Source organism: Amycolatopsis solani, assembly GCF_033441515.1.
GTDB lineage: Bacteria > Actinomycetota > Actinomycetes > Mycobacteriales > Pseudonocardiaceae > Amycolatopsis > Amycolatopsis solani.
Window position 1 is genome coordinate 2,154,726 of sequence record NZ_JAWQJT010000002.1, and the last position, 56,363, is coordinate 2,211,088.

Genomic DNA, 56,363 nt, shown 5'->3' on the forward strand with positions numbered 1-56,363 from the left:
CGCGGCCGGCTCGCGGAGGCTGCCGAGTCCTTCGACCAGCCGCAGCCAGACGTTCGACCCGGCCTCCTCCGCGTCGGCCCGGGAGAGATCGTGGCGGCGGCACACCGACCACACCAGCGGCGCGAACCGGTCCACCAGCGCGTTCCACGCTTCTTGATCGCCGTCCCGCGCTCGCTTCACCAGCGCGGTCACTCCCGGGTCGTCGCGCATGCGGTCCTCCGGGTCAGGTCGGGCGGTGTGCCGTCGCGATCGGGCCACGCAGCACCGCCAGCACCGCCTTGTGCGGTTCCTTGCGGTACTTCCTCAGCTGGTCGGCCACGGCGCCGCTGACGCTCGCCGCCGCGAACGAGGTCCCGCTCCAGGTCGCCTGCCCGGTGAAGGCGGTGATCCCGCGGGACAGCCGGACGGGACCGTCCAGGTAGAACCCGTCGACGTCGGTCCCGTCCGCGATCATCTCGACCCACGGGCGGTCGACGACCGCGAACGAAGCCTCGGTGCTGACGGCCTCGACGTCGGTCATCGCCGCGGGCCAGATGGCCAGCGGCGGGCTCGGCAGGTGCCCGCGGTTGCCCGCCGCGGCCACCACGATCACGTCCGGGTGGGCGGCCCTGACCTTGTCGATCGCCCGCCGGAGGGCCAGCGGCGGCTGCGCGTCGTCGGTCCTGGTCCCGAAGGAGAGGTTGAGGACGTCGATCGGGGTGTCGGCGAATTCGGCGATCTTCCGGGCGGTCTCCCACACCGAATTGCGGCCGGTGCCCGTGTCGAGCCCGGCTTTGACGACGATGTGCGCGTCCGGGGCTTCCTCGTGGATCTTCGCCACGACGAAGGTCGAATGCCCGGCCAGCGGGTCGTAGTGCCCGTTCGCGTCCGGCGACGGCCCCTCCCCCGCCGTCACGATCTCTTCGGTGAACTGCGGCAGCCGGAAGAATGGCGTGTCGACCACGCCGACCCGGATGCTGTCACTGGTTTGCACACCGGGCGTGAACGACGGTTCTTCTTCCAGGGGAATCGGGTCCGCGTACCCTTTGTGCTGCGGGTAACCGATGAAGGTGTCGCGATTCTTGCCGGCCACGGGGATCCGGCCCGCTTCGGCCGCGAACCGGACGCGCAGGTCGTAGAGCAGGACGTCGATGTCGCCGAAGAGGCGGTCGGTCCGCTTTTCGAGCATCTCGATTTCGTTGCGGTAGCCGTATTTCGCCCGTTCGGCGTACGCGGGCAGATCCGTCAGGTCCTTGATCAACGTCAGCCGCAGCCGCTCGTCCTCCTCGGCCGAAGTGGTGCCGTTGCCCCACAATCCCCATTCCGAAAGTTTTTCTTTGACCTGACTGAAGCCGTTCGAGTCGACGATCAGTTCGTCCTGTTGTGCCATGATCCAGCCTTCCCGGCGTCGAGTACCGATATCCGACGGTGGCACCGGTCACGCGTTTGATACCAACACCGGGAAACTGTTCCAGGTACCGCCGAAACGGGGCATGCTTTTCAGCCATGAGGGGATCGTCCGCACTCGAAGAAGCGCTCGCGGCTCTACGCCGCGCGGACACCGACGCCGGCCGGGCCGCACCCGCCGCCGAGCGCGCGCTCCGGCGCGCGACGGCCGAAGCGGACCCCGCGGCGGCCTCGATCGCCGAGCGGGCCTGGGGCCGGGCGAACCTGCAGTGCGGCGACGTCGACAGCGCGATCCGGCACCTCCGGCGCGCGCTCGCACTGGCGTCGGACGCGGGCTCGCCGGTGCTGGCGGGCGAGGCCCGCATCCCCCTCGCCGCGGCGTTGGTCCAGCGGGGGAAACCCGACGAAGCCCTGTCCGAGATCGACACCGCGGTCCCGCAGCTCGACGCGGCCGGCAGCGCGCGGGCGAGGGCCCAGCGCGCCGACCTCCTGCACCAGATCGGGCGGCTCGGCCACGCCCGCGCCGAGTACGAGGCGGCGATCCCGGCGCTCCGCCGGGCGGGCGACACGCTGAACCTGCAGCGCGCGCTGGTCAACCGCGGCATCTTCCACACCGAGCGGCACGACTTCGCCGCCGCGGAGGCGGACCTGCGGGAAGCGGACGGCCTCGCCCGCGCACTGGGCCGCGGCCTGGCGGTCGGCATCATCGCCGAGAACCTCGGCTTCCTCGAGACCCTCCGCGGCGACGTCCCGGCGGCCCTCGCCCACCTCGGCCGCGCGGAGCGCATCATCGGCGACCGCGGCGGCCAGCTCGGCCCGGTGCACTCCGACCAGGCGGAACTGCTCCTGTCGGTGGGCGCCCGCGTCGAGGCAGCCGCGGCGGCCGAGCGAGCGGTCCACGCGTTCACGCGCGAACGCCGCCGGTTGCTCGTCCCGGGCGCGCGCCTGTTACTGGCCCAGGCAGCACACCTGGGCGGAGATTGGCCGACGGCGGAGCACCAGGCCCGGCGCGCCCACCGCGAGTTCACCAGGCAGGACCGCCGCGAGTGGGCCGAGCTCGCCTGGCTCGCGGTGCTGAAGGCCCGCTTAGCCGCCGATGCCCAGGACGCACTTTCACGTGAAAGTGCGGCTTCGCCGCTCTCGCGGGAAGGTGCCGGGGCGCCGCCCGCGCCGGAAAGTGCCGGGCCGCCGCTCACCCGGAAAGGCGTCGGACCGCCGCCTGCCCTGGAAGGCGCGGGGTCGCCGCTCGCCCATAAAGGCGCCGAGGCGCCACTTTCACGTGAAAGCGCGGGTTCGCCGCCCGCGCCGGAAAGTGCCGGGCCGCCGCTCACCCGGGGAGGCAGCGGGCCGCCGCCCGCCCGGGAAGGCGCGGGGTCGCCGCCCGCCCGGGAAGGCGCGGGGTCGCCGCTCTCGCGGGAAGGTGCGGGGGCGCCGCTCCTAAGCGAAAGCGCCGGGACGCCGCTCGCCCAGAAAGGTGCCGGAGCGCCACTCTCCAGCGAAAGCCCCGGCTCGCCGCTCGCCCAGAAAGGTGCCGGGGCGCCACTTTCACGTGAAAGCGCCGGGCCGCCGCTCGGCCGGGAGGGCGCTGGGCCACCGCTCGACCAGGAAGGCGCCGGGCCGCCGCCCGCGCGGGAAAGCGCCGGGCCGCCGCCCGCCTGGAAAGGCGCCGAGCCGCCGCCCGCCCGGGAAGGCGCTGGGCCGCCGCTCGACCGGGAAGGCGTCGGGGTCAGGCTCGCACTTTCACGTGAAAGTGCGGGGGTTGGGCGCCGGGCGCGGGTGAGGGCCGCGCGGGCCGCCGCCATGGTCGGGGTGCTCTCCTCCGCCGGGTGGCCCGCCGCCGCGCTGGAAGCGCGGCTCGTCGCCGCCAGGCTGGCCGAAGACGGGGGTGACCACGACGGTGCCGTCGCCCACCTCCGTGCCGCCGCGGCCGGGACCACCCGCGGTGGCCCCGCCGCCTTGCGGGCGCGGCGGTGGTACGCCCGGTCGGTGCTGGCCCGGAGCGCGGGAGACAGCCGGGCCGCCACGCGCGCGGTCCGGGCCGGGCTGCGGATCCTCGACGAGCACGCCAGTGCGCTCGGCGCCACCGACCTGCGGGCGCGCTCGGCCGCGCACCGGGCCGAGCTCAGCGAGCTCGGCCTGCGCATCGCGCTCGAATCGGGCCGCCCGGCGCGGGTTTTCGAGTGGGCCGAGCGGGGCCGCGCGAACCGGCTCGCGAACCGGCCGCTGCGCCCGCCCGAAGACCCGGAGCTGGTCGCGCTGCTCGCGGAACTGCGGGGGACGCTCGCCCGACTGCCGGGCGGCCACGGCGCGGACCGCGCCCGGCAAGCCCTGCTGGAACGGCAGATCCGCGACCGGGCCCGGCTCAGCCCGGGCGCGCCGCGGCCGCCGGTCCGCCCGGTGAAGCCGGCGGACCTCGCGCTCGGGGACGCCGCACTGGTCGAATTCGTCCAGCTGAACGGCACTTTGCACGCGCTGAGCCTCGTCGACGGCGTGCTCCGGCTGCGCCTGGTCGGCGCCACCGCGGCGGTGGCGTCGTCCGTCGACCGGATCACCTTCGCCCTGCGCCGACTGGCCCACCGCACCGCGCCCGCCGCCGTCCGGGCGGCCGCGCGGCAGCTACTACGCGCCACCGCCGCGACGCTCGACGACGTGCTGCTGCGCGCGTTCCCGGAGCTCGGCGGCCGCCAGCTCGTGGTGGTGCCGACAGGCCCGCTTCACAGCGTGCCGTGGTCGGTGCTGCCGTCGTGTTCCGGGCGGCCGGTGACCGTGTCGCCGTCGGCGACCCTGTGGCATTCCGCGGCGGCCCGCCGTTCAGCGGGACTCGGCGCGGTCAGCGTCGCCGCCGGGCCGGAGCTGCGCGGCGCTTACGAGGAGGCGCAGGCGGTCGCGGCGCTGCACGGCACCACCCCGCTCGTCGGCGACGCCGCCACCGTCGAAGCCGTGCTCAAAGCGGTCGCCACCGCCGACGTCCTGCACCTGGCCGCGCACGGCAGGCTCGCCGTGGACCAGCCGCTGCTGTCCGATCTCCGGCTGCACGACGGGCCACTCGTGGTGCACGACCTCGAACAGCTCGACCGCGCCCCGCGCACGGTCGTGCTGGCGTCCTGCGACAGCGGGCGCTCCGTCGTGTGCACCGGCGACGAACTCCTCGGCCTCAGCGCGACCTTCATGGCGCTCGGCACGGCGCAGCTGGTCGCGTCCGTCGTTCCCGTGCCGGACAGGGAGACCACCCCGCTGATGATCGCCTTCCACCGGAACCTCGCCGCCGGTCAGCCACCCGCCGTCGCGCTCGCGACCGCCCAGGAATCCTTCCGCGACGACGAAACGGGGTCCTTCGTCGCGGCGGCCGGCTTCAGCTGCCTCGGCGCGGGGCACTGAGCCATGACCATCGTCGCCCTCCGCATCCACCCCGCGATCGGGATCGCCCGGATCGGCACCAGCGAACAAGGGTTCATCGGACCGGAACGGCCGTGGCAGCTCGCCGTACCCCCGGACGGCCGGTACCGCGACGATCGGGGCCTGATCAAACGGCAGGGCGCGCGATTCCACGTGTACGCCTTCGAAGACGACGGCACGGTCCGGGAATTGACGGCGGCGGACGCCCGCATCACGTGGACCGTCCACCTGGCCAACCGCAAGGCGGCCGCGCCGAAGTTCCACCCGGGCCGGGAAGTCCTGCGCAACAGCGACTACCCCGCGAACGAACGCGCCGGGCTGATCATCGACGCGGGCGAGCACACGATCTCGGGCCCCGACCGGCCGGCCGTGCCCCTGGACGGCGGGACCTTCACCGTCCACGGGCACGCGCCGGAACCCGTTCGCCTGGGCCACATCCGCACCGACGGCGAGGGCCGCCTCGTCGTGCTGGGCGGCCTCGGCCGGGCCGGATCCCCGACGGGCCACCGGCTCGACGACTCCGGCGACAGCGACGAATGGTTCGACGACGTCTCGGACGGGTTCGTCTCGGCGACCGTCGACATCCCGGGACAAGCCGGTCTTCCCCCGGTCCAGCGCGCGTGGGTCGTCGTCGGGCCACCCAAGTTCGCCCCGCCGGTCGGCAACGTCGTGCGGCTCTGGGACACGGTGTTCGACGCGTTGGCGAGCCAGAAAGCGAAAGTCGCCTGGCCGTCCTATGTCGACGACATCTACCCCGTTCTGCAGGCGGCGTACGACACCGGGGCGGTCATCGCGTCCGCGCGCGGCGCGCACGACCGGTTCCGGCACCCGGTTGAGGCCGCCAAGCTGGTGGCCGACATCGGGCGGCGGACCGCCAAGCGCGGACCCGGTCACATGCCCGACCTCAACACCGACGACCGGCAGAGCGGCGACCTCCGGCTGACCGGCACCCAGCTCGCGATGATCGAACGGTGGGCGGCCGGGCACTTCACCGCCGACTGGCCGCGCGACGCCGGGCCGTCGTTCCCGGAACCCGGCGATGCCGACACCCCGGCGGGGCTCGACAAGGCCGCGCTCGAAAACTGCGTCGGCCGCGCCCTCTACCCGGGCATCGAGGCGGGCGCGTTCCTGCTGGAGCGCACCAACTACGTCGACGACTTCACCGTCGGCGGCGAGCACGTGTCGTTCCGGCTCGGTCCGGCCGTGCGGCCGGGTGACGTGACCGCCGGGATGTCGGTGCCGTGGCAAAGCGATTTCCACGCCTGCCGGAACAACTGGTGGCCGGCCCCGCGCCCGGACCAGGTCACCACCCCGGGCCAGGGGACGCAGAACTGGAACCGGGGCGCGACGGCCGTCGAGGACTTCGTCGGCGGGCGGTGGGCGCGGCTGGGGTTCGTCACCCGGCGGGACGGCGAACTCGTGGAGACCGAACGCACGTTGTGACGTATCAGGACGCCGGTGGCCGCCCCCTGCAGGGTGGGAGGTACCGATGGGAAAGATCGAAGGCGCGGTCGGCCTGCTCGCCATCCTCGCCGGCTGGCTGGGGCCGACACTGCTGGGCGTGGCCGTCGTGGCGGTCATCGTCCTGCTGTTGTTCAAACGGGACAGGTGAGCGCGGACCACCGCGGCACCGGAGACGGAGATCACTCGAAGCGGTGAGATGGAGGTCACCAGGCGGCGCGTTTGACCCTGGTGAGGCGGGGTAATCGTCCGCCGTTCAGGTTTCCTCCGACCAGGAGCCGTTTGATGACCAGCGTCCTGACCGGGAACTCGCGCCCGCTACCCCGGCCGCGTCCCCGTCCGGTCCCGTCCGACACCCTCGCCGAACTCGCCCGCCTGGCCGCACTGGCCGAACTCGCGAGGCGATCGTCCCCGTCCTTGATGCACCACGCGATCCTCGCCGGCACCTCGCCCGCCACGGTCGCGGCGGCCGCCCAGGTGGACGTCGCCGAAGCCCACATCCGCTGGCACGAGTGGGCCGACACGGCGGTGGGCCGCGACGAGTACGTCCGAGTGCACACGGCGTTCGCCGAAGCCATCGTCGCGCGCCACGACGCGCTGGAGGAGTGACCGTGCCCGTGACCACCGGCGAGACGACGCTGGCCGACCTGGCCGCTCTGGAGCAGGCCGCGACCGAGCTGCTCGACCAGATCACCGAGCAACTGGCGACCGCCGCCACCCGGCGCTGACTCCGCGCCGCCGACGACCGGTTCGAATTTGAACACCGGGGTACCGTTGTCCCCATGGGTGGTTCGCTGAACGCGCAGGAACAGCAAGCCTGGAACGCGTTCCGCAGCAGTTTCACCCTGCTCCACCAGCGCATGGACCAGCAGCTCAAACGGGACGCCGGCCTGTCCCACCTCCAGTACGAGATCCTCGCCCGGCTCGGCGCGGCCCCCGACCGCGAGCTGCGGATGGCCGAACTCGCCTGCGCCGTCTCCAACTCCAAGAGCGGGCTGACCTACCAGATCGGCCAGCTGGAGCAGGCCGGGCTCGTCCGGCGGCGCGCGTGCGACAGCGACGTCCGCGCCGTCTACGCCGTGTTGACCGACGAAGGCGCGACCCGGCTGGACCAAGCCACCCCCGGGCACGTCGCGCTTGTGCGGGAGCTGTTGCTCGACGTCCTCACCCCGGAGCAGCTGAACGCGCTGGCCGAGGGGCTCGGCGAGGCCAACCGCCGCATGGTGGCGGCCGAGGTCTGCCCCTGAGTGACCTGTGTCACTTCTGCCGCCGGATCGGCTCGATTCCGGAACCCGTTCCGCCCCTTCCGTGAACAGCTGAGGACACCGGCGACGGCGGAAGGCGGGCGATGACCCGGGAAGACACGGAAGACGACGACGCGAGCGTGATCACGCGGTCACGGCGGGAGCCCGGCCTGTTCGCCGTGATCTTCGACCGCCACGCGCGGCACATCCACCGCTACCTGGTCCGGCGCCTCGGCCCGGCGGCCGCGGACGACGTCCTCGCCGACACGTTCCTCATCGCGTTCGCCAAGCGGGCGAAGTTCGACGTGGCGCGGCCGGACGCCCGGCCGTGGCTCTACGGCATCGCCACGAACCTCGTCTCGCGGCAGCGGCGGGCGGAGGTGCGCGAGCTGAAGCTCCGGCTGGCCGTCGGGCCGCCGCCCGCCGAAGCCGGGCACGACGAGCACGTCGCCGACCGCGTCAGCGCCCAAGCCCTCGGTGAGCGGCTCGACCGGGCGCTGGCCGCGCTGCGGCCCGGCGAGCGGGACGTGCTGCTGCTCGTCGCCGCCGAAGGGCTCGGCTACGCCGAAGTCGCCGAAGCGCTGGCGATTCCCGTCGGCACCGTGAAGTCGCGGCTCAGCCGCGCCCGCCACCGCGTCCGCGCCGAACTCGGCGCCTTCGACCTCGTGAAGGAGACCTCCGACCATGGATGACCTGGACCTGATCCGCGAGCGCGCGGACGCCGTCGGCCTCGCGGCGGCGGAAGACCTCGCTCCCGCCCGGGAACGGCTGCTGGCCGCCGCGCGGGCCGGGCGCCCGCGACGGGCGAGGCGCTGGTTCTGGACGGCGGGGGCCGCCGCCGGGCTGGCCGCGGGCATCACCGCCGTGGTGGCGCTCGCCCCGGCCGGCGAGACCGGGGCCGGCGTGGGGGTCGGCGTCGCGCAGGCCGATCCGGTGCGGGTGCTCACCGAAGCGGCGGCCGCGGCGCTCGGGGAACCGGGCACCCCGCCGCGGCCGGACCAGTTCCTGTACGTGAAGACGGAGTTCCCCGACCACCACGTCCGCGAGGTGTGGTTGTCGGTCGACGGCACCCGCGACGGCCTCATCGACGACACGAAGGTCCCCGGCTGCCGCGACGGCAAGGCACCCATCTACGGCGCCAACGACCCGAGCAAGGAGGGCACGCTCGAGGACTGCCGTCCCTCCCCCGCCTACCGGACCGACCTGCCGACCACCGCGGACGCGATGTCCGCCTACCTCGACGACCACCACAGCGGCGAGAAGGGCGACGTCAACGCGCTGGGCAAGGACGTGATCACGCTCGCTTACGAGCAGGCCCTCCCGCCCGCTTCCGCCGCGGCGCTGTTCGAGGCGGCGGCGAAGGTACCCGGCCTGACGGCGCTGGACCACGTCACCGACGGCGCCGGCCGCCCGGGCGTCGGGATCACCTGGCCGGTCCCGCCCGGCTCGTCGCCGCGGGCCCAGCCGGAACTGCTCGTCTTCGACGCCACCACCCACCGGTTCCTCGGCACCCGCGGGAGCGCGGTGACCGCCAAGGCGTTCGTCGACCAGGCCGGGCAACGCCCCTGACCGGCGCCGACGCGGTTCGCGCGCGAAACGCGCAACCGTTCCGGGCTCCCACCCGTGTATCAGAGGTGTGAGGACTTCTTCGCAACGACGGCGGCTCTTCCGGCCGCGGGCGACCGCCGTCGCGGTGCTGGCCGGGGCCGGGCTCGCGTTCGCGCACACGACCACGGGGCTGACGGTCGCGGGGTCCGTCCTGGCCGCCGCGGCCGGCGGGCACGGCCTGCCCGACCCGGCGGCCGCGGCACCGGCTCCGGTCACCACGACGCCCCGGCCCGCCCCGAACCCGACCCTGCCCTTCAACGCGAAACTGACCTCGGCCGACATCCCCGTCGCGGGCGGCGGGGTGCGCGACGGCGCCTGCAGCGGCGCGCTGGTCGCGCCGCAGTGGGTCGTCACCGCCGGGCACTGCTTCCACGACCTGGCCGACACCCGGATCGGCGGACGGCCGCCGTACACGATGAAGGTGACCGTCGGGCGTCTGAAGGACACCGATCCCGGCGGGCACACCGCCGAGGTCGTCGACGTCAAGCAGTCCCCGGTGAACGACCTCGCGCTGGCGAAGCTCGACCTCGCGATCAACGACATCGTGCCGGTCGCGCTGAACGAAAAGCGGCCCGTGGTGGGCCAGGAACTGCAGTTCGCCGGCTGGGGTTCGCACTCGGCGACCGTGCTCGGGCCGTCCGACCACCTGAAACGCGGGCGGTTCACGGTCTCGCGGATCGGCCAGTCGACCCTGGAAGCCCTGCCGGTGGGCACGCGCACCGTCGACAACGGCCCGTGCCCGGAGGATTCGGGCGGCCCGTTCTTCGTCTCCGGCGACGACCGCACCGGGACGCTCGTGGCCATCGTCAACACCGGGCCGCCGTGCCCGCAGCCCGGGGCCGAGACGATCGCGCGGGTGGACGTCGTCGCGGATTGGATCCGCGACCAGACCGGGTGACCCGCACCACCCCCTGTCACACCGCCCGTGGCTCCGGTGTCTTGAGGCCGACACACGAGCTGAGGAGACACCGATGACCCGGAACACCGAAGTGGTCGTGCTCGGCGGCGGGTACGCCGGCGTCATGGCCGCCAACCGGCTGACGCAACGCGACGACGTGACCGTGACCCTGGTCAACCCGCGCCCGGAATTCGTCGAACGGATCCGGCTGCACCAGGTCGCGGCCGGCTCGGGCGAGGCGACCGTCCGGTTCGGGGACGTCCTCGCCGAACGCGTCCGGTTGCGCGTCGGCACCGCCACCCGGATCGACGTCGCCGGGCGCCGGGTGGAGCTGGCCGACGGCGGCACCGCGGCGTACGACTACCTGGTCTACGCGGTGGGCAGCGGCAGCGCCGTGCGGGACGTTCCGGGCGCGGCGGAGTTCGCGCACCCGTTGACCACCCTCGAAGAGGCTCGGCTGCTGCGGCCGGTGGTGGCGGACGCGGCCGCGGTGACCGTGGTCGGAGCCGGTCCGGCCGGCATCGAGGTCGCCGCCGAACTGGCCGAGGCGGGCCGCGCGGTGACCCTGGTCTGCGGCGGCCCGCTCGGCCCCTACCTGCACCCGAAGGGCAGGCGCGTGGTGGCCCGGCGGCTCGCCGCGCTCGGCGTCACCGTGCTCGACGGCCCGGGCAGCACCGTCGGCGCCGTGACGCGGGAGGCCGTGCGCCTCGGCGACGGCCGCGTGGTGCCGAGCCCGGTGACCGTGTGGACCGCCGGGTTCGGCGTGCCCGACCTGGCCGCGCGCAGCGGGCTGAGCACCGACGCCGCCGGGCGGCTGCGCACGGACGAGACGCTGACGAGCGTCGACGACGACCGCGTCGTCGCGGCCGGGGACTCCGCCTCGCCTTCGGACCTGCCGTACCGGATGGGCTGCCAGTCCGCGGTCCAGCTGGGCCCGCAGGCCGCCGAGACCGTGCTGAGCAGGCTGCGCGGCGAGCGGCCCGCGCCCGCCGAGGTCGGGTTCGCCGGCCAGTGCCTCAGCCTGGGCCGGCGGGCCGGGCTCTTCCAGTTCTCGCGGCGCGACGACACCGCGATCGGGCTGCACCTCGGCGGCCGCCCCGGCGCGTGGCTCAAGGAACTGGTCTGCGCGAGCACCGTCAAGCAGCTGGCGGCGGAGGGCCGCAAACCGGGCGCCCGCAAGTGGTGGGTCAAGGACGCCCGGCGCGAAGAGCTGCTCCGCGCCGGGGCGCCCGCCGGCCGGTGACCGGGGGGAGCCGGGCGGCGGCGCCCGGGACGCGGGCGCCGCCGCCCGGGTTCACGGGGCGCCGGTGATGACGAACTGCGAACCCGGCTCGACGACGACGTTGCCCGCCGACGAGTTCGTGATCGTCACGTTCGACAGGCTCGCGCTGCCGCGGGCGCCGCTCATCGCGAGGATGCCGGCCCCGTTGTTCGACTTGTCGATCTTGACGTTCGCGACCGCTACGGTCATGGTCCCGCCGCCGGTCTTGAACTGGATGCCGTCGTAGGTGGAGTCGTGGATCTCCGTGTCCCGCAGCGTCACCCCGGTGATGTCCTTGCCCTGCGCGAAGAACGTGATCGCGCCGAACTCCTGCTGTTCGCCCCAGAACACGCCGCCGCAGCGGTAGAGGGCGTTGTTCGCGATCAGCGTCTGCCCGGAGAACGGCAGCGGGTCGTGGTCGGTCGCCAGCATGATCCCCGGGTAGTTCATCGTGTCGGACACCAGGTTGTTCTCGATCTTGTTGCCGTAGCCGCCGTAGATCGCGATGCCGTTGGCGCGCCACGGGAGCTGGATGGTGTTGTTGGTGAAGGCGTTGTCGTGCGCGATGTCCACCGACGGGTCCTTCACGTACTGGTTGGCCCACACGGCGAGTGAGTCGTCGCCGGTGGTGCGGAACGACGAGTCGAACACCTTCGAGTTCCGCGTGCCGTTGGTGAAGTTGATGCCGTCGGCGTAGGTGTCGCGGATCCGCATGCCGCTGAACTCCAGGCCGTCGGCCGGGCCCCACAGCTCCGGCTTGTTGCTGTAGTCGCGGCCGACCCACACGCCGACGTTGGCGTGCTCGATCCAGACGTTCGAGATCTTGGTGCCGGTGCCGAAGCGGCCGTTGAGGCCGACGCCGCCCTCGGCGTTGCCGTCACCGCCGCGGATCCGACCGGAACCGAAGATGGCGATGTCGGATATTTGCGTGTTCTTGTCGATGTCGAAGCCGAAGTTGCCTTCGTGCGGGTGGTTGATGGTGCCCGCGTCCTGCGGCTGGATCAGCGAGTACAGCTGCGAACGCCACATGCCGGCACCGCGGATGGTCACGTTGGAGATGCCGATCTGGTTGTACTGGCCGCCGCCGTTGGGCACGGTCGGGTCGTCGGTCAGGATCTTCGCCTCCTGCCGCCACTGACCTTCGGGGATCCAGACGCAGGCGATCACGCCGTTCTGGTCGTCGGTGACCGCGCGCTGGATCGCCGGGGCGTCGTCGACGCCGTCGTTCGGCACGGCGCCGTACTCGGTGATGGACGTGCACCCGGCGGGCTTCGGCAGCGCCGGCGCGACCTGCTCCAGGTCGACCAGGTCGATGACGTAGTAGGCCGCGCTGTCGCCGTTGTCCCGCTGCAGCTTGAACTTCGTGCCCGCCGGGTAGGACTGGCTCAGCAGGGCGTGCGACTCGTCGAACAGCCGCCGCGCGTTGGCCTGCGGCGTGTTCGTGAGGCCTTCGGGGTCGTCGGTGGTGCCGTAGAGCCAGCTGTGTTTGGACGACAGCGTCAGCTTCTGCGCGAAGGTGCCGTTGACGTACAGGCTGAGCGTGAAGTCCTGGCCACCGCCGCCGGCCGCGTCGGGCACCGAGTTGCGGACGACGATCGAGTTCGCCTGGTTCACGGAGGTGAACTCGACGTACTGGCCCTGGTTGGCCAGCCGCACCGAAGCGCGGCCCGAGGACTCGGTCGCGAAGTTCGTGTGGCCGAACGTGCGCAGCGGGTCGGCTTCGAGCAGCTGTCCCTGGTACTGCGCGGCTTCCGCTTCGTACTCGGTGTACGGCAGGGCCGCGCCGCGGCCGACCACGATCGAGCGGGAGAGCCCGTTGTTGGACTCGTTGGTCTCCGCGACCGCGTTCGCCGCATCGGCGGTGGCGGTGAGCGTCGCGCCGCCGGCGGCCGCGGTCCACGTGCCGGCGATGGCGACGTCCACTGTGGACCCGGCCGTGACGGCGGGTGTGGTGCCGGTCAGGGTGGTGGATCCGGCGGTCAGCCGGGTCACCGAGGCACCCGCGGTGCTGGTGCCCCGGTTGTGCACGGTCACGGTGAACGACACCGCCGTGCCGGCCGCCGGGTTCGGCGGGTTCGACGTGATGCCGGTGACCTCGAGGTCCGGCCCCGGCGCCTGCGCGACGACGAGCGGGGCGGGCGCGGTGAAGGTGTTGTTGGTGTCGTTCTGCTCGACCACCGCGTTCGCCGGGTCGACGGTCGCGGTGACGCTGTAGCTGCCCGGCGGCCGGGTGCCCGCGGGCACGGTGACCGTGGCCGACGCGCCCGCGGCGAGCGCACCGACGGCGGCGTTGCCGACGACCGTGCCGCCGAGGGCGACGTTGACGGTCGTGGCGGGCGAAGCCGCGGTACCCGCGTTCTTCACCGTCGCCGAGACGGTGACCTGGCTGGTCTCGTCCGGGTTCGCCGGCGTCCAGGTGGTGCCGGTGACGACCAGGTCGGGGTTCGGCGCCGGCGTGCCGAGCACCTGGAACTCCGCGACCTGCGCGCCCGGCGCGCCGGAGTTGGCGAAGAACTGCAGCCGCACCTCGGCGGCGCGCCCGGTGAGCGGGACAGTCACGGCGTTCTGGCCGGCCGCCGGGTCGAAGCGGTAGTCGGCGCGGGCTTTGAGCGTGGTGAACGCCGTAGCGCCCTGGTCGCGGCCGAGCACCTCGAAGTTCTGCGTCCGCGCGCCCCACACCGGGTCCGGGTTGAGCTGCACGACGACGGCGTCGAGGTCGGCGCCCGCGCCGAGCTTCACGGTCAGCGAGTTCGGGTAGCCCGCGGCGGATTCCCAGTACGTGCCGGTGGTGCCGTCGTTGGCGTTCGCGGGGACGAAGGAGAAGACGCTCGAGGTCGCCTCGATCGGCTTCCCCGCGGCGAGGTTCTGCCCGGCTTGGGTGCCCTGGCGCACGACGTGGGTGCTGTCGGCGGACTCGTGCCCGGCGGCGTCCTTGGCCCGCACGAAGTACTCGACGCGGGTGCCCGCGGGCCGCGTCTCGGTGAACGTGGTGCCGGTGACGGTGGTGACCGGGGTGCCGTCGCGGTAGACGGTGTAGCCGGTGACGCCGACGTCGTCGGTCGAGGCCGACCACGTGAGCCGGATCTGGCCGGCGGCAGGCTCGGTCAGCGCGAGGTTGGCCGGCGCGGTGGGCGCCTGCGTGTCCCCGGCGTCCGGGCCGTAGAGCTCGAATTCCGAGAGCTGCGCGGCGGGCCACTGCGTGTTCGCGGTGATCTGCAGGCGCACATACCGGGTCGTCGCGGTCACCGGGATGGTGACGGTGTTGGCGCTCGGCGCGAACGCGTAGCCGCTCGAGGCGACGAGGTCGGTGAACGCGGTCCCGTCGGTGCTGCCGCGCACGGCGAGGGTCTGGGTGCGGGACTCCCAGGTGGCGGGCAGTTTCAGCACGATCCGCGAGAGCGGCTTCGCCGAGCCGAGGTCGGCCTGGAGCCACTGCGGGAACGCGTTGTTGGCGGACTCCCAGTAGCTGGCCTGGTTCCCGTCGACGGCGTTCGCGACCGGGTAACCGGGCAGCGCGCTGCTCGCCGACACCGTGCGGGTCAGCGGCACGTCGGCGGCGGCCGTTGCGGTGGCTGCGGTGGCTGCGGCGGTGGGTGGCGGGCCGCCTGCGGCGGAGGCGAGGGAGAGCCCGGTGACGGACAGCCCCACGGCGAGGAATCCGGCCAGGAGCCGGGGCAAGCGCATGCGTGTCATGGCGTCTTCTCTTCGTCGAGAGCGGCAGGGGAGGGAGCGCGAGCCTCACGAGCATGCAACAACGAGGAGACAACATGCAAGAACTTGACATGATTCGGAAATTTGACGACTAGCCGTCAGGGCGTGCGGAATCGCCGCCCGATCTGTCCGGAACGCGGGTGGGTCAGTCGAAGGAGAGCGCGGTGAGCTCTTCGACGAGCAGCAGGTCGGGGTCGAACTTCATGCCCGCGAAGTGGCCGGCCAGTTCCAGGGACAGCACGCCGTGCAGCCGGGTCCAGAAGGACAGCGCGCGGTGCAGGGCCCCGGCCGGAACGGCGCTGTCGCCCGCCCACTCGCGATGGGTCTCGAGGTGCTCGTCGAACGGTGACGGGACCTCCGCCTCCGGCAGTTCCGCGCAGGCTTCGATCAGCACCGCCATGACCTCGTTCGAGAGCGCGGTCGTGTCGGCGGGCGCGTGGTAGCCGGGGACGGGCGTGCCGTAGATGAGGAAGTACCGCTGCGGATCACTGCGCGCCCAGTCCCGGATGACGTGCGCCAGCATGGCGAAGCCCTGGCCGCGGACCGTCCGGACGGCGTCGGCGAGGCTGCGGTAGGCGTCGCGGATGAGCGCGGTGATCAGCTCGTCCCGGCTCGCGAAGTACCGGTACAGCGCCGGGCCGCTCATGCCCACCTGCTTGGCGATGGCGTTGAGCGACAGCGCGGGCACGCCGGCCGCGGCGATCTGCTCCCAGGCGTGCCGCTTGATCTCTTCACGCACTTGGGCGCGGTAGCGCTCCCGCGGGCTCTCGGTCACGGTTAGAGGGTATCACTTTTCCTATTGACACTCACTCGACGTCGGTTATAGCTTCTAACCATCACGACAAGCCGTAACTTCGAGGAGAACCCCATGACCCGCTGGCGCACCGCCTTGCTCGCCCTTCCCCTGGCCGCCGGCCTGCTCGGCATCGCGGCACCGGCCGCTTCGGCCGCTTCGGCTCCCGCGCCGGTCACCTGCCGCGGCGAGGGCATCGACCCCGCCGCGCAGCTGCACCACCGGACGGAGACGCTGGTGCACGCGCCGCCGGGCGCGGTCTGGAACCTGCAGACCGACGTCGCGGGCTGGCCGTCGTGGCAGAGCGCCGTCAGCACCGCGAAGCGCCTCGACGCCGGCCCGCTGCGCCCGGGCTCGCGGTTCCGGTGGACGACCCCGGTCCCGGCCACCCCCGCGACGCCGGCGACCACGCTGGTCATCACCTCGACCGTCCACCAGCTCCAGCCGGGCCGCTGCGTCCGCTGGAGCGGCCCGGCGATCGGCGATGGCCTGCGCATCGACCGCGGCGTGCACGTCTGGACGTTCACCCCGGTCCGCGGTGGCGTCCTCGTCCGCACCGAGGAGAGCTGGACGGGCGAGCAGATCGAAGCCGACCCGGCCACCGCGATGCGGTACCTGGCCCCCGGCCTCGACGCCTGGCTGGCCGACCTCAAGACGACCGCCGAAGCCCCTTGCCACCGCTGAGCCACGAGGAGACCACGATGACCACCACCGCAGCTCCCGCCCGCCGCACCTCGACCACCACGCTCGTCGCGGCCGGGGCCGTCCCCGTGCTGATCCTCGGCCAGTTCGCGTTCCTGTCCGCGATCCCCATCGCCGTCGTCCTGGCGGGAGCGCTGCGGGCGAGAAGTCCGCTGCGCTGGTGGGCTTCAGGGCTCGCCGCGGTCTACGCCGCCCTGGTCGGGACCTGGCTGCTGGGGCCGAGCAGCGCGCCCAGCCTGTCGAAGTTCCTGAGCCCGGTCGCCACGGGGGTGTTCGCCGCGGCCGGGATCGCGGTGGCGGTCGCCGCCGTGGTCAGCCGCCGGCGTGGCCGATGAGGAACGCCGTGAGGAAACCGAGCGTGGCGAGCAGACCGGTGTAGAGCTCGGTGCGTTCGAACGCTTCGGGGATCATGGTGTCGGCGATCATCGCCAGGATCGCCCCCGCGGCCACCGCCGTGATCGCGGCGACGGTCGCGGGGGAAGCCGTCCGCAGCAGCAGGTTGCCGAAGAGGGCGGCGGCCCCGCTGGCGACGGCGATGCCGCCCCACACCCCGAAGACGTACCGGGCGCCGCGCCCGGCGTTCTTCATGCCCGCCGCGCTGGACAGCCCTTCCGGGACGTTCGAGATGAACACGGCCGCGAGCACCGCCAGGCCGACTCCTCCCCCGCCGAGCAGCGACACCCCCAGCACCACGGACTCCGGCACGCCGTCGAGCAGCGCGCCGACGGCGATGGCGGCCCCGCTGCCCGCGGTGTCCTGTTCGGACGGTTGCCGGTCATCGGAACGCTTGCGGTGGCGGGCACCCCGCCGGGCCAGCAGCACGTTGATCCCCACGTACCCGGCCGCACCGGCAAGGAAGCCACCCGCGGTCGGCGCGAGGCCGCCGGTCCGCTGCGCTTCGTCCACGAGGTCGAAGGCCAGCGCGGAGATCAGCACCCCGGCCCCGAAGGCCATCACCCCGGCGACCACCCGCTGCGGCACGCGCACCCACCACGCGACCGCGGCGCCGAGCACGAGCGCGGCCCCGCCGAGCAGGCCCCACAGCCCGGCCTCCGCCCATTGCGGCACGAGAACCCCTTCCACCGGCGGCCGATATGTCGACTGTGGCGCGGGTCACGGAATGCCCGTGGATCTTCGGCGCTACACCCGGAGAGAACCCGTTCGACCCCGAGGGAGCACCATGTCCACCACCACCCCGGAAGAAGTCACCGCGCCGGCCGTGCCCGCGCTGGACGACTTCGACTTCGAGCTCACCGACGGTGCCGCCTGCCGGATCGACGACCCGGACTGCGAAGCCTGCCAGTGAGACCCGGCGCCGGCCGGGCACACCCGGCCGGCGCCGGAAACCCCTACAAGTGCATGGCCAGCCACAACGCCATCCAGGCGAGGCACGCCAGCGCGCCGCCCACCCCGAACGCCAGCAGTACGCGTCGCAGCCCCGCGACGACCCCGGCCCGGCCCGTCATTTCGGTGATTCCCGCATCAGCCATGGCGAAGTGATGCCCCCGTCCGGGCGCGGCAAACCTCGGCGCTAGCCCGCGTCGCCCATCACCAGCCCTTCGATCGTGTGCTTCTGGGTGATCGGCCGCAGCACGTCGACGATCGGGCAGTCCAGGTGCGCGCGCACGGATTCCGGCAGCGACGCCCAGAACTCGCGGGTCACGGCGGTGTCGTGGCGGGCGTCGTTGCCCGCGCCCGGCGCGTCGAGGCCGAGCACGAGCACCGGGCGGGACTTGGCCGAGTGGTTCGCCGTGCCGCGGTGGATCGTCAGCGCCGAGCGGACCGAGACGTCGCCCATCCGCGGGAACTTGCGGGCCGCGAGCTCCCGGTAACGCGGGTAGGCCGTGCGCGGCGGGAACATGCCGTGATCGAAGGCCTCGCCGTCGTCCCAGTGCGTGCCGGGCGCGATTTCGAACGGGCCCATGTCCGGCTCGGTGTCGACCGCGGTCACGTTGATCGCCAGCGATGTCAGCCTGCGGTGCCGCGCGGTTTCTTCCGGCATCGGGAAGTCCCGGTGCCACGGCTGGTCGACCGCGCCGGCCAGCGGGACGTCGAAGCCGACCTCGACGATCCGGTAGTCCGGCCCCAGCACCGCTTCGGCGACGGCCGTGAGCCACGGGTGGCTCACCAGGTCGGCGAACCCGCGCAGCTGCTCCGGGTGGATCTCGACGTAGAAGCGGTTCGGCCCGCGGCCGACGGCGCCGCCCGGCCGGGCGCGGGCCTCGGTGAACGCCGCGTCGATGTCTTCGCCGAGGCGCTCGACCCAGTCGCGGGTGAAGGCCTGCGGCAGGCCGATGATGCCGTCCCGGACGAGGCGCTCGGTGAGCGTCTCGAGGTCGGCGGCGGGCAGCGAAGTGGGAGCGGACATCCGGTCCTCCTGGGGCACGACGGCGTGGCACCTCAGTTTGCAACGTGGCATGCCACGTTGCAAGAGGTACGCTCCCCGGGTGAACCCGAAACTGCGTGACGTGGCCGAACACGCCGGTGTGTCCGTGCGGACGGTGTCCAACGTGGTCAACGGGTTCCGGTACGTGGCCCCGGCGACCCGCGAGCGGGTGCAGGCGAGCATCGACGCGCTCGGCTACCGGCCCAACCTGGCCGCCCGGACGCTGCGGCGCGGCCGGACCGGGCTGATCGCGCTGGTGATCCCCGAGATCGACTCGCCGTACTTCGCCGAGCTCGCCGCGCGGACCGTGCGCATCGCCGAAGCCCGCGGCCTGACCGTGCTCATCGACCAGACCGACGGCGACGCCGAGCGCGAGAAGCAGCTGCTGCACGGGCAGCGCAGCCAGCTGGTCGACGGCGTCCTGTTCAGCCCGTGGGCGGTGGCGCCCGCCGAGCTGGCCGCGCGCACCGACCCGGTCCCGCTGGTGCTGCTCGGCGAGCACGACGGCACCGGGGGCGTCGACCACGTCGCGATCGACAACGTCGAGGCGGCCCGCGAAGCCACCGCCCACCTGCTGGCCGCCGGCCGCCGCCGGGTCGCGGCGCTGGGCATCCAGCCGCGTTCGCTGAACGCGACGGCCCGGCAGCGCCTCACCGGCTACCGGCGGGCACTGGCCGACGCGGGGTTGCCCGCCGCCCCGGAGCTGGAAGTCGCGGTCCGGCGCCTGCACCGCGCCGACGGCCACGCCGCGATGCTCGCCCTGCTGGAGCTGCCCGAACCGCCCGACGCGGTCTTCTGCTTCACCGACGAGCTGGCCCTGGGCGCGCTGCGCGCCGCCGCCGACCGCGGCGTCACTGTCCCCGGCGAGCTGGCTCTGGTGGGTTTCGACGACATCGAAGACGGCCGCTACAGCGTCCCCGCGCTCACGACGGTCTCCCCGGACAAGGACCGCATCGCGGAACTTGCGCTGGACCGCCTGACCCAGCCCCCGGCCGGCCCCCGCTCGATCGTCGCGCCGCACCGGCTGGTGGTCCGCGGCACCAGCTGAGCTACAGCGCGAGCGCCACCCGGTCCCGGCCCGCCTTCTTGCCCGCGTACAGGGCTTCGTCGGCCGCGCGGATGACCTCGTCCAGGCCCGCTTCGGGCTCCGCCGGGTGCAGGGCCGCGCCGATGGTCGCCGACAGCGCGACCGGTTCGCCGGCGGGCGTGGTGATGCGCAGCGCCCGGATCCGGACGCGGATCCGCTCGGCGACCGCCCGGACCTCGGCTTCGTCGACGTCGGGCAGCAGGACGGCGAACTCTTCCCCGCCGTAGCGCCCGACCGTGTCCCCGCGCCGGACGGTCTTCGCCAGCACGGTCGCGACCTCGGCGAGGACGTCGTCGCCGACCGGGTGGCCGTGGGTGTCGTTGATGCGCTTGAACCAGTCGAGGTCGATCATCAGCACGCCGGTCCGGCCGCCGGTGGTGCGGGCGCGCTGGAGCGCCCGCTCGGCCTGCTGGTGCCACGCGATCGCGTTGAGCAGCCCGGTGCGCTGGTCGGTGCGCGCGGCGAGCTTGAGCTGGTCGAGCTGGACGCACTGGTGCAGCGCGAACGTCGGGATGATCATCAGCAGCGCCGCGGGCGGCCACCACAACAGGGCGAGCGCGACGAACACGCCGAGTGCCAGCTGGCTGACCTCCAGGAGGTTGTCCGAGGCGCTGCCCAGCAGCCGCCGGGGGTGCTCGACGGTGACCGTCCACGCGATGACCGCGCCGACGAGCGCGGTGTTGACCGTCCACTGCACGGCGCCCGCGGCGACCACGGCGGCGAGGTCCGCCCAGCCGGGCCGGGCGCCGTCGCCGAGGTGGGCGAGGTGCTCGTGCGCGCCGGTCAGCCGCAGCACGGCGGCCGCCGCGGCCGCGGCCAGCGCGAGCGTGGCGGCGGTGAACACCGTGCGGTGCGGCGGGCGGACCGGGTCGAACCGGTTGACCAGCAGCCAGCGGTGGCCGTAGATCACCGCGACCAGCGCGAGCTCGAGGACCAGCGGCAGGGCGAGCACCCCGGCGAAGATCCAGACGCTGCAGAGGTCGACGTACGGCGAGCCGGTGCGGTCACGGCGCCGCTGCTCGATCAGGTGTGAAGCGTGCAGGTGCGGCAACGCGGCCGCGGCCAGCCAGCCCGCCGTCGCCCACTCCTGGGGTGTCGGCGCCGTCCGCGCCGCCAGCACCAGGACGGCCAGCGCCGCCAGATCGACCGCCAGTACGAAGAACCGCACCCGCCCGGGCAACGACCACAGCTTCCACCGCGGTGGTGCCCAGCCCCCTGGAACGCTCGTGCCTCCGCTCATCGCAGCGCCTCCCCGCCCGGCTCCGCGCCGGTGAACACCTGCTCGCCCAGGGTAGTCGCGTTGCGGTCGGGTGTCAGCCGTTTCCCCGCGGCGCGACCCGACCGGGCGGCTGGGACGATTCGGAGTATCCGAGACCGGACGAACCGCACGGAAAGGCGAGCCGATGAGCGACAAGGGCTGGTGAACCCCCGCGTCCGACCCCGTTCCGCCGGGCATCGAGAAGAGGAGCGCGCGATGAGCGACAAAGGCTGGTGAACCCCCGTCCCCCCACCCCCGGCCACCGACAAGGAGCAGGCGATGAGCGACAAAGGCTGGTGAACCCGCGTCAGGCTTCGGCGGGCAGGGCGGCCGAGACCACGTCCGGCCGCCGTCGTGACCACGCGGCGGCCGCGGCGAGCGCGACCAGCGCTCCCGCGGTGCCCGCCACGGCGATCGCCGTGGCCGCCCCGGCCAGCTGCGCGAGCACCCCGCCGAGCACGATCCCGAGCCCCTGCCCGGCGATCAGCCCGGTCCGCGCGAAGCCGAGGGCCCGTCCCCGCAGCGGCGGCGGCGACAGCTGGACGAACGTCGCCCCCGCGGTGACCTGGTACGCCGAGCACACCCCGGACAGGAACAGCAGCGCCAGCGCCGTGCTCAGCGCGGGCTGGGCCCAGTAGGCCACGAGCGGCGCCGACGTCCCGACCGCGAGCACGCCCAGCGCGCGCACCCGCACCCGCCGCGCGACCAGCCGCAGCAGCAGCGCGCCGGCGACCGCGCCCGCCGGTTCCGCCGCGAGGAGCACCCCGATCCAGCCGCCACCCGCGCCGACTTCCCTGGCGAACGGCACCGCGAGCCCTTCGGGGACGACAGTGAACAACGCCAGCCAGCCCAGCCAGACCAGCGTCGCGAGCGTCCGGTCGCGGCGGACGGCGACCGCGCCCGCGGCGACCTGCCGCCACCACGACGTCCCGCCCGGGGTCCGGCCACCGGCCGGCGGGTGGACGCCGAGGCCGGTGCGGATCAGCACCGCCGAGACGGCGAAGGTGGCGGCGTCGATCGCCAGCGCGGTGTGCGCGCCGACGCCGGTCACCACGAACGCGGCCGCCGCGAACCCCAGCACCAAGCACAGCTGCGTGGTGACCTGCTGCACCGCTTGGCCGGCTTCGTAGCGGGTGCCCAGCAGCTCCGGCAGCACCGCGCCCTGCGCCGCCGAGAACGGCGCTTCGGCGAGCTGGACGAGCACCAGCAGCGCCGCCATCAACGGCAGCGGAGCCGTGGGCAGGGCCATCACCGCCACGAGCGCCGCCCGCACGACGTCGCACGTCACCATGACCCGGCGCCGGGGGAACCGGTCGGCCAGCCACGAAAGCAGCGCGCCCGAGACGAGCGCGGGCAGCATCGACAGCGCGTACGTCGCCGCGCTCAGCGCCGCCGATCCGGTGCGCTGGAACACGAGGATCGACAGCGCGACGCGCGCCAGCTGGTCGCCGGCCACCGAGAGCAGGCCGGCGAACCACACGACCCGGAACCCGCGCACCGCGAACGCCGACCACGTTCCGGCCATCCCCACCCCCCAGGCTGTCACGGAGAGCGCCGCCTGAAGCGCTCAGCGTAGTGCCTGCCCGGAGCCGCGGTCCACCACTACGCGACCGGCGGGGTGCCATGGGTGTGGAAGGATTCGATCGTCTTCAGCCCCCACGCCTGTCCCTTGGCCCGCTCGGCCTCGGTCCAGGTGATCGGCTCCCAGTCCGGTGCGAAGATCAGCCGCCCGGTGGGGTTGCACAGCTCGACGCGGTTGCCGCCCGGTTCGTAGACGTAGAGGAAGAACGTCTGCTGGATCGCGTGTTTGTGCGGCCCGGTCTCGATGTGGACGCCGTTTTCGAGGGCGATGTCCGCCGCGCGCAGGATGTCTTCGCGGGTGTCGGTCGCGAAGGCGATGTGGTGCAGGCGCCCGCTCGAACCGGTCCGGTCGTTGGTGTAGACGAGGTCGTAGGACTTCTGCGCGAAGTGCGTCCACTGCCCCGAAATCACGCCGCTGTCGAGCTGGATCTGTTCGGTGACGCGGCCGCCGAGCGCGTCGCAGACGAAACGCCCGTTGGCTTCCGCTTCCCGGGCCAGGTAGTTGACGTGGTCGAGGCGGCGGACGCCGACCCCGCGCCCGGGGTAGGCCTGCGCCTGGTTCTTGAGCGCGGGCCGCAGGTGCTCCGGTGGCGCGTAGCGCTCGGTTTCCCAGTACAGCTCGAGTTCGTGGCCGTCCGGGTCGCGGAACAGGTACGTCGGGCCGATCCCGGTGTCGCCGTCGACCCAGCCGACGCCGAGCCCGCGCTCCTCGAGCGCGGCCACCCGGCGGTCGAGGGCTTCGCGGCTCGACGCGCGCAGCGCCGTCCGCCCGACCCCGGACGTCTTCGCGGCGGTGAGCTTCAGGCTGTGGTGCTCGTAGTCGTCCCAGGTGCGCAGGTAGACCGAGTCGCCGTCGGTGCCGTTCTCGGTCAGGCCGAGCACGCGGACGAAGAAGTCGAGGCTCTTCTCCGGCTCCGGCGTGCGCAGTTCGACGTGTCCCAGGTGCGCGATCTCGTGGCGCGGCGAGGGGTCGGGCATGGCTGGCTCCTCAGGAACGGGGGAAAACGGTGCCGTCGAACAACTTCCGCGCGGTCCGGATCACGGTCGAGCGGCGGACCCGGGCCCCGTCGAACTCGATCGCCACGGCCAGCTTGCCGCTCGGGTGCTCGATCTCGACGGGTCCGCCGCCGGCTTCGAGCAGCTCGTGGCCGACGGCGCCGTCGAGCAGCAGCGCCGTGACGACGCTGACGCCGCCGAGCACGCCGATCGACGGGTGCGGCTTGACCGGGATGAACGTCCGGGTGCAGACGGCACCGCCGTCGCGGGGCGCGGCGACCAGCGTGGTCTTCGGGACCGAGCTGCCGCGGACGTCGCCGAGGCCCATCAGCTTCCCGGCTTCGACGCGCAGGGCGTCGATCCGGCCGGCGAGCTCGGCGCCGTCGAGGTCCTCGACCGGCTCGTACCCGGTGATGCCGAGGTCTTCGGCGCGCGCGACGACGACCGGCATCCCGTTGTCCACACAGGACACCGCGATGCCGCCGATGTCATCGCGGACGTGGCCGGTGGGCAGCAGGCTGCCGCAGATCGACCCTTCGGTTTCGGTGAAGTCCAGTTCGACCGGGGCCGCCGTGCCGGGCACGCCGGAGATCGCCGTGCCGCCGCGGTAATCGACTTCGCCGCCGGGGGTGGCGAACGTCGAGACGGCGATCGTGCCGGTGTTGAGCAGCCGCACGCGAACGGTGGTGCGTTCGGCGCCGGCCGCCACGAGACCGCGTTCGACGGCGAACTGGCCGACCCCGGCCAGCAGGTTGCCGCACGTCTGCCGGTCGGAGACGGTCGCTTCTTCGACACCGAGCTGCAGGAACAGGTAGTCGACGTCGTGGTCCGGCCCGTCCGCCCGGGACACGATCGCGACCTTGCTGGTGACCGGCTGGGCACCGCCGAGGCCGTCGATCTGGCGTGGGTCGGGGGTACCCATGATCCGCAGCAGCAGGTCGTCGCGGTCCGCGGGGTCGGCGGGCAGGTCGTCGGCGAGGAAGTACGCGCCCTTCGACGTCCCGCCGCGCATGAGCATGCAGCGCACGCCGGTCATGCCTGCTCCTTCTCGTACTCCCCGGCGGTCAGGTACCGGACGCCGAGCGCTTCGAGTTTTTCGCGCAGCCCGTAGCGGTCCAGGCCGAGCTGGCCGGTGGCGAAGGCCTCCCGGGCGGCGGCTTCCTTTTCCAGGCGCGCCTGTGCGGCGTCCAGTCCGGTTTGGACGTCTTCGCGGCGGACGCGCATGACGCCGTCGTCGTCGGCCAGGATCGCGTCACCGGGGCGGATCAGCTGGCCGCCGATGGCGACCGGGACGTTCACCGCGCCGGCGGTCGCCTTGACCGTGCCCTGCGCGCTGATCGCGGCCGACCACACCGGGAAGCCGAGCGCGCGCAGGTCGGTGACGTCGCGGACGCCGGTGGTGGTGACCAGGCCGCGCACCCCGCGGTGGCGCAAGGCGGTCGCGAAGAGTTCCCCGAAGAGCCCGTCCAGGCAAGGCGAAGTCGTGGTGACCACGAGGATGTCGCCTTCGCGGCACTGCTCGATGGCCGCGTGGATCATCAGGTTGTCCCCGGGCCAGCAGAGCGCGGTGACGGCGGTGCCGCCGACGCGCGCGCCGTCCTGGATGGGCCGCAGGCCGGGCCCGAGCAGCCCGGAGCGGCCGAGGGCCTCGTGCACGGTGGCGACGCCGTAGTCGGCCAGGCGCGTCACCTGCTCGAGATCGGCGCGCGGCGGGTCGGTGACGATGACGGGCTTCATGACGGTCACCGTACGGTTCCGTCGCCAAGATTGTCAACAATCTTGGCGACGTTCTGTTCAGTGTTCTGTTCAGGGGTGGAGCGGGGAGACCTCCGCGTCGGCCGCCTTGAGCGCCTCGATCACGCTGCCGAGGTGCACCCGGGCGGCTTCGGCGGCCCGCTCGGGGTGATGCGCGCAGATGGCGTCGATGATCGCGAGGTGCTCCGGCAGCGAGACCTGCGGCCGGCCGGGCCGCATCGCCAGCCGGAACTGGTGGCGGACGCTCTGCCCGCGCAGCCGTTCGAGCACCTGCGCGGCGGTCCGCTGCCCGCTGATCTCGCGGACCCGCCGGTGCAGCCGCTGGTTGAGGCCGGAGTACCCGACGACGTCCCCGCTCGCGACGGCCTGCTGCATGAGCTCGCCGAGTTCGCGCAGCTCGCCGACCTCGGCGTCGGAAACGCGTTCGGCCGCCTTGGCCGCGCACAGCGATTCGAGCATCATCCGGACCTCGGAGATCTCGACGGCCTCCTCCAGCGAGACCGCGCGCACCCGGGCCCCGCGGTTCTGCACGCGTTCGACGAGCCCTTCGTTGGTCAGCTCGATCAGCGCGGCCCGCACGGTGGCGCGGCTCGCGGCGAACTGGGCGGACAGGTCCGCCTCGACCAGCCGCTGGTTGGGCACGAACTCGCCGCGGACGATCGCGTCCCGGATGGCGGCCACCACCGAACGCTCCCCCGGCCGCCGGTCCGCAGCACTCTCGGTCATACCCTCGACTCCGATTTTGTTGACAATTTTGTCGAGCACATCGTGTACTCGATCGTAGCTGGCGAGGAGGATTCTGCTATGACCGGAACCATCGCGGTACTCGGTTTGGGGGAAGCGGGCGGCGAACTGGCCCGTGACCTGGTCGCGGCCGGGGCGGCGGTGCGCGCGTACGACCCGGCCGTCCCCACTGCCGCGGCGGGCGTCACCGTGACCGGCTCCGAGGCCGAAGCGGCCGAAGGAGCCGCTCTCGTCCTCAGCGTGAACAGCGCGTCGGCGGCGCTCGACGCCCTTCGCGCCGGCCTCCCCGGCCTGCGCCCGGGCGCGGTCTGGGCCGACTTGAACACGGCCTCCCCCGGCGCGAAACGCCGGCTGGCCGCGCTCGCCGCCGAGCACGACGTCCCGTTCGCCGACGTCGCGATCATGGCCCCGGTCCCCGGGCGCGGATTGCGCGTCCCCATGCTGACCACCGGGAACGCCGCCGAGACCGTCGCCGCCACCTTGAACGGCCTGGGCGCCGACGTCGAGGCGATGCCCGGCGAGGCCGGGCTCGCCGCCGAGCGCAAGCTGCTTCGCAGCGTGTTCTTCAAGGGCATGTCCGCGGCCGTCGTCGAAGCCCTGCAGGCCGCCCGCGCCGCCGGCTGCGAGGACTGGCTGCGCGAGATCGTCGTCGGCGAACTGACCGCGGCCGGCCCGGCCACGGTCGACCGGCTGGTCACCGGCTCCTACCGGCACGCCGTCCGCCGCACCGCCGAAATGGCGGCCGCCGCGGAGATGCTCGGGGACCTGGCCGTCCGGGCCGACGTCGCCGCCGCGGCCCGGGACCAGCTTCGACACATAGCTGATTCACAGGATTGTTAACAATCTTGATGTGAGTCTTGTGTTCAATATCTCACACGATGTAGCTTTCGGACGTCTTCGCGGCCCCGGGACGAAAGGGACGACGATGTCCGTACGAGAAACCGGCGGCTCGACCGCCGCCACGGTCCGGCTCTCGCTCCGGGTGACCGCGTTGTGCTGGGTCCTGGTCCTGCTCGACGGGCTGGATCTCTTCGTCTACGGCGCGACCCTGCCGGGCGTCCTCGCGGACAAGGGCTTCGGCCTGACCCCCGTCACCGGCGGGGAAATCGGCAGCCTGACGACGTTCGGGATGATGCTCGGCGCGCTCTCGGCCGGCATCCTCACCGACCGGATCGGGCGCCGGAAGATCATCATCACCGGCGTCGTCGTGTTCTCGCTGGCCGCCGCGGCCTGCGCCGCCGCTCCGACGCCGGGCTGGTTCGGGGCGGCGCGGTTCGTCGCCGGCGTGGGACTGGGCGGGCTGCTGCCGTCGGCGATCGCGATGGTCATGGAGTACGCGCCGGCGTGGCGGCGGAACCTCGCCGTCACCACGGTGATGACGGCGCACCAGGCGGGCGGCGCGCTGGCCGGGGCGCTCGGGATGACGCTGGTCGGGTCGCTGGGCTGGCGTTCGGTGTACTGGCTGGGCGCGCTGCTGCTCGTCCCGGTCCTCCCGGCGATCGCCTTCCTGCTGCCCGAATCGCTGACGTTCTTGCTGGCCAAGGGAAAGACCGAACGGGCGCGGGCGATCGCGGACCGGCACGGCGTCGTGCTCCAGGCGTTCGCCCCCGAACCGGCCGAGGAGCGGCGCGGCGGCCTGCGGGGCCTGTTCACGCCGTCGGTCCGGCTGACGACGGTCCTGTTCTGGATCGCCTCGTTCGCCGGCCTGCTGCTGGTGTACGGCGTCAACACCTGGCTGCCGACCATGATGCGCGGCAGCGGCTACAACCTCGGTTCCGCGATCAGCTTCCTCCTGGTGATCAACCTGGGCGGCATCGCGGGCATGCTCGTCGCCGGCCGGCTCGCCGACCGGTTCGGGGCCCGGCCGGTCGCGATCACCTGGTTCGCCCTCACCGCGGGCGGCGTCGGCCTGCTGGCGGTGCACCTGCCGCTGGTGGTCACCTACGTCGTCGTGTTCCTGACGGGCGCGTGGCTGTTCAGCGCGCAGACGCTGATCTACGCGGCGGTCGGCGCGTACTACCCGGCGGACAGCCGCGCGACCGCCCTCGGCTGGGTCTCCGGCGTCGGCCGCCTCGGCGCGGTGTTCGGCCCCTGGCTCGGCGGCGTCCTGGTCGCGAGCGGACTGTCCACTTTGGGCTTCCTCGTCTTCGCGGTGGCGGGCCTCCTGGGCGCGGCGATGGTGGCACTGGTCCGGCGGCCCGCGCTCGTCGCACAGGCCGCCTGACGCCGGCTGGGTGACGAACGCCGTGGGGCCCGAAGCCCGCAGCGGGTGAGCTGCCGGCGGGCCGCGCGGAGTTTGCCCGTTCCCCCAGCGGGTAGCCCGACCCGACCCCGGTGAAAGGAAACCCCGATGCCCGCGATGACCCGCGTCCTGGGAGCGTTGACGGCCGCCTACAGCGCGACGATCATCGCCGCGCCCCGCGTGCTCGCCAAGCCGTGCGGACTCACCACGCCGACCGGCGGGGTCAGCTCCGGCGTGCGCACCCTGATCGGCGGGATCGGCGCCCGCGACGCGGCGATCGGCCTGGCCATGGTGTTCGCGCCGGCGGGGCGGCCCCTGCAGGTCGCCCTCGCCGCACGCGTCGCTTCCGACGCCGCCGACGCCCTCGTCTTCGGCACCACCCTGCCGGACCGGACCGCGCGGAAGAAGGTCGCCGCGTTCGCCGTGGCCTGGGCCTCGCTCTGCGCGGTTTCCGCGGCGGTCCGGTGACCGTCAGATCCCGTCAGACCCCAGCGGGCTCGGCGGCGGCCGGCTTGAGCCGGGCCTGGCGGGTCCGCGGGCCGAACAGGGCCAGCACCACCGCGCCGACCAGCCACGTGCCCGCGATGAAGAAGAACACGCTCTGGTAGCCGCTGTTGTTGTACAGCGAGGCCACGATCAGCGGACCGGCCGCGTTCGACAGCCGGCCGAGGCCGTACGACACGCCCGTGCCCAGCGAGCGGCCGCGCGTGTCGAACAGCTCCGGCGAATACGCGTAGCCGAGTGCGGTGTAGCCGCGCTCGAACATGTTGACCAGGAAGCCGAACACCACGATCAGGACCGGGTTGAACGTCAGGCCGTAGAACAACCCGCACAGCGCGATGATCGCGCCGAACGCGACCAGGCACCACTTGCGCTCGAAGCGGTCGGTGACCAGGGCCGCCAGGTACGAGCCGAGCGGCGCGCCGACCGTCGTCAACGCCACGTAGAACACCGACTTCTCGACGCTGAAGCCTTCCTTGGCCAGCAACGTCGGCGCCCAGCTCGAATACCCGAAGAACCCGATCGTCTGCGTCACCCACAGGACCGTGAGCAGCAGCGTCGGCAGCAGGTACTTCTTGCGCAGCAGCAACCGCAGCGGCGCCTTGGCGACCGGGGCTTCCTCGATCGGCGGCGCCGGCTCCGGCAGCGGGCCCTTCTCGGCCGCGACCCGCGCTTCGATCTCGCGCAGCACCGCGTCGGCCTTCGCGTGTTCGCCCCGGCTTTCGTACCAGCGCGGCGATTCCTTCAGCTGCCGGGTGAACAGCACCAGCAGGACGCCGAGCGCGCCCCACAGGTAGACCAGCCGCCACTCCCAGTCGCCGAGCGGCACCACGAGGCTCGCGATCAGGTTGGTCACCGGGGTGCCGCAGATGCCGATCACGATCGCGTAGGCCTGGTACTTGCCGCGGCTGGCCGCGGGGTAGAGCTCGTTGACGTAGATGACCGCGACGACGGTCATCGCCGAGAGGCCGGCCGACGTCAGGACGCGGAACACGCCCAGCGACACGATGTCCCAGGAGAACACCGCCGCGAACGAGAAGACGCCGAACCAGACGGTCGTCCACATGAGAGCGTTCTTGCGGCCGAAGCGGTCGGCGAGCGTGCTCGCGATGATCGAGCCGAAGAACATCCCGACGAACGACAGCGAGGTCACGTAGGCGACCTGGTTCACCGTCACGCCCCACAGCTTGATGAGCTTGGGCGCGGTGGTGGCGAAGCTGTTGATGTCCGCGAACTCGAAGAAGTAGGCGAACGAGACGGCGATCAGGGTGAGCTTGTGGAAGCGCGAAATCGGCAGGCGGTTCAGCCGGTTGAGCGCGTTGGCGTGCTGCATTGCATGCCCTTCAGGGGGTTTCAGGCGGTTTCGCCGGGCCAGTAGAGGCGCATCGGGTTGTCGACGAGCAGCTTCCGCCGTGCCTCCGCGGTTTCCGCGATCAGCGGCACGTGGTCGACGAGGAGCCCGTCGTCGGGCATGTGGCTCTTGAGGTTCGGGTGCGGCCAGTCGGTCCCCCACAGCACCCGGTCGGGGAACTCCGCGACGACGCGCCGGGCGAACGGCACGACGTCGGCGTAGGCGTGCCGTTCGCCGTCGAGCGCCGGGGGTCCGGTCACGGTGAGCCGCTCGGGGCAACTGACCTTCACCCAGACGTCGTTGCGCTCGGCGAAGCGCAGGAAGCGGCCGAAGTCCTTGCCTTCCGCGGATTTCGTGACGTCCGGCCGTCCCATGTGGTCGATCACCAGCGGCACGGGCAGCGTGCCGAAGAAGTGTTCGAGATCGGGCAGGTCGGCGGCTTCGAAGTACAGCACGACGTGCCAGCCGAGCGGGGCGATCTTCTTCGCGATCACGGCGAGGTCGTCCGTGGGCACGGCGTCGACGAGCCGCTTGACGAAGTTGAACCGCACGCCCCGGACGCCGGCCGCGTCGAGCTCCCGCAGTTCCGCCTCGCCGATGTCAGGACGGACGGTCGCGACGCCGCGCGCCCGCCCGCCGGCCGCCCGGACGGCGTCGAGCATCGCGGAGTTGTCGGCGCCGTGGCAGGTCGCCTGCACGATGACGTTCCGGGAGACCCCGAGGTGGTCGCGCAGCGCGAAGAGCTGGTCCTTGCTCGCGTCGCACGGCGTGTACTTGCGCCCGGGCGCGAACGGGAACTCCTGCTGCGGGCCGAAAACGTGGCAGTGGGCGTCCACGGTGCCCGGTGGCAGCGTGAAGTCCGGTGTGGACGGACCCGCGTACCAGTCCAGCCAGCCCGGCGTCTTCGGCGCGGTCACCGGCCTTGCCCCTTCAGCAGGGCGTCCAGGCGCGGGTAGACGGCGCGGGCGTTGTGCTCCCGGATCGCCGCCCAGTCCGCTTCGGGCAGGTTCGCGGCCTCGGCGTACCGGCGGGTGTCGTCGAAGTGGTGCCCGGTGCGCGGGTCGACGCTGCGGACCGCGCCGATCATCTCGGACGCGAAGAGGATGTTGCGGGCCGGGACGACGTCGAAGAGCAGGTCCGAACCCGGCTGGTGGTAGACGCAGGTGTCGAAGAAGACGTTGCCCAGCACGTGCTCCTCGAGCTCCGGCTTGCCCAGCGCCATCGCGAGGCCGCGGAACCGGCCCCAGTGGTAGGGCACCGCGCCGCCGCCGTGCGGGATGATCAGCTTCAGCGTCGGGAAGTCGGCGAACAGGTCGCCCTGCACGAGCTGCATGAACGCGGTCGTGTCGGCGTTGAGGTAGTGCGCGCCGGTCGTGTGGAACGCCGGGTTGACGCTGGTGGAGACGTGCACCATCGCCGGGATGTCGTACTCCGCCATCTTCTCGTAGATCGGGTACCACGAGCGGTCGGTCAGCGGTGGGGCCGTCCAGTGCCCGCCGCTCGGGTCGGGGTTGAGGTTCAGCGCGACGGCGCCGTACTCCTCCACGCAGCGGGTCAGCTCCGGAACGCAGGTGGCGGGGTCGACGCCCGGCGACTGCGGGAGCATCGCCGCGGGCGCGAACCGGTCCGGGTAGAGCGTGCTGACGCGGTAGCAGAGCTCGTTGCAGATCGCGGCCCACTCCGCCGACGTCTCGAAGCCGCCGACGTGGTGGGCCATGAAGGACGCGCGGGGCGAGAAGATCGTCAGGTCGATCCCGCGTTCGTCCATCAGCTTCAGCTGGTTCGGCTCGATCGTCTCGCGCAGCTCGTCGTCGCTGATCCGCAGGTCGGCCCGCACGGGCTGGGCGGCCGAGCCGTCCAGCGCGGCGATCTGCTGGTCGCGCCACGCCGCGAGCGCGGGTGGTGCGGTGGTGTAGTGGCCGTGGCAGTCGATGATCAAGGTCAGTCCTCGTCGCTTCGCATGCTTGATGGTCGCACCCTAATCGTCGATGAAATTGTTTACAATATCTGCGACGAGGTTGTGACCGTGCGCTGAGCACCCCGAACCACGGGTGACGGCTTACCGCGGTCTCAGCGTTCCGGTGGCCGTCCGCCGCCCGGACCGGTCGCGGACGGCCGTGGTCGTCGCGTCCGCGCCCGGCCGGGCCGAGGCGATCAGGCCCTGGAAGTCGAACAGCGGCGCCACGAGCCGGTACTCGAAGCTCAACGGCCCGGTGACCCCGCGGGCCCGGGCGGCTTCGGCCATCGCGACCGCCTGCAGCGGCCCGTGGGTGAGCAGCCCGGGATAGCCCTCGACGTCGCGGCAGTAGTCGCGGTCGTAGTGGATGCGGTGGGCGTTGTACGTCAGCGCCGAGAAGCGGAACAGCAGCGTGGGCGTCACGTCGAGGGACCACTCCCCCGCGGCCGGCAGCACCTCGGGGCCGCCGGCCGAGTGTGCCTCCCCGGTGCCGGCACCCCGGTAGACGAGGTCCTGCTCCTCGTCGACGACGAGCCGGCCCGCCTGGTGGATCCGGCGGGCGACCGTGACGAAGGTCAGCGGCCCGGACCGGCCCTGCTTCTCGCGCGTCGCCACGACTTCCGAGTGCCGGGTGGCGTCCGCACCCCAGCGGAGTTCCCCGGTCGTGCGCACCCGGCCGCCGGCCCACATGCGACGTCCGGGTGGCGTCCCGTCGCGGACCGGGTGCCCGTCCGGGCCCAGGTCGGCCTGGGCGGGCCGGTCGAGCAGGTACACCCAGTGCCACAGCAGCGGCAGGACGCCGTCCTCGGGAACGCCGACGCCGAGCAGCGCGGCGAGCGCCTCGGCGGGCCCGGGGAGGATGCGCTCGGTGATCACGCGCGGTCACCCCCGATCGGGTGGCGCTTGACCAGCTGCCGGGCGATGACCGTGCGCTGGATTTCGTTGGTGCCCTCGCCGACGATCATCAGCGGCGCGTCCCGGAAGTAGCGTTCGACGTCGAACTCCGTGGAGTAGCCGTAGCCGCCGTGGATGCGCACCGCCGCCAGCGCGATCTCCATCGCCGTCTCGGACGCGAACAGCTTCGCCATGCCGGCTTCGAGGTCGGCGCGCGCACCGGAGTCGTAGCGCCGGGCGGCGTGGTGGACGAGCTGGCGCGCCGCCTCCAGCTTGGTGGCCATGTCGGCGAGGTGGTTGCCGACCGACTGGTGCTGCCAGATCGGCTTGCCGAACGTCTCGCGTTCCTGGGCGTAGCGCAGGGAATCCTCCAGCGCGGCCCGGCCGACGCCGAGCGCGCGGGAGGCGACCTGGATCCGGCCGATCTCCAGGCCCCGCATCATCTGCGCGAACCCCTTGCCCTCGACCCCGCCGAGCAGCGACGCCGACGGCGTCCGGAAGTCCACAAAGGACAGCTCGCAGCTTTCGACGCCCTTGTAGCCCAGTTTCGGCAGGTCGCGGGAGACCTCGAACCCCGGGCCGTGCTCGACGAGCAGGATGCTGATGCCCGCGTGCGCGGGTTCGGCGCGCGGATCGGTCTTGCACAGCAACGCGACGAGCTGCGAACGGCGGGCGTTGGTGATCCACGTCTTGGCGCCGTCGACGACGTAGGTGTCCCCGTCCCGGCGGGCGGTGGTGCGCAGCGCCTGCAGGTCGGACCCACCGCCGGGCTCGGTCAGCGCCATCGTCGCGCGAACCTCACCGGTGGCCATCCGCGGCAGGTAGTGGTCCTGCTGCGCGCGCGTGCCGTGCTCGGCGATGAGCTTCGCGACCACGGTGTGCCCGCCCATCGCGCCGGCCAGGCTCATCCAGCCCCGCGCCAGTTCCTCGGTGATCACGGCGTAGCACTGCGCGGACACCCGCGCCTCACCCCACGGTTCGGGGACGGCGAGCCCGAAGACGCCGAGCCGCTTCATCTGCTCGATGAGCGCTTCGGGGTAGGTGTCGGCGTGGTCCAGTTCCCGCGCGGACGGCCGGACGTCGCGGTCCACGAAGTCGCGCACCACCGCGACGATCGCGGTCTCCTCTTCGGTCAGCCCGTCCATTCCGCTCCTCTCGATCGGCTCGCCCCTCATCATGACGCACTGTTCCATCAATCTCATTTGATGTAATCTGCCGGGATGGCGTCACCGGAGCCACCGCCGTTCGTCCGCCTCGCCGCGCACCCGCTGCGGTGGTCGCTGCTGACCGCGCTCGCCGGCCGCGACCTGCGGGTCCGCGAGCTGGTGGAGCGCGTCGGCCAGCCCCAGAACCTGGTCTCCTACCACCTGCGGCTGCTGCGCGACGGCGGGCTCGTCGGGGTCACGCGCAGCAGTTTCGACGGGCGCGACAGCTACTACCACCTGGACCTCGACCGGTGTTCCGCCGCGCTGACGGCGACCGGCGCGGCGCTGCACCCGGCGTTGCTCCGCGAGCCCGCGCCCGCCGCGGCGGGGGTCACCGTGCTGTTCGTCTGCACCGGCAACAGCGCCCGCTCCCCCATCGCCGAAGCCCTGCTGCGGCAGCGGACCGGCGGCCGGGTGGCCGCGGCCAGCGCGGGCACCCACCCGAAAGCCGCGCTGCACCCGGAGGCCGTCCGGGCGCTGGCCGGGGAGTTCGGCATCGACCTCGCCGGGCAGCGGCCGCGGCACCTGGACGCGGTCGCCGGGCAGCGGTTCGACCACGTGATCACGGTGTGCGACAAGGCCCGCGAGGTCTGCCCGGCCTTCCCGCACCGGCGGCACTGGAGCATCCCGGACCCGGCGGCCGCGCACGATCCCGGCGCGTTCCGGCGCACCGCGGCCGAGCTCGACACGCGCGTCCGGCACCTGCTGCCGGAACTCGCTGCGGCACAAGGCAAGGAGGACCGGTCATGACCGATCAGCTCGCGAGCGTCCGGTACATCGTCGACGACGTCCCGGCGGCCATCGCCTTCTACACCACCCACCTCGGCTTCACGGTGCGGATGAGCGCCGCACCCGCGTTCGCCGACGTCGTCCGCGGCCCGTTGCGGCTGCTGCTCTCGGGGCCCGCCAGCTCGGGTGCCCGCGCCACCCCGGCGGACGCGTCGGCGGCGGGCCGCAACCGCATCCACCTGGTGGTCCCGGACCTGGACGCGGAGATCCGGCGGCTGGACGAGGCCGGGGTGCGGTTCCTCGGCGACGTCGTCGCCGGGCCGGGCGGGCGGCAGATCCTGCTCGCCGACCCCGCGGGGAACCTGGTCGAGCTCTTCGAAGCCGCCCACTGACGCCAGCCGAAAATTACCAAAGGTAAGTTCTGCTGCCTTCTTGACATGACCAATGGTCAGGAGGAGGGTACTGGCCACCCGATTCGTCTAGACCAATCGGCCTCCCCGCGGACGGCATCCCAGGAGGAGACCCATGTCCCGTACCACCCGGACCACCACCGCAGCCCTCACCAGCCTCGCCACCGTGGCCGCCACCGCCCTCATCCTCTCCGGCGGGGCCGGCGCCAGCCCGGCGGCCGCCGCGGCCGCCGACTGCGGTGTGCTCTTCGACGACTTCCACTACGCCTCGCCCACCGACTCCGCCTTCAGCGGGGCCGGGTGGACCACCCGCAACGACGTCGGCAGCCCCGGGGTGCCCGGCGCGCGCTGGCTCACCAGCAACGTCAGCTTCCCGACGGTCAACGGCGAGCGGGTCGCGCAGCTCACCGCGAGCACCGACGGCTCCGCGAACGGCACCACGCACGCCGAGCTGTACCAGAACCAGCTGCGGTTCTTCGAAGGCACGTACGCCAGCCGGGTCCGCTTCACCGACGCGCCGGACAGCGGGACCGACGGCGACCACGTCAACGAAACCTACTTCACGATCTCGCCGCTGCGGTACGACCGCGACCCGCTCTACAGCGAGCTGGACTTCTCCGAGTACCTGCCCAACGGCGGCTGGGGCGGCTCGCAGGCCAACTACCAGACCAGCTGGTACACCTACTGGAACAACCCGACGTGGGACGGGCTGCGCACGTCCACCGCGCAGAACCGCAGCCTGGCCGGCTGGCACGACATCGTCACGCAGGTCTCCGGCGGGCACGTCAAGTACTACATCGACGGCGTCCTGACCGCCGACCACACCACCGACGCCCAGGGCAACCCGGTGTACCCGCGCACGCCGATGTCGATCAACTACAACATGTGGTTCATCGACACCGCGGGCCACACGAGCGGGAACAGCGTCTACACCGAGCAGGTGGACTGGACCTACTACGCCGGCAACCAGGTCGTCTCCCCCGCCGACGCCGTCGCGAAGGCCGGGCAGTACCGCACCTCCGGAACGTCCCACGTGGACACCGTCACCGGCTGCACCACCCCGACCAGCCCGCCGGCGACCACGACCACCAAGCCGACCACCCCGACGACGCCCACCACCCCGACCACGCCGTCCCAGCCCGCCGACTGCTCGAGCGCGCCGGAATGGGACTGGGGCACGGTGTACCTCGGCGGCCAGCGCGTGAAGCACAGCGCCCACCTCTGGCAGGCGAACTGGTGGACCCAGGGCTCCGAGCCCGGCCTCACCGCCCAGTGGGCCGACCTCGGCCACTGCTGACCCCCATCTCCCCCCGGCAGGTCGTGAGTGTTTAGGCGGGTTCTAACCCTCCTAAACACTCACGACCCCCGCACCGCACCCACCTCACGCCTCCGGGAATCCCCATGCGCAGACGCATCCTCGCCGCCGCACTGGCCGTCGCCGCACTGGCCGCCAGTGCCTGTGGCACCGACACCCCCGCTCCCGCCGCCGGCGGGGGCACCCTGACCGTCTGGCTGATGAACGGCGACCTGAGCGACAAGGCCACCGCGGCGATCAACGCCGCGTTCGAGAAGGCCACCGGCGCGAAGGTCACCGTCCAGATCCAGGAATGGGACAACATCAACACCAAGATCAGCACCGCGCTGGCCCAGGACACCACGCCGGACGTCATCGAGATCGGCAACACGAACGTCCCGCTGTTCGCCGCCAACGGCGCGCTGACCGACCTCACCCCGCACCGCGCCGAGCTCGCCGCCGGGCAGACCTGGCTGCCCGGCCTGATCGGGCCGGCCACTGTGGACGATCACGTCTACGCGGCCCCGCTGTTCGCAGGCAACCGCTCGGTGATCTACGACAAGCAGGTCTGGGCCGACGCCGGCGTCACCGCGCCGCCCACGACGTACGCCGAGCTCACCGCCGCGCTCGACAAGATCAAGGCGAAGCACTCCGCGCCGGACTACTCGGTCTTCCACTTCCCCGGCCGGTACTGGTTCGGCGCGCTGCAGTTCGTCTGGGACGCCGGTGGCCGGATCGCCGTGCAGCAGGACGGCAAGTGGGCCGGCGCCCTCGAAAGCCCGGAGGCGCAGAAGGGACTGCAGGCCTGGAAGGACTTCCAGAACGCCTACTCCTCCCCCGCGTCCCGCAACGTCGACACGAAGGCACCCGACCAGGCCGCCGTCTTCTCCGCCGGCGGCGCCGCGGCCATCCTCGACACCAGCGTCAACACCGTCGTCAAGAACAAGCCGGAGCTCAAGGACCGCCTCGGCACGTTCCCCTTCCCCAGCGCCACGCCCGGGCAGACGCAGCCGGTCTTCCTCGGCGGGTCCGACCTGGCGATCGCGGCCAAGAGCCGCAACCAGGACCTCGCGCTCGCCTACGTCAAGGCGGCGACCGACCCGGCCGTGCAGCGCGACGCGATCGTCGGCATCGACGGCTGGACCCCGATTTCGACCGAGCTCATCGACCGGATCACGCCGTCGCTGCCGCCGCTCAACGCCGCGTTCGCCACCGCGGCCAAGACCAGCGTCGCGACACCGGCCGCACCCGGCTGGGCGACCATCGAGAGTGACAAGTCGATCAACACGTTCTTCGCCGACATCGCGACCGGGCGCAAGCCGATCGCCCAAGCGGCCAAGGACTTCGACGCCCACCTCACCGAAGCGCTCAACGCCCGCTGACCGGCGGGGCAGCCCGGCTGACCGCCGTCCCCGCCGGGCCGCCCCGCCCCTTTCCCGCTTCCGACAAGGAGTCCCCGTGTTGCTCGTGAAAGCGCGGCCGCACGCGCCGGAAAGACCGGCGGCGCCCCGGCGGCGCCGGTCGCTGCTGCCCTACGGCCTGCTCCTGCCCGCGGCCGCGCTGCTCGGGCTGGTGCTCGGCTACCCGCTGCTGCGGCTGGTCGTCATCTCGCTGCAGGAGTACGGCCTGCGCTCGCTGTTCACCGGCACGACGGGCTTCGCGGGCTGGGACAACTACGCCGCCGTGCTCGGCGACGACCAGCTGCTCCCGGTGCTCGCCCGCAGCGTCGGCTTCTGCGCCGCACTGGTGCTCGGCACGCTCCTGATCGGTTTCGCGGTCGCCCTCCTGCTGCGCAAGCTGGGCCGCGGGATGCGCACGGCGGTGACGCTCTGCCTGATCGCCGCCTGGGCCCTGCCGAACGTGGCGTCCACTTTGGTCTGGCAGTGGCTCTTCCAGCCCGGCTACGGCGTGGTGAACTGGCTGCTCACCCAGCTCGGCTTCGGCGACCTCACCCAGCACGACTGGACGACGTCGCCGGCGTCGGCGTTCACGCTGGTGTGGCTGCTCGTCGTCTGGCAGTCGGTGCCGTTCGTCGCGCTCACGCTCTACGCCGGGCTTTCGCAGATCCCGCAGTCCTACTACGAAGCGGCCGCGCTCGACGGCGCCGGGCCGTGGCGCGCGCACCGCACGATCACCTTCCCGTTCCTGCAGCCCATCCTCGGCCTGGTGACCATCCTGTCGATCATCTGGGACTTCACCGTCTTCAACCAGATCTGGATCCTCACCCAGGGCGGCCCGGACGGCGGCACCACGACGCTCGGCATCTGGACGTTCACCCGTGCGTTCAGCCGCAACGACTTCGGCCAGGGCGCGGCGATCGCCGTCGTCTCGGTCGCGCTGCTCGTCGCGCTGACCGCGGTGTACGTGCGACGGCTCGTGCGATCGGGGGAGGACCTGTGATCCGCCGGGTGGGCCGGAACGCGACAGCCGCCATCTTCTGCCTCGTGTGGATCTTCCCGGTGTACTGGATGGTGCTCACGGCGTTCAAGCCGGCGGGCAAGATCCTCAGCCCGACGCCGGAGTTCCTGCCCTTCGACGTCACCTTCGACAACTTCGCCGGCGCCCTCGCGAAGCCGGGGTTCCTCCAGGACCTGCTCAACAGCGTGGTCGTCGTGGTGGCCGTCGTCGCACTGTCCATAGTGGTCGCCTTCCTCGCCGCTACGGCGCTGACGCGGTTCCGGTTCTTCGGCCGCCGCAGCTTCCTCATCGGGGTGCTGGTGCTGCAGATGGTCCCGGTGCCCGCGCTGGTCATCCCGCTGTTCCTGAGCCTCAAGAGCGCGCACCTGCTCGACACGCTCTTCGGCTTGGTGCTCACGTACGTCGCGCTCGTGCTGCCGTTCACCATCTGGACGCTGCGCGGGTTCCTGCACGGCATCCCCGTCGAACTGGAGGAAGCGGCGATGGTCGACGGCGCCACACGCGGGCGCGTCATGCGCTCGGTCCTGCTGCCGCTCGTGCTGCCCGGGCTGATCGCGACCAGCGTGTTCGCCTTCATCACCGCGTGGAACGACTTCCTGTTCGCCTACGTCATCATGAAGGACAGCTCCGGCTACACGCTGCCGGTCTGGCTGGTCTCGTTCAGCACCAGCACGGGCACCGACTACGGCGGCCTCATCGCCGCGTCGACGCTGTTCGCGCTGCCCGTCGTCGTCTTCTTCGCGCTCGTGCAGCGCCACCTGGTCGAAGGCATGACCGCGGGCGCGGTGAAGGGCTGATGGTCATCCCCCACCCCGCGCGGCTGACCCGCCGCGCCGGTTCCTTCACGCCCGCCGGCGTCCAGGCGGGACCCGGCACGCATGGGCCGGCCCGGCTGCTCGCCGCGTACGCGGACCTCCCGCTCGTCCACAGTGGACCCGCCGTCCGGCTCGCGCTGACCCCCGGCTTCGCCCCCGAGGAGTACGCGCTCGACGTCACCCCGGACGCAGCGGTCCTCACCGCGTCCACCGAAGCGGGCCTGCTCGCCGGGGTGCAGACGGTCCGCCAGCTGCTGCCGCGGCTCGAGTGCCTGACGATCCGCGACGCGCCCCGGCTGCCGTGGCGCGGGGTCCTGCTCGACGTCGCCCGGCACTTCCTGCCGCTGGCGTTCCTGCGCGAGTTCGTCGATCTCCTGGCGCTGCACAAGTACAACGTCCTGCACCTGCACCTGACCGACGACCAGGGCTGGCGGCTCGAGATCGACGGGTGGCCGCGGCTCACCGAGATCGGGGCCTGGCGCACCGAATCGATGGTCGGGGCCGCGGGCAGCGGCGTCTTCGACGGCGTGCCCCACGGCGGCTTCTACACCCAGCGCGAACTGCGGGACCTGGTCGCCTTCGCCGCCGGGCGCGGCGTGCGGATCGTGCCGGAGATCGACCTGCCCGGCCACGTCCGCGCGGCGCTGGCCGCCTACCCCGAGCTGGGCAACCGGCCGGACGTGCGGCTTCCCGTGTGGACGGAGTGGGGCATCAGCCCGGACATCCTCGGCGTGCACGACGGCGCGTTCGCGTTCTGCCGGGACGTGCTCACCCAGGTCGCGGACGTCTTCCCGGCGCCGTACCTGCACATCGGCGGCGACGAATGCCCGACGACGCAATGGGAAACCAGCCCGGCCGCCCGGGAAAAGGCCGCCCGGCTCGGGTTGCGCGGCACCGCCGAGCTCCACCCGTGGTTCCTCGGCGAGCTGCACGGCATCGTCGCCGGGCTCGGCAGGCAGGCGGTGTGCTGGGACGAAACCGGCCACGCCGCGGGCCGGTTGCCCGCCGAGCTGGTCGTCACCGCGTGGCGCGACGCCGGGCACGGCGCGCTCGCCGTGGCCCGCGGCCACCAGGTCGTGATGGCCCCGCACCTTTCGACGTACTTCGACTACCGGCAGACCGAAGAACCGGGCGAGCCACCGCGCGAGCCCGTGACGACCCTGGAAGACGTCTACCGCTTCGACCCGCTGGCCGGCGGCCTCCCGGTCAGCGACGGGACCCGGCCGGGCGTGCTCGGGACGCAGGCCCAGCTGTGGACCGAGCACGCGCCGACGCCCGACCACGTGCGGCACCTGGCGTTCCCGCGGCTGTGCGCGCTGGCGGAACGGGCGTGGTCGCCACCGGGGCGCGGTTATGCTGATTTCCACCAGCGGCTGGCCGGGCACCTCACCCGGCTGCGCGCGCTGGGTGCCCTGCCGAAGGAGCGCGTCCGGTTCGCCGGCGCGGTCCCCGTACCCGAAAAGACGGTGCCTTGACCGCTGAGCCATCCGGGGCTTCGCCCCCGGCCGGGGGCTCCGCCACCCGGGGCCCCCGAACCGAAGGTGGCGAGCCGGCGGACCGGCCGCCCACCGTGAAGCGCGACCGCGTCCGGCGGCACCTGCTGAAGGTGATCGAGAACGCCGGGCCGGGCACCGGCCTGGCTTCCGAACGGGACCTGGCCGCGGAGCTGGGCGTCTCGCGCCCGACCGTCCGGGCCGCGATCGACGAGCTGACCCGCACCGGCCTGCTGGTGCGCCAGCGCGGCCGCGGCACGTTCACCAGCCCGCAGAAGGTCACCCAGGAACTGGCCACCGGGCTGGCCGTCCCGCCCGCGGAAGGGCACTGGACCAGCCGGGTCGTCGCGTTCACCACGGCGGGGGCGGCCCGTTCGCTCGCCGCCGAGCTGGAGTGCGAGCCGGGCACGCCGGTCCTGCGCGTCACCCGGGTCCGGTACGTCGACGAGGAACCGATCGCGATCGAGAGCCTGGCCCTGCCCGCCTCGCTGGTCCCCGGCTTGCAGCCGGCCGACCTCGAGACCGGCAACTTCTACCGGCTGCTGCGGGAGCGCTTCGGGATCGCCGTGCAGGACGCGGTGCAGACGATCGAGCCCGCGGTGACCAACCCGGACCAGGCCGAGCTGCTGGAAATCGCGGTGTACGCGCCGATCCTGCACATCGAGCGGCTGACCCGCGACGCAACCGGCCGCGTGGTCGAACTGACCCGCTCGGTCTACCGGGGCGACCGGTACCGCATCACGTCGAAACTCCGGTTCGACGCCGAGTCCGGTTAGCCGCGCATCCGGAAAATAAATCTTCACCGCCCGGCGGAAACCGGGCTTTTTAGCGTGCCCTCGTTACCCGGACGAGTGACGGTATGACGACATCCGGGTGAGCGTTCCCCGCGAAGTCCCTCGTCACGACAGGTGCGCACGATTGCGTGCCGGTCACGAACTGCGCTGTTGGCATCGCCTTTTCGGCGCCCGGGTGAGAGCGCTACAACGCGCCCGAGGTGCCGCATAGGCTATTTCTTCGGCCGGGAAAACGATTCCCGGAACCGAAAGAATCGAGGACAGTCCATGCGAAGACGCATGCTGGGAGCGTTCCTGCCGCTCGTGCTCGTGGCGGCGACCGCCGTCCCGCCGCCGGCGGCCGCCGATCCCCCGCCCCCGGTCTCCGCGCTGGCGAAGTCCTTGCGGGGCACCGGATCGCCCGCCGAGCACGGCGCCACCGCGAACTGGGTCATCGGCTACGAGGACCACGCCACGACCACCGGCGCCGCGACCATCACCGACGCCGTCGGGGCGGGGCAGGCGTTCCAGTCCGGTTCCCTGCACGTCCCGCCCGGCTGGACCCCGCAGTGGTCCACCGACGGCAGCACGTTCACCGGCACCGAACCGGCGTCCGGCGTGACGGCCGTGCGCGCCACGAACCCGGACGCCGGGCCCGTCGCGACCCAGCTGTCCGGCGCCCTCACCCCGCCCGTGCAGGCGGTCACCACCGCGACCGGCGGCGACGGCTTCTCGCCGATCCTCTACCGCACGCCGGGCGGCGTGCTGCAGGCGTGGAACATCTACCACCACCTCGGCGCGGCCAATCCGAAGGTGGTGTGCACCGACCTCGGCACCGGGCAGCGCTGCCCGGGCGGGCCGTGGCCGAAGGTGCTCAACACCGCGCCCGGCCCGCTCGGCACCCTCGGCGCCGGCGACATCGCGAGCACCATGGTCGAGCAGTACGTGCGCGACCCCGCCGCGCCCGCGAAGGTCTACTACCCCGCCGTGACGGCGACTTCGGTGGGCGTCGGCTGCCTGGACCTGGCCGCCGGCGCGAACTGCGGCTACTCGGCGCTGGCCGCCGTCGGCGGGTCGCCGCCGGTCAGCAGCATCACCGGGCTCGTCGAGAGCGGTGGCAACGTCTACGGCGTCATCAGTTCCGGCGCGGTGGTCTGCTGGACCATCGCCACGCAGAGCGCCTGCGGCGGCCAGCCGTACGCGCCGATCGTGCCGGCCGCCAACCAGCCCTACGTCTACGGCGCGCTGACCCTGGTGGCGGGCAAGGTGTTCGCGTCCACGTCGAACCCCGGCACCGCGCAGCAGCCGTCGCTGGGCTGCTTCGACCCGGCGACGGCCACGGCGTGCGCCGGCTGGGCGTCATCGCGGTCCACGGGACCGGCGGGCAACTACAACTACAACTCCTACACGGCGTTCGGCACGAGCGGTGCCCCCGTCGGCGCGTGCGCGACGACGACCGGCGGTACCGACGTCACGACGTGCTACGCCCTCGACGGTTCGGCGCTCGCGGCCCCGCCGGGACCGGCCGCGCTGAGCGGCGGCGTCTACGCCTTCCCGCCGGAAGTCGTCACCGATCCGGGCGGCCACGTGCGCACCTACCTCCCGGTCTGGAACGGCGGCATCGCGGGCGCGGCGCTCTGCCACGACTGGACGACGGGCGCGGCGTGCGCGGGACTGCCGGCCCTGATCACGCACCCGTCGGCCAACGGCGGGGCCACCCGGGACTACGGCTATTCCTACGATCCGCCGTCCGGCTGCCTGATCGGGCTCGGCGACGCGGGCGTGCTGTTCTCCATGGACCCGGCCACCGGTGCCACGCCGTGCGTCCGGTCCGGCGGGCAGGTGACGCTGAAACCGAGCGACTTCTCTTGCGACGGCGGAAGTCACGTCCAGGGCTACACGGCGGCGCGGCTGACAGGCGTCGACCCGGCGAACGTCGACTTCGCCGCGTCGCGGGTCACCGTGACCGACCAGGACGGCGCGGTCGTGCCGACGCCGGGGTTCGCCCCGGACGGCTCGGTGGACCTCACCGGCGTCTCCGTGGCGGCGCACCAGTCGATCACGGTCACGACCACGCTGGTGCTGCACAGCGCAGCGGGCTTCACCGGCTCGCTCGTGGTCGGCTACGCGGGTGACGCGCCGCAGCTGTGCTTCCGCACGACGATCGCGGCGGACTGCGCGGTGTCGTCGGTGGCGAACACCGCCACCGGCACCGACTCGACGGGGTCGTTCACGTCGAACACGGTGACGCTGCCGGTCGCGCCGGGCGCGTCGTGCACGCCGAAGGTCGAGGTGGAGAAGGAGATCTGCACCTCGGCCACGGCGGCCAAGTGCGGACCGGGAGGCACCGGGCCGTGGGCGAAACAGGCCGGCGTGGGACTGCTGGGCCTGCTCTTCGCCACGGCGTACTGGCGGATCACCGTGACGAACGAGGGTCCGGTCGGGATCACGTCGGCGCAGGTGGTGGACAGCGTGGAACCGTCGTGCCAGACGGGTCCGTTCACCTTGGCGGCCGGGCAGTCGCGGCAGGTGTACTGCTCGACGTACGCGCTGCTGAGCCTGTTCCCGATCACCAACCAGGCGAAGGTGAGCTACGTGCCGGTGAACGTCCCGCCGGGGACGCCGCCGTCGCACACGAACTGGTCGTCGGCCAAGGCCTGTTCACTGCTGTGCGTTCTCTAGGATGACCGGCCGCGGGAGGCGTTCCGGCGCTTCCCGCGGCTTGTCCTGGCCGACCGCCGGGGCCATCAGGACCGCGCAGAGCGGCACGGCCATCGCGATCGCGGCGAGCACGAACACCGGGAACAGGAAGGAAAACACCTCGACGCCGGCCGGGTCGGGGGCGGCCGCGTCCATGTTCATCCGCACCGCGGCCATGCCCGTGTAGTGCATGCCGGTGACCGCCGCGGCCATCACGAAGCCGGCGAGCAGGCGCAGGGACAGCCGGTCGAGGAAGACCGCGAACCACAGCGCGGCGGTCGCCGCGACCACCGCGATCACCACCGAGAGCGCCACCAGGAGGCCGTCGTAGCCGAAGTCGCCCTTCACGCGCAGGGCGGACATCCCCGTGTAGTGCATGACGTTGACGGCGAGGCCGGTGATCACGCCGCCGAGCGCGAGCCGCCACCAGCCGAACTTCGCGCGGCCGCCGACGACCACGAGCCCGGCGAACACCGCGGCGACCGACAGCAGCGCGGACAGCACCGTGCGGAAGACGTCGTAGCGCACCGGCATCCCCGGCGTGCTGAAGCCGAGCATGGCCACGAAGTGCATGAGCCAGATGCCGACGCCGCCGATCGAGATCGCGGCCAGCACGAGCCACCGCAGGCGGTGCCGGCTGCTCTCGGCGTGGCGGGCCTGCACCGCGCAGGCGAGGCCGAGCGCGCAGCCGACCACCGAGGTCAGGTAGGCGAGCACGAGCAGCCAGTGCCCGAGCGCGAAGTGTTCCATGGTCGGTCCTCTCTACAGGTCGCGCAGGCCGTGCAGCACGCGTTCCATCAGGTCGTGGCGCTCGTCCCAGCCGGCGTGCTCGCCGAGGGTGTCGCGGACGATCACCATGCCGTCCTCCATCAGGTCCGAGACGAGCACCCGGACCACCCCCAGCGGCAGCCGCAGCAGCGCGGCGACCTCCATCAGCGACCGCGGCCGGAGGCACAGCTCGGTGACCTGGTCGAGCGCGCTGGTCGACTGGTAGCCGGCCGACGCGCGGCCCGCCGCGGTGGTCTCGACGAGCGCTTCGACCGCGATGGTGACCGACGGCGCCGTCCGCCCTTCGGTCCAGGCGTAGGGGCGGGCCAGCGCCGGACTCCGGCGCGGCTCCCCTTCGCCCGCGTAGCCGGTCACCGCCGGTCCTGGGCCACCGGCATCTCGCGCGCGGGCACGTCGACCTGTCGCCCCACCCGCTCGACCAGCATCGTCATCTCGTAGCCGACGAGCCCGATGTCGCAGCCGGTGGACGCGAGGACCACGAGGTTCGAGCCGTCACCGACGCTCATCAGCAGCAGGAACCCCTGCTCCATCTCGATGACCGACTGGACGACCCGCCCGGCGGTGAACAGCTCCGCGGTCCCGAGCGACAGGCTCGACAACCCGGCGGCGATGGCCGCGAGCTGGTCGGCCCGCTCCCGGGGAAGCGACTCGTCGGCGGCGACGAGCAACCCGTCGGCGGACACGAGCACCGCGTGCGCGACCCCCGACACGTCCTGGACGAAGCCGTTGACCAGCCAGTTCAACGTGGCGGTCCGTTCGGGCGCCACCACGGAGCCGGGAAACGCACCCAGCGGTTCGGCCGCGCGCCGCTGGTGCACGTCGGGGAGTTCGGTCATCGGGGTTCCACTCCGTCCTTTCCGGATTCGTCCGCACGGGCGGCGGTCTGCCGCCGCGCCGCGCGCATGCCCTGGTAGTGCCGGGACAAGCTGTTGCGCACGGCGGTGGCATCCCGGAACGCCGCCCCCTCGGCTTCCCGCACCCGAGGCAGGGCGGCCCCGGGAGCGAGCTGCGCCCCGGGCCGCCGGGTGGGCAACCCGGCGGCACTGAGGTTGTGCACGGCGGCGGGCTGGAGAGCGCTTTCCGCAGCCTGCCGCACTTGGTCGGCGGGGGTGGACCAATCGGCGGACGCCCGGGTGGCGGGGGCGGGCCTTTCGGCGGAGCGGTCTGCCGGGGAGGCTGCTGCAGGCCACTCGCCGGAGCGGTCGGCGGGTGCGGGCCTTTCGCCGGACCGATCCGCCGGCGAGGCCGCTGTTGCCGGCCACTCGCCGGAGCGGTCTGCCCGGGCTGCGGGGTCGGCGGGCCGCTTGCCCGAACCGGCATCGGCCACCTGCGCGGCGCTGCTCGCGTCGCCCGGACCGGGCCGGTCCGCCGCCGAGGTCGCGGGGCGCTCGCCGGCACCGAAGCGATCCGCAAGACCGGCGCTGCCGACCGGCTCGCCCGACCCGGTGCGATCCGCACGACCGACGCCACCGACCGGCTCGCCCGAGCCAGGCCGATCCGCCGCCCCGGAGCGATCCGCCCGCACGCCGGGCTCCGCCGGCGAAACCACCGGCCACTCGCCACTTCCCGACCGATCCGCACGGCCAGCCGACTCACCCGAGCCAAGCCGGTCCGCTCCTCCAGCGGCTTCGGCGGCCGCAACTACCGGCCACTCGCCACTTCCGGTGCGATCCGCACGCCCGGCACCGCCGACTGGCTCACCCGAACCGGACCGATCCGCCCGCGCACCGGACTCCGCCGCCGGGACCACCGGCCACTCCCCCGTTCCGGACCGATCCGCCCGCGACCCGGTCTCCCCGTCCGGGACCGCCGGCCACTCGCCGCTTCCCTTCCGCACCTTGCCGTTCCGCGGGCCGTCCGCCGCGTCCGCCTCCGTGGGCCAGCCGGCGGCCGGCGGGTCCGTGCGGGATGTCCGGCGGGCCACCGGTTTCGCCGACGGCTCGGTGAACCAGCTCGTCACCACCTGCTCGAAGATCGGCGTCGACGCCTGCGCCGGGACCACCGCCACCGGGCGGGCATGGCCGTTCTGGCGGGTGGCTGCTCGGCTGCCGCCGATCGGGCGGGCCAGGTCCGCGATCACCAGGGCGCCCGGTACGTGGACGCTCGCCGTCACGCCCGCGTGGCGGACGCCCGGGGACGTTGCGCGGAGGCGGACCGTCACGCCGTGCAGGGCGGCCAGGCGGCCGACCACGAACAGGCCCATGCGGCGGGTCGTCTCCGGGCCGACCGTCGCCGCCGCGGCGAGGCGGGCGTTGGCCGTCGACAGTTCGTCCGGGGTCATGCCGAGGCCCTGGTCGACCACCTCGATGAGAAGGCCGCCGTCGGCGCCGCGGTCCGCGGTCAGGGCGACCTTGTGCTCCGGCGGCGAAAAACGCGTCGCGTTTTCCAGCAGTTCAGCCAGGATGTGGACCACGTCCGCGGCCGCCTCCGGCTGGACCGAGCCGCGCGGGGCGTTGCCCAGCGCCACGCGGCGGTAGTCCTTGACCTCCGACGTCGCCGCGCGCAGCAGGTCGCGCGTCGGCACCGGTTCGCGGCCGTGGCGGACCGGGCGGCCGCCGGCCAGGACGTGCAGGTTTTCGCCGTTGCGGCGCAGCCGGGTGGCGATGTGGTCGATGCGGAACAGCTCGTCCAGCCGCCGCGGGTCCTGCTCGCCCGACTCGAGGTCCTCGATGATCGTCAGCTGCTGCTCCACCAGCGACTGGCTCCGCCGCGACAGCGTCATGAACATTTCGCTGACCTGCTTGCGGAGGTCGGCCTGCTCGACCGCCAGCCGCACGGCCTCGCGGTGCATGTCGTCGAACGCGCTGGCCAGCTGGCCGATCTCCTCGTTCGTCCGGATGCCGACCTCGGGCACCGCGCGCCAGTCGACCTCCGTGCCGTCGCGGACCTGCCGGACGGTTTCCGGGAGCGCCTCGTTCGCCGCGTGCAGCGCCGCCGCCCGCAGCCGGCGCACCGGCGTGACCAGCGAACGCACCACCAGCAGGGCGATGGCGAGTGCGCCGAGCAGCGCGCCGAGCACCAGCGCGGTGTCGCGCAGCGAGTCCGACCGGGCGTCGTCGGCGGCCGCCGAGACGTCCGAAGCCAGCTTCGCCGCGACGTCGTTCAGCACGGCCGTCACGCCCGTTGTCTCCGCAGCGATCGAGGAAAGCGACGCCGCGGTGGGGTCGAGCCGGTCTTCGGCGCCCGCCGTCGCGGCCTTGAACCGCGCCAGCAGCGCACCGGTCAGCTGGTGTTCGGCCTGCTCGGCGAGCACTTCCTGCTCGGCGGCGGTCTGCACGGCGGCGGGGCGGAGCGACGCGTCGTCGGGGCTGTTCAGCGCCGCCCGCGCGTACGTCTCCTCGGTCGCGAGCTCGGCGCGCAGGTGCACCAGCAGCCGGGCGACCTCCGCGGTGCCGGCGACGTCGGCCGGGACGATCTCGGGCACGAGGTCGCCGAGCGTGGCGATGATGTCGTTGTAGCCGGTGGCTTTCGTGCGGGTGTCGCCGTTGGCGGCGCCGGCCGCCCGGATGCCGGAAAGCTTGCCCAGCGCGGTGTTCAGCGCGCGGCCGCTGTCCCCGGGCAGCGGCGAGAACCCGGTGTCGCGCTGGATCGCGGCCACCTTCGCGTCCACCGCGGCGGTGACCGCGCTCGGCGCCCCGGCCGGGACGGCCACCGCGGCGACCATCTCCTGACCCAGCGACTCCGTGAGGCTGACCGTGTCGTGCAGCACGGGCAGCCGGTCGCGCGCCGCGCTCAGCTCGGTCGCGCGAGCGAGCTCGCCCTGGATCCGGACCTCCGCCAGCGCCACCGCGACCAGGACCGGCAGCAGCAGCACGACACTGATCTTGGTGCGCACGCTCCAGTGCGCCGGCCACCACGCGGCGTCCGCCGGCCGGCGGGGCGTTGGCGTTCTTTCGTGCATGGCGGAACCGCTCGATTCCCAGCCGCGCGGCTGACGTCGAACTCGGACAGGAGAGGACCCCAGGGCCGGTCATCGACGTCCCGGGCCGCCGGTGGAAATGTCGCTCTCCCGGCGGGGCGAGCCGTGACGATGATCGGGCCGACCAGCAGGGAACATCACGCCCGGCTTCCCTGTCAACCCCGCGCGCGGCGTTTCGCGAGGGTCGGTATCGAATTCTTTCCCGGCTCACGCTTGGTGTTTCACCGGTCGCAGCTTGTACACCGTACAAACGGCATTCACGCAGCTCCAGACGTTACTGAGCACAGCGAACTGATGTCGGCAGATTTACCCACGCGGGCGCGGCAATGCCAGTCCGTTGCGAAATCGGCCATTGTTCGAATGGTTTGTTATTCATTCTCACCCGTGCCGGGTGGGCCGCCCGGCACGGGACCCGGCAGAATCGCCGCCGTGACCGATGTGGACGACAACGCCGGCGCCGCGCCGGGACACGGCAAGCGGGTCGGGTGGGTCGAGCTGTACTTCGACCTGGTCTTCGTGTTCGCGGTGGGCCAGGTGGCGCACGGCATCGTGGCCGAACCGCACTGGCCGCGGGCAGCCGCCGCGCTCGGCCTGTTCGCGACGCTGTGGTGGACGTGGATCGGCTTCGCCGTGCTCTACAACCGCCGCGGCGACGACAGCCGGGTCGCCGACCGGCTGTTCGTGCTCGCCGGCACCATCCCGTGCGGGATCGCCGCCACCCAGGCGCACCACGTCTTCGAAGGGCACCCGGCGATCTTCGCGCTGGCCATGGCCGGCGTCCGCCTGATCCTGGCGGCCGCACACCGGTGGCCCGCCCGCGAAGGGCTCGACCAGCGCCGGATCAGCTGGGGCTACGCGGCTTCGGCGGCGTTGTTCGCGGCTTCGGCGTTCGTGCCCTACACGTGGGCCCTCTGGGTGTTCGCGCTGCTGCAGGAGGCGGGGTTCCTGCTGCTGGGCGACCGTTCCCGGCGGCGGCGCGGCGACCGGCCGTCGCGCGCGGCCCAGTGGCGCGCGCTGCTCGCGACCCCGCGCGACCCCAACCTGGCGGTCGACTCCGCCCACCTCGCCGAACGCTTCGGGCTCTTCATGATCCTGCTGCTCGGCGAGCTGGTGATCACGGTCGGCACGGCGGCGCTCGAGCGCCCGGCCGACGACGTCGCCTACTGGCTGGCCATGGTCGGCGGCCTGGTGCTGGCCGGCGCGCTGTGGTGGCTGTACTTCACGTCGGCGGCGCGGATCTACGAACGGATGCTCGGCCTCTCCGGCGGCAACCCGGCGCTCGCGTATTCGCTGTACGCGGTCGGGCACCTGCCCTCGGCGTTCGCGCTGGTGCTCATCGCGGCGGGGGTCAACCTGTCGCTGCACGAGTCCCCGCCCCACGCGGCGGCGTGGTTCACCACCGCGGGCCTGACCATCTACCTGCTCGGCACCCGCGTCTTCGCGGCCGGCTCCCACCGCTGGTACTACGGCCTGGCCCGGACGGCCGCGCTGGCGGCCACGGCCTGCCTGGCGTTCCTGGACCGGATCCTGCCGGCACCGGCGGTGGTCGTGGTGATCGCGGTCTGGGGTTGCGGCGCGGCGGCAATCGCGTCGACGATCCGGCACCGGGTCCTGGACCGCATGGGCGACGACCCGCTGGAGTACCTGCGCCGGCAAGGTCTGCCGGGCCGCCCGCGGCCGTGACCGGCGTCAGCTCTGGCCGGGGATCTCCGTGGCCCGTTCCCAGCCCGACGGCAGGCGGCTGACGTTCAGGGCGTGGTCGAGCCCGCTGGCCGACAGGGCGCGGCGGACGACCCGGTTGTCCCCGGTGACGATCCGCAGGGTCGCGTTCTCGCGGACCGTCCTGGCTTGGACGCCGCCGAGGGCGGCGAGACCCGCCGAGTCGAGGAAGTCCACCTCGGACAGGTCGAGCACCAGGACCGGGAACCGGCGGTGCGCCCAGGTGCTCAACGCCGAGCGGAGCTGGGCAGCGCTGTCCTCGTCGAGGGCGCCGCGGATCTTGACCATGACCGCGCCGAAGTACGGGCGGACGACCTGGATGTCGAACGGGCTGCGCTCCTGGCGCGCCGGCGGCACTACCGGGATCGCCGTCGCGGGGGGTTGGACGACCAACATTTTCCACGCCTCATTCGAAAACGACGTGACGAACAGGCCTCACCGGCCCGCTCGAGAGCTGACAAATCGGGGGGCGGCTGACACTTGCTGAACCGCACTTCGCAGCCTAGCCGTTGATCCATACGGCGCAACCCCGCCAACGGCCGAACTCGGCACCCCCGCATGCGAAGGGCATCTTCGCAGCTCAAACCACCCATCCGGGTGATGTTTGCTCTTCGACACCGCACCCTTGACACCGGCGCACGCCCTGCGCATGCTGGATGCATATCAGGATTCCTTACATAGACCGCCGTGACGACGCCGTGACGTCGCCACGGCGCACCGTGGTTCGCCACCGTCCGTAGCAGGAACCCTGTCACCGGTGACAAGGAGACGAAAGCCGTGACCCGATCCCCCGGCCCGGCCGATTTCGGTCTGGGCAGCTGGCCCGTTCGGCGGGCGCGGATCTCGCCGGACCGCACCGCGCTCGCCGCCGGCGGCGAGCAAGACCGCACGCTGACGTACGCCGCCCTCGCCGAACGCGTCGAGCGGCTGGCCGGCGCGCTGACCCGGCTCGGGGTGCGCCCCGGCGACCGGGTGGCCTACCTCGGCGTCAACGCCGTCACCGTCTTCGAAGCGCTCTTCGCCACCGCCCGCTGCGGCGCGCTCTTCGTCCCGCTCAACTACCGGCTCTCCGGCGCGGAAATCCGGTACATGCTCGAGGACAGCGGCGCTTCGATCCTGGTGCACAGCCCCGACACCGACGCGCTCGTCGCGGCGGCCGGCCCGCTGCCCGTGCGGCACGTCCTCGCCACCGACCCGGCGTCCTGCCCGGCCGGCGGGCTGGACTTCGAGGCCGAAGTCGCCGCGGGCGGATCCCCGCCGTCGACCGGCGTCCGGCTGGAAGACCCGTGCCTGCTGCTCTACACCTCCGGCACCACCGGCCGCCCGAAGGCCGCGATCCTCACCCACGGCAACATCACCTGGAACACCGTCAACCAGCTGGCCCACCTCGACGTCCTGAGCAGTGACAAGGCGTTGTGCATCGCGCCGCTGTTCCACTGCGTCGGGCTGGGCCAGATCACGCTGCCGACGCTGTTCAAGGGCGGCAGCGTCGAACCGGTGGCGAAGTTCGACGCGGGCACGATCCTCGGCCGGATCGGCACCGCCGGGATCACGAGCTTCTCCGCCGTCCCGACGATGCTGGAGCTGCTGTGCCGCCACGAAACCTGGGACAGCACCGACCTGAGCTCGCTCACGTGCGTGCTCTACGGCGGCTCGCCGGTGGCCGAGCGCGTCGCCCGCGCCTGGCTCGACCGCGGTGTCCAGCTCCTGCAGGGCTACGGCATGACCGAGGCCGCGCCGGGGGTCTCGATGGCCACCCCCGAGGGCACCCCCGCCCACCCGGTCGCGGCCGGGGTGCCGCACTTCTTCACCGACGTCGCCGCCCTCGGCGCGGACCTCGCCCCGGAGCCGCTCGGCGCGGCACCCGCCGAACTGCTGGTGCGCGGCCCGCACGTCTTCGCGGGTTACTGGAACCGGCCCGAGGAAACGAAGGCGAGTTTCGCCGGCGGCGAATGGTTCCGGACCGGGGACGTCGTCCGGGTCGACGACGGCTGGGCCCACGTCGTCGACCGGGTCAAGGACGTCATCATCTCCGGCGGCGAGAACGTCTACCCCGCCGAGGTCGAAGCGGTCGCCACCCAGCTGGACGCGGTCGACGCCTGTGCGGTGGTGGGCGTGCCCGACGCGCGCTGGGGCGAGGTCGGCGCCGCCTTCGTCGTCGCGCGCCCCGGGTCCCGGCTCGACGAGGCGGGCTTCCGCGCCCACCTCGAACAGCACCTCGCCCGCTACAAGATCCCCAAGCACGTCGAGTTCACCGATGTCCTGCCCCGCAACGCCACCGGCAAGATCCGCCGCGTCGAACTCCGCGCGCGAGCCGCCACCACCTTCCCGAACGGACCCGCATGACCACCGCTCTGCTGCCCCCTTCCCTGCGCCTCGACCTGCACGACGAGGTCGCCGTGCTGCGGCTTTCCCGCCCGGAGAAGCGCAACGCCCTCGACGACGCCACCGTGCTCGGCCTCGAAGCGTTCTTCGGCGCTCCGCCGTCCGGCGTGAAAGCGGTCGTGCTCGACGCCGTGGGCGAGCACTTCTCCGCCGGGCTCGACCTCGCCGAGCTCACCGAGCGCGACGCGTTCGAGGGCCTGGCGCACTCGATGATGTGGCACCGCGCCTTCGAGCGGCTCGAACGCGGGCACGTCCCGGTCGTGGCCGTGCTCAAGGGCGCGGTCGTCGGCGGCGGCCTGGAACTGGCGGCCGCGGCGCACATCCGCGTCGCCGAGGCTTCGACGTTCTACGCGCTGCCGGAGGGCCAGCGCGGCCTGTTCGTCGGCGGGGGCGCGTCGGTGCGGGTGCCGCGGCTGATCGGCGCGCACCGGATGACCGACATGATGCTCACCGGCCGCGTGCTCGACGCCGACGAAGGCCACGCGGCCGGGCTTTCGCACTACCGCGCCGAAAACGGCTTCGAGCACGCCATGGAGCTGGCCCGCAAGATCGCCGCGAACTCGCCGATCACGAACTTCGCCGTGCTGCAGGCGCTGCCCCGCATCGCCGAGGCCAACCCGGCCGAGGGGTACCTGATGGAGGCGCTGATGGCGGCGGTGGCCAGCGGCAGCACCGAAGCGAAGGAACGGATGCGGGCGTTCCTCGACAAGCGCGCCGGGAAGGTCGGCCGATGACGGAGATCGACCGGTACCTGGCGTGGCTGGGCGAGCGCGGCCACGCGTTCGGCGACTACGCCGCGCTGCACCGCTGGTCGGTGACCGACCTCGACGGCTTCTGGGCGTCGATCAAGGACTTCTTCGGTGTCCGCTTCCACTCCCCCGCGTCGAGCGTGGTGCCGGACCGGCGGATGCCGGGCACCGAGTGGTTCCCCGGCGCGACCCTCAACTACGCCGAGCACGCGCTCGGCGGCCCGGCCGGCGAGGTCGCCGTCATCGCGTACTCCCAGACACGCGAACGCCTCGAGCTGACGTGGGACGAGCTGCGCGACCAGGTCGCCCGCGTCCGCGCCGGGCTGCGGCGGCTCGGGGTCGGGCACGGCGACCGCGTGGTGGCGTACCTGCCGAACATCCCCGAGACCGTCGTCGCCTACCTGGCGACCGCGAGCCTCGGCGCGGTCTGGGCGTCGTGCGCGCCCGAGTTCGGCGCCCGCTCGGTGGTCGACCGGTTCGCCCAGATCGAGCCGAAGGTGCTGCTGACCGTGGCGGGTTACCGCTACGGCACCAAGGACGTCGACCGCCGCGCCGAGGTCGCCGCGATCCGGGCCGGGCTGCCGGCCGTCGAGCACGTCGTCCACGTGCCCTACGGCGACCACGACCTGCCCGGCACGACGGCCTGGAGCGACCTCCTGGAGGAAAGCGAGCGCGGGTTCGAGCCGGTCGGGTTCGCCCACCCGCTGTGCGTGCTGTTCTCCTCCGGCACCACGGGGAAGCCGAAGGCGATCGTGCACGGCCACGGCGGGATCCTCCTGGAGCACCTCAAGAACCACGGCCTGAGCTGGGACCTGCGCCCCGGCGACCGGATGCTGTGGTTCTCCACCACCGCGTGGATGATGTGGAACGCGCTGGTGTCGGGACTGCTCACCGGCGCGTCGATCGTGCTCGTCGACGGCAACCCGCTGCACCCGGACCTCGGGTGGCAGTGGCGGCTCGCCGCCGAGACCCGCGCGACGCTGATGGGCGTGAGCCCGGGTTTCCTGATGGCGTGCCGGAAAGCGGGCCTCGACCCGGCCGCGTCCGGCGACCTGAGCGCGCTGCGGCAGCTCGGCGCGGCGGGCAGCCCGCTGCCGGCCGAGGGCTACCGCTGGGTGCGGGACGTGTTCGGGCCGGACGTGCTGCTCAACGTCGGCAGCGGCGGCACCGACGTGTGCAGCGGAATCGTCCAGGGCGGCCCGCGGCAACCCGTGGTCGACGGCGAGATCTCCGGGCCGTGCCTCGGCGTCGACGCGAAGGCGTTCGACGAGCACGGGAAGCCGGTGGTCGGCGAGCTGGGTGAGCTGGTCATCACCGCGCCGATGCCGTCCATGCCGGTCGGGTTCTGGGGCGACGACAGCGGTGAGCGCTACCGCGAGACGTACTTCGACACCTACCCCGGCGTCTGGCGCCACGGCGACTGGATCCGGTTCGCCCCCGAGGGGAGCTGCGTCATCGCCGGGCGCTCGGACGCGACCCTCAACCGCGGCGGGGTCCGGCTGGGCACCGCCGAGTTCTACGCCGTCGTCGAGGAGCTGCCGGAGGTCGAGGACTCCCTCGTCGTGCACCTCGAAGACCCCGCGGGCGGCAACGGCGACCTCCGGCTGTTCGTCGTCCTCCGCGACGGCACCTTGGAGGCGTCACTGCGCGCGAAGATCGCGACGGCGTTGAAGAGCGCGCTGTCGCCGCGGCACGTGCCGGACACGATCACCGCCGTCCCGGTGATCCCCCGCAACCGCACCGGGAAGAAACT

General features: G+C 72.8%; 52 protein-coding genes (2 of these 52 cut by a window edge). 29 read left to right on the forward strand and 23 right to left on the reverse strand.

The window, feature by feature from the left end:
• Both SD460_RS30455 and SD460_RS30460 read right to left on the reverse strand, forming a co-directional pair.
• Window positions 1-210, reverse strand: the 5' end (the start) of a protein-coding gene (locus tag SD460_RS30455) for an RNA polymerase sigma factor (RefSeq protein WP_290062250.1). 357 nt of this gene lie to the left of the window's left edge; the window shows 210 of its 567 coding nt (coding positions 1-210); it begins with the start codon at window positions 208-210; its stop codon lies beyond the left edge, outside the window.
• 13 nt (window positions 211-223) lie between these two features.
• Window positions 224-1,369, reverse strand: coding sequence for a S8/S53 family peptidase (locus SD460_RS30460; protein WP_290062251.1), 1,146 nt, complete (start codon window positions 1,367-1,369; stop codon window positions 224-226).
• Window positions 1,370-1,485: 116 nt separating this feature from the next.
• On the opposite strand from SD460_RS30460, the gene SD460_RS30465 reads away from it, so the two are divergent.
• From SD460_RS30465 to SD460_RS30505, 9 genes are all read left to right on the forward strand, one after another.
• Entirely contained in the window at window positions 1,486-4,764 is a 3,279-nt protein-coding gene (locus SD460_RS30465; RefSeq protein ID WP_318307080.1) for a CHAT domain-containing protein, read from the forward strand.
• A gap of 3 nt (window positions 4,765-4,767) precedes the next feature.
• Window positions 4,768-6,225: a LodA/GoxA family CTQ-dependent oxidase gene (locus SD460_RS30470; RefSeq protein ID WP_290062527.1), complete on the forward strand. Its 1,458-nt coding sequence runs from the start codon at window positions 4,768-4,770 to the stop codon at window positions 6,223-6,225.
• A gap of 46 nt (window positions 6,226-6,271) precedes the next feature.
• Window positions 6,272-6,394 carry a hypothetical protein gene (locus SD460_RS30475; RefSeq protein ID WP_290062528.1) on the forward strand — a complete coding sequence of 41 codons (123 nt, stop codon included), beginning with the start codon at window positions 6,272-6,274 and terminating at the stop codon, window positions 6,392-6,394.
• A gap of 134 nt (window positions 6,395-6,528) precedes the next feature.
• Window positions 6,529-6,852 carry a hypothetical protein gene (locus SD460_RS30480; RefSeq protein ID WP_318307081.1) on the forward strand — a complete coding sequence of 108 codons (324 nt, stop codon included), beginning with the start codon at window positions 6,529-6,531 and terminating at the stop codon, window positions 6,850-6,852.
• Between the two features lie 173 nt (window positions 6,853-7,025).
• Window positions 7,026-7,490, forward strand: a complete 465-nt coding sequence (locus SD460_RS30485) for a MarR family winged helix-turn-helix transcriptional regulator (RefSeq protein ID WP_290062533.1) — start codon at window positions 7,026-7,028, stop codon at window positions 7,488-7,490.
• A gap of 101 nt (window positions 7,491-7,591) precedes the next feature.
• On the forward strand, window positions 7,592-8,179 hold the full coding sequence (locus tag SD460_RS30490) for an RNA polymerase sigma factor (RefSeq protein ID WP_290062535.1): 588 nt from the start codon (window positions 7,592-7,594) through the stop codon (window positions 8,177-8,179).
• Complete coding sequence (locus SD460_RS30495) at window positions 8,172-9,056, forward strand: CU044_5270 family protein (protein WP_318307082.1); 885 nt, start codon at window positions 8,172-8,174, stop codon at window positions 9,054-9,056. The genes SD460_RS30490 and SD460_RS30495 overlap by 8 nt, the downstream gene beginning before the upstream one ends.
• Window positions 9,057-9,123: 67 nt before the next feature.
• Complete coding sequence (locus tag SD460_RS30500) at window positions 9,124-9,993, forward strand: S1 family peptidase (protein WP_318307083.1); 870 nt, start codon at window positions 9,124-9,126, stop codon at window positions 9,991-9,993.
• A gap of 73 nt (window positions 9,994-10,066) precedes the next feature.
• Window positions 10,067-11,236 carry an NAD(P)/FAD-dependent oxidoreductase gene (locus tag SD460_RS30505; protein WP_318307084.1) on the forward strand — a complete coding sequence of 390 codons (1,170 nt, stop codon included), beginning with the start codon at window positions 10,067-10,069 and terminating at the stop codon, window positions 11,234-11,236.
• A 51-nt stretch (window positions 11,237-11,287) separates the two neighbouring features.
• Here the strand turns inward: SD460_RS30505 and SD460_RS30510 are convergent, their stop codons facing one another.
• Together SD460_RS30510 and SD460_RS30515 are read right to left on the reverse strand one after the other, a co-directional pair.
• Window positions 11,288-14,938, reverse strand: a complete 3,651-nt coding sequence (locus tag SD460_RS30510; RefSeq protein WP_438860854.1) for a CARDB domain-containing protein — start codon at window positions 14,936-14,938, stop codon at window positions 11,288-11,290.
• 172 nt (window positions 14,939-15,110) lie between these two features.
• A complete protein-coding gene (locus SD460_RS30515; RefSeq protein WP_290061884.1) occupies window positions 15,111-15,740 on the reverse strand; it encodes a TetR/AcrR family transcriptional regulator in 630 nt (209 codons plus the stop codon).
• Window positions 15,741-15,833: 93 nt separating this feature from the next.
• Between SD460_RS30515 and SD460_RS30520 the strand changes: the two genes are divergently transcribed.
• Window positions 15,834-16,442, forward strand: coding sequence for an SRPBCC family protein (locus SD460_RS30520; RefSeq protein WP_318307086.1), 609 nt, complete (start codon window positions 15,834-15,836; stop codon window positions 16,440-16,442).
• Between the two features lie 17 nt (window positions 16,443-16,459).
• Window positions 16,460-16,795: a hypothetical protein gene (locus tag SD460_RS30525; RefSeq protein ID WP_290061888.1), complete on the forward strand. Its 336-nt coding sequence runs from the start codon at window positions 16,460-16,462 to the stop codon at window positions 16,793-16,795.
• Here SD460_RS30525 and SD460_RS30530 read toward each other — a convergent pair.
• On the reverse strand, window positions 16,773-17,528 hold the full coding sequence (locus SD460_RS30530; RefSeq protein ID WP_290061889.1) for a ZIP family metal transporter: 756 nt from the start codon (window positions 17,526-17,528) through the stop codon (window positions 16,773-16,775). The genes SD460_RS30525 and SD460_RS30530 overlap by 23 nt on opposite strands.
• Before the next feature lie 112 nt (window positions 17,529-17,640).
• Here SD460_RS30530 and SD460_RS30535 point away from each other — a divergent pair, with 112 nt between their 5' ends.
• Window positions 17,641-17,766 (forward strand): hypothetical protein, encoded by a 126-nt coding sequence (locus SD460_RS30535; protein WP_264086312.1) that lies wholly within the window; start codon window positions 17,641-17,643, stop codon window positions 17,764-17,766.
• Between the two features lie 43 nt (window positions 17,767-17,809).
• Here SD460_RS30535 and SD460_RS30540 read toward each other — a convergent pair whose 3' ends face one another.
• Entirely contained in the window at window positions 17,810-17,950 is a 141-nt protein-coding gene (locus SD460_RS30540; RefSeq protein WP_169734863.1) for a hypothetical protein, read from the reverse strand.
• 41 nt (window positions 17,951-17,991) lie between these two features.
• Entirely contained in the window at window positions 17,992-18,828 is an 837-nt protein-coding gene (locus tag SD460_RS30545; RefSeq protein WP_290061891.1) for a phytanoyl-CoA dioxygenase family protein, read from the reverse strand.
• Window positions 18,829-18,907: 79 nt separating this feature from the next.
• On the opposite strand from SD460_RS30545, the gene SD460_RS30550 reads away from it, so the two are divergent.
• Complete coding sequence (locus SD460_RS30550; protein ID WP_290061892.1) at window positions 18,908-19,894, forward strand: LacI family DNA-binding transcriptional regulator; 987 nt, start codon at window positions 18,908-18,910, stop codon at window positions 19,892-19,894.
• Between the two features lies 1 nt (window position 19,895).
• Here SD460_RS30550 and SD460_RS30555 read toward each other — a convergent pair whose 3' ends face one another.
• The 6 genes from SD460_RS30555 to SD460_RS30580 form a co-directional block, all read right to left on the reverse strand.
• Window positions 19,896-21,173 carry a GGDEF domain-containing protein gene (locus tag SD460_RS30555; RefSeq protein WP_318307087.1) on the reverse strand — a complete coding sequence of 426 codons (1,278 nt, stop codon included), beginning with the start codon at window positions 21,171-21,173 and terminating at the stop codon, window positions 19,896-19,898.
• 325 nt (window positions 21,174-21,498) lie between these two features.
• Window positions 21,499-22,716, reverse strand: a complete 1,218-nt coding sequence (locus SD460_RS30560) for an MFS transporter (RefSeq protein WP_318307088.1) — start codon at window positions 22,714-22,716, stop codon at window positions 21,499-21,501.
• Between the two features lie 77 nt (window positions 22,717-22,793).
• Window positions 22,794-23,750, reverse strand: a complete 957-nt coding sequence (locus SD460_RS30565; protein ID WP_290055538.1) for a catechol 2,3-dioxygenase — start codon at window positions 23,748-23,750, stop codon at window positions 22,794-22,796.
• A gap of 10 nt (window positions 23,751-23,760) precedes the next feature.
• Window positions 23,761-24,804 carry a 4-oxalomesaconate tautomerase gene (locus SD460_RS30570; protein WP_290055537.1) on the reverse strand — a complete coding sequence of 348 codons (1,044 nt, stop codon included), beginning with the start codon at window positions 24,802-24,804 and terminating at the stop codon, window positions 23,761-23,763.
• Window positions 24,801-25,505, reverse strand: coding sequence for a 4-carboxy-4-hydroxy-2-oxoadipate aldolase/oxaloacetate decarboxylase (locus tag SD460_RS30575; protein WP_290055536.1), 705 nt, complete (start codon window positions 25,503-25,505; stop codon window positions 24,801-24,803). Before SD460_RS30575 ends, SD460_RS30570 begins: the two co-directional genes overlap by 4 nt.
• A 69-nt stretch (window positions 25,506-25,574) precedes the next feature.
• On the reverse strand, window positions 25,575-26,249 hold the full coding sequence (locus SD460_RS30580; protein WP_290055535.1) for a GntR family transcriptional regulator: 675 nt from the start codon (window positions 26,247-26,249) through the stop codon (window positions 25,575-25,577).
• 78 nt (window positions 26,250-26,327) lie between these two features.
• Between SD460_RS30580 and SD460_RS30585 the strand changes: the two genes are divergently transcribed.
• From SD460_RS30585 to SD460_RS30595, 3 genes are all read left to right on the forward strand, one after another.
• On the forward strand, window positions 26,328-27,107 hold the full coding sequence (locus SD460_RS30585) for an NAD(P)-binding domain-containing protein (protein ID WP_290055534.1): 780 nt from the start codon (window positions 26,328-26,330) through the stop codon (window positions 27,105-27,107).
• Between the two features lie 85 nt (window positions 27,108-27,192).
• Window positions 27,193-28,491, forward strand: a complete 1,299-nt coding sequence (locus tag SD460_RS30590; RefSeq protein WP_318307089.1) for an MFS transporter — start codon at window positions 27,193-27,195, stop codon at window positions 28,489-28,491.
• A 126-nt stretch (window positions 28,492-28,617) separates the two neighbouring features.
• Window positions 28,618-28,977 (forward strand): hypothetical protein, encoded by a 360-nt coding sequence (locus tag SD460_RS30595; RefSeq protein WP_290055532.1) that lies wholly within the window; start codon window positions 28,618-28,620, stop codon window positions 28,975-28,977.
• Window positions 28,978-28,990: 13 nt separating this feature from the next.
• Here the strand turns inward: SD460_RS30595 and SD460_RS30600 are convergent, their stop codons facing one another.
• The 5 genes from SD460_RS30600 to SD460_RS30620 all read right to left on the reverse strand — a co-directional run bounded on the left by SD460_RS30600 (window position 28,991) and on the right by SD460_RS30620 (window position 34,357).
• A complete protein-coding gene (locus SD460_RS30600) occupies window positions 28,991-30,343 on the reverse strand; it encodes an MFS transporter (RefSeq protein ID WP_290055531.1) in 1,353 nt (450 codons plus the stop codon).
• Window positions 30,344-30,363: 20 nt separating this feature from the next.
• The gene (locus SD460_RS30605; RefSeq protein WP_290055530.1) at window positions 30,364-31,278 is read right to left on the reverse strand and encodes an amidohydrolase family protein; all 915 of its coding nucleotides are present in this window, start codon (window positions 31,276-31,278) and stop codon (window positions 30,364-30,366) included.
• Window positions 31,275-32,300 (reverse strand): amidohydrolase family protein, encoded by a 1,026-nt coding sequence (locus SD460_RS30610; protein ID WP_290055529.1) that lies wholly within the window; start codon window positions 32,298-32,300, stop codon window positions 31,275-31,277. The genes SD460_RS30605 and SD460_RS30610 overlap by 4 nt, the downstream gene beginning before the upstream one ends.
• Before the next feature lie 120 nt (window positions 32,301-32,420).
• On the reverse strand, window positions 32,421-33,194 hold the full coding sequence (locus SD460_RS30615) for an HTD2 family dehydratase (RefSeq protein ID WP_318307090.1): 774 nt from the start codon (window positions 33,192-33,194) through the stop codon (window positions 32,421-32,423).
• Complete coding sequence (locus SD460_RS30620) at window positions 33,191-34,357, reverse strand: acyl-CoA dehydrogenase family protein (RefSeq protein ID WP_318307091.1); 1,167 nt, start codon at window positions 34,355-34,357, stop codon at window positions 33,191-33,193. Before SD460_RS30620 ends, SD460_RS30615 begins: the two co-directional genes overlap by 4 nt.
• Before the next feature lie 75 nt (window positions 34,358-34,432).
• Here SD460_RS30620 and SD460_RS30625 point away from each other — a divergent pair, with 75 nt between their 5' ends.
• From SD460_RS30625 to SD460_RS30665, 9 genes are all read left to right on the forward strand, one after another.
• A complete protein-coding gene (locus SD460_RS30625) occupies window positions 34,433-35,167 on the forward strand; it encodes an arsenate reductase/protein-tyrosine-phosphatase family protein (protein ID WP_318307092.1) in 735 nt (244 codons plus the stop codon).
• Window positions 35,164-35,538: a VOC family protein gene (locus SD460_RS30630; RefSeq protein ID WP_290055526.1), complete on the forward strand. Its 375-nt coding sequence runs from the start codon at window positions 35,164-35,166 to the stop codon at window positions 35,536-35,538. Before SD460_RS30625 ends, SD460_RS30630 begins: the two co-directional genes overlap by 4 nt.
• Window positions 35,539-35,671: 133 nt before the next feature.
• Window positions 35,672-36,853 (forward strand): carbohydrate-binding protein, encoded by a 1,182-nt coding sequence (locus tag SD460_RS30635; RefSeq protein ID WP_290055525.1) that lies wholly within the window; start codon window positions 35,672-35,674, stop codon window positions 36,851-36,853.
• Between the two features lie 104 nt (window positions 36,854-36,957).
• On the forward strand, window positions 36,958-38,232 hold the full coding sequence (locus tag SD460_RS30640) for an extracellular solute-binding protein (RefSeq protein ID WP_290055524.1): 1,275 nt from the start codon (window positions 36,958-36,960) through the stop codon (window positions 38,230-38,232).
• Window positions 38,233-38,308: 76 nt separating this feature from the next.
• The gene (locus SD460_RS30645) at window positions 38,309-39,250 is read left to right on the forward strand and encodes a carbohydrate ABC transporter permease (RefSeq protein WP_318307093.1); all 942 of its coding nucleotides are present in this window, start codon (window positions 38,309-38,311) and stop codon (window positions 39,248-39,250) included.
• Window positions 39,247-40,065, forward strand: coding sequence for a carbohydrate ABC transporter permease (locus SD460_RS30650; protein WP_290055522.1), 819 nt, complete (start codon window positions 39,247-39,249; stop codon window positions 40,063-40,065). The genes SD460_RS30645 and SD460_RS30650 overlap by 4 nt, the downstream gene beginning before the upstream one ends.
• Window positions 40,065-41,558 (forward strand): beta-N-acetylhexosaminidase, encoded by a 1,494-nt coding sequence (locus tag SD460_RS30655; protein WP_290055521.1) that lies wholly within the window; start codon window positions 40,065-40,067, stop codon window positions 41,556-41,558. Before SD460_RS30650 ends, SD460_RS30655 begins: the two co-directional genes overlap by 1 nt.
• Before the next feature lie 95 nt (window positions 41,559-41,653).
• On the forward strand, window positions 41,654-42,352 hold the full coding sequence (locus tag SD460_RS30660) for a GntR family transcriptional regulator (protein WP_318307094.1): 699 nt from the start codon (window positions 41,654-41,656) through the stop codon (window positions 42,350-42,352).
• 285 nt (window positions 42,353-42,637) lie between these two features.
• On the forward strand, window positions 42,638-45,031 hold the full coding sequence (locus SD460_RS30665) for a DUF7617 domain-containing protein (protein ID WP_290055519.1): 2,394 nt from the start codon (window positions 42,638-42,640) through the stop codon (window positions 45,029-45,031).
• Here SD460_RS30665 and SD460_RS30670 read toward each other — a convergent pair.
• From SD460_RS30670 to SD460_RS30685, 4 genes are read right to left on the reverse strand one after another with little or no spacing between them, the layout of a single operon-like run.
• On the reverse strand, window positions 45,011-45,799 hold the full coding sequence (locus SD460_RS30670; RefSeq protein ID WP_290055518.1) for an MHYT domain-containing protein: 789 nt from the start codon (window positions 45,797-45,799) through the stop codon (window positions 45,011-45,013). The two genes, SD460_RS30665 and SD460_RS30670, sit on opposite strands and share 21 nt — an antisense overlap.
• Window positions 45,800-45,811: 12 nt before the next feature.
• On the reverse strand, window positions 45,812-46,192 hold the full coding sequence (locus SD460_RS30675; RefSeq protein ID WP_290055517.1) for a DUF742 domain-containing protein: 381 nt from the start codon (window positions 46,190-46,192) through the stop codon (window positions 45,812-45,814).
• Entirely contained in the window at window positions 46,189-46,674 is a 486-nt protein-coding gene (locus tag SD460_RS30680) for a roadblock/LC7 domain-containing protein (RefSeq protein WP_290055516.1), read from the reverse strand. The genes SD460_RS30675 and SD460_RS30680 overlap by 4 nt, the downstream gene beginning before the upstream one ends.
• Complete coding sequence (locus tag SD460_RS30685; RefSeq protein ID WP_318307095.1) at window positions 46,671-49,673, reverse strand: sensor histidine kinase; 3,003 nt, start codon at window positions 49,671-49,673, stop codon at window positions 46,671-46,673. The genes SD460_RS30680 and SD460_RS30685 overlap by 4 nt, the downstream gene beginning before the upstream one ends.
• A 513-nt stretch (window positions 49,674-50,186) precedes the next feature.
• On the opposite strand from SD460_RS30685, the gene SD460_RS30690 reads away from it, so the two are divergent.
• Entirely contained in the window at window positions 50,187-51,440 is a 1,254-nt protein-coding gene (locus SD460_RS30690; RefSeq protein WP_290055514.1) for a low temperature requirement protein A, read from the forward strand.
• Window positions 51,441-51,446: 6 nt separating this feature from the next.
• Here SD460_RS30690 and SD460_RS30695 read toward each other — a convergent pair whose 3' ends face one another.
• Window positions 51,447-51,872: an STAS domain-containing protein gene (locus SD460_RS30695; RefSeq protein ID WP_290055513.1), complete on the reverse strand. Its 426-nt coding sequence runs from the start codon at window positions 51,870-51,872 to the stop codon at window positions 51,447-51,449.
• Window positions 51,873-52,253: 381 nt separating this feature from the next.
• On the opposite strand from SD460_RS30695, the gene SD460_RS30700 reads away from it, so the two are divergent.
• The 3 genes in view from SD460_RS30700 to SD460_RS30710 are tightly spaced (each overlapping or abutting the next) and all read left to right on the forward strand, a layout consistent with a single transcriptional unit that may run on beyond the window.
• Window positions 52,254-53,822 carry an acyl-CoA synthetase gene (locus SD460_RS30700; protein WP_318307096.1) on the forward strand — a complete coding sequence of 523 codons (1,569 nt, stop codon included), beginning with the start codon at window positions 52,254-52,256 and terminating at the stop codon, window positions 53,820-53,822.
• Window positions 53,819-54,595: a crotonase/enoyl-CoA hydratase family protein gene (locus SD460_RS30705; RefSeq protein WP_290055512.1), complete on the forward strand. Its 777-nt coding sequence runs from the start codon at window positions 53,819-53,821 to the stop codon at window positions 54,593-54,595. The genes SD460_RS30700 and SD460_RS30705 overlap by 4 nt, the downstream gene beginning before the upstream one ends.
• On the forward strand, window positions 54,592-56,363 hold the 5' portion of the coding sequence (locus SD460_RS30710) for an acetoacetate--CoA ligase (RefSeq protein ID WP_318307097.1). Its footprint extends 109 nt past the window's final position; only the first 1,772 of its 1,881 coding nucleotides appear in the window; it begins with the start codon at window positions 54,592-54,594; the stop codon falls past the right edge of the window. The genes SD460_RS30705 and SD460_RS30710 overlap by 4 nt, the downstream gene beginning before the upstream one ends.

Excerpts from the sequence above, each read along its gene's own strand:
- SD460_RS30460 (WP_290062251.1), bottom strand. The coding sequence starts at position 1,369 with ATGGCACAACAGGACGAACTGATCGTCGACTCGAACGGCTTCAGTCAG.
- SD460_RS30465 (WP_318307080.1), top strand. The coding sequence starts at position 1,486 with ATGAGGGGATCGTCCGCACTCGAAGAAGCGCTCGCGGCTCTACGCCGC.
- SD460_RS30470 (WP_290062527.1), top strand. The coding sequence starts at position 4,768 with ATGACCATCGTCGCCCTCCGCATCCACCCCGCGATCGGGATCGCCCGG.
- SD460_RS30475 (WP_290062528.1), top strand. The coding sequence starts at position 6,272 with ATGGGAAAGATCGAAGGCGCGGTCGGCCTGCTCGCCATCCTCGCCGGC.
- SD460_RS30480 (WP_318307081.1), top strand. The coding sequence starts at position 6,529 with ATGACCAGCGTCCTGACCGGGAACTCGCGCCCGCTACCCCGGCCGCGT.
- SD460_RS30485 (WP_290062533.1), top strand. The coding sequence starts at position 7,026 with ATGGGTGGTTCGCTGAACGCGCAGGAACAGCAAGCCTGGAACGCGTTC.
- SD460_RS30490 (WP_290062535.1), top strand. The coding sequence starts at position 7,592 with ATGACCCGGGAAGACACGGAAGACGACGACGCGAGCGTGATCACGCGG.
- SD460_RS30495 (WP_318307082.1), top strand. The coding sequence starts at position 8,172 with ATGGATGACCTGGACCTGATCCGCGAGCGCGCGGACGCCGTCGGCCTC.
- SD460_RS30505 (WP_318307084.1), top strand. The coding sequence starts at position 10,067 with ATGACCCGGAACACCGAAGTGGTCGTGCTCGGCGGCGGGTACGCCGGC.
- SD460_RS30510 (WP_438860854.1), bottom strand. The coding sequence starts at position 14,938 with ATGCGCTTGCCCCGGCTCCTGGCCGGATTCCTCGCCGTGGGGCTGTCC.
- SD460_RS30520 (WP_318307086.1), top strand. The coding sequence starts at position 15,834 with ATGACCCGCTGGCGCACCGCCTTGCTCGCCCTTCCCCTGGCCGCCGGC.
- SD460_RS30525 (WP_290061888.1), top strand. The coding sequence starts at position 16,460 with ATGACCACCACCGCAGCTCCCGCCCGCCGCACCTCGACCACCACGCTC.
- SD460_RS30535 (WP_264086312.1), top strand. The coding sequence starts at position 17,641 with ATGTCCACCACCACCCCGGAAGAAGTCACCGCGCCGGCCGTGCCCGCG.
- SD460_RS30540 (WP_169734863.1), bottom strand. The coding sequence starts at position 17,950 with ATGGCTGATGCGGGAATCACCGAAATGACGGGCCGGGCCGGGGTCGTC.
- SD460_RS30545 (WP_290061891.1), bottom strand. The coding sequence starts at position 18,828 with ATGTCCGCTCCCACTTCGCTGCCCGCCGCCGACCTCGAGACGCTCACC.
- SD460_RS30555 (WP_318307087.1), bottom strand. The coding sequence starts at position 21,173 with ATGAGCGGAGGCACGAGCGTTCCAGGGGGCTGGGCACCACCGCGGTGG.
- SD460_RS30560 (WP_318307088.1), bottom strand. The coding sequence starts at position 22,716 with ATGGCCGGAACGTGGTCGGCGTTCGCGGTGCGCGGGTTCCGGGTCGTG.
- SD460_RS30565 (WP_290055538.1), bottom strand. The coding sequence starts at position 23,750 with ATGCCCGACCCCTCGCCGCGCCACGAGATCGCGCACCTGGGACACGTC.
- SD460_RS30570 (WP_290055537.1), bottom strand. The coding sequence starts at position 24,804 with ATGACCGGCGTGCGCTGCATGCTCATGCGCGGCGGGACGTCGAAGGGC.
- SD460_RS30575 (WP_290055536.1), bottom strand. The coding sequence starts at position 25,505 with ATGAAGCCCGTCATCGTCACCGACCCGCCGCGCGCCGATCTCGAGCAG.
- SD460_RS30580 (WP_290055535.1), bottom strand. The coding sequence starts at position 26,249 with ATGACCGAGAGTGCTGCGGACCGGCGGCCGGGGGAGCGTTCGGTGGTG.
- SD460_RS30585 (WP_290055534.1), top strand. The coding sequence starts at position 26,328 with ATGACCGGAACCATCGCGGTACTCGGTTTGGGGGAAGCGGGCGGCGAA.
- SD460_RS30590 (WP_318307089.1), top strand. The coding sequence starts at position 27,193 with ATGTCCGTACGAGAAACCGGCGGCTCGACCGCCGCCACGGTCCGGCTC.
- SD460_RS30595 (WP_290055532.1), top strand. The coding sequence starts at position 28,618 with ATGCCCGCGATGACCCGCGTCCTGGGAGCGTTGACGGCCGCCTACAGC.
- SD460_RS30600 (WP_290055531.1), bottom strand. The coding sequence starts at position 30,343 with ATGCAGCACGCCAACGCGCTCAACCGGCTGAACCGCCTGCCGATTTCG.
- SD460_RS30620 (WP_318307091.1), bottom strand. The coding sequence starts at position 34,357 with ATGGACGGGCTGACCGAAGAGGAGACCGCGATCGTCGCGGTGGTGCGC.
- SD460_RS30625 (WP_318307092.1), top strand. The coding sequence starts at position 34,433 with ATGGCGTCACCGGAGCCACCGCCGTTCGTCCGCCTCGCCGCGCACCCG.
- SD460_RS30630 (WP_290055526.1), top strand. The coding sequence starts at position 35,164 with ATGACCGATCAGCTCGCGAGCGTCCGGTACATCGTCGACGACGTCCCG.
- SD460_RS30635 (WP_290055525.1), top strand. The coding sequence starts at position 35,672 with ATGTCCCGTACCACCCGGACCACCACCGCAGCCCTCACCAGCCTCGCC.
- SD460_RS30640 (WP_290055524.1), top strand. The coding sequence starts at position 36,958 with ATGCGCAGACGCATCCTCGCCGCCGCACTGGCCGTCGCCGCACTGGCC.
- SD460_RS30655 (WP_290055521.1), top strand. The coding sequence starts at position 40,065 with ATGGTCATCCCCCACCCCGCGCGGCTGACCCGCCGCGCCGGTTCCTTC.
- SD460_RS30665 (WP_290055519.1), top strand. The coding sequence starts at position 42,638 with ATGCGAAGACGCATGCTGGGAGCGTTCCTGCCGCTCGTGCTCGTGGCG.
- SD460_RS30670 (WP_290055518.1), bottom strand. The coding sequence starts at position 45,799 with ATGGAACACTTCGCGCTCGGGCACTGGCTGCTCGTGCTCGCCTACCTG.
- SD460_RS30680 (WP_290055516.1), bottom strand. The coding sequence starts at position 46,674 with ATGACCGAACTCCCCGACGTGCACCAGCGGCGCGCGGCCGAACCGCTG.
- SD460_RS30695 (WP_290055513.1), bottom strand. The coding sequence starts at position 51,872 with ATGTTGGTCGTCCAACCCCCCGCGACGGCGATCCCGGTAGTGCCGCCG.
- SD460_RS30705 (WP_290055512.1), top strand. The coding sequence starts at position 53,819 with ATGACCACCGCTCTGCTGCCCCCTTCCCTGCGCCTCGACCTGCACGAC.